The following is a 46,137-nucleotide window of genomic DNA, read 5'->3' as shown; positions in this document are numbered from 1 at the left end:
CGCTGCATGACTGGGCCTTTGACGGCGGAAACATTAGCTGACAAGCCTACCGGTTATTTGTGTCGTTTGCTCGGACCTGATGTAATTTCCCTTTCCAGTGAGCAGGAGGCGATCTACCGCGAGCTGGATCGGCGCGGAACCCAATGCCTTCCGACACAGCGCGTGATTTTGGGATAGGTGGGCTGCTTCCAGGCAGGGAGCTCGGAGATTCGAAGAGCCTCTCACGGCGCGCTCCTAAGGAAGGTGTATGCTTTGACCTTCTTTCCTTGGAATGGCCCGAACGGAAGGACTTCGAAGTTCTAAGCTTGGCATCTGCGGTCCGTGAGGTATTAGATCACTCCTCAGTGCTTCTGAACCAGCGTCCTTCGATCGGATCATCGAATGTTTCTGGGATGCGATCTTTTATGTCCGCGAGGAGGATCTTCATGCTCTTCCAGGCCTCAGTCGCGAGCCTATTCGTCTCATTGATCTCGTCCTTATGTCGATCAGAAATGTTCCATCCATCGAACTGATTGGCTGGAATGATTGACTGCAAATACGATGCACCAAATCGTTCAGGGCTGGAATGCGTGCCTAAGTAATTTGAGAAGGTGTTCAGCTTAATGATGAAATCTGAAAAGTTCTTCTGAACTCGCTTGTCCTGAAAATGAGCAGTTCCCTGATCGAACTCGTAGATCAAAGCATCGGCTTCGCTCAGATAGCGCGGAGGGATTCCGCGTTGATAGTCGTGATCTTTCAATAGCTTTCGAAAAGTTGATGCCCCATAAGCAGTTATCTGAGCACCCAACCGGATGTCGTTGGGTGTCGATGCTCGATAGGTCACTTCCTCACTAAGCTTGAACTCGGTGAATATCCAGAAACCGAAAGCCACCAGAAATGCAGAAAGCGGCTCCGGACTGAACTCCCAAACCTCACCGAATGGCCAAAGAAACCAAGTCAGCGCACTCATAGCTGCCAGCGCTGAACCGATCCGAGAGAGAGTTTGATAGTATCTGTGCAACATTCCGGAGGAATGGCCTCAGTCACTTCTTGCCGTCAAGCATATGCTTCATTTCGGAAGTTACTTCTCCCAGATAGCGCCTGAAATGAAACAGATCCCGTTCATAAATGATGCCTTTCGCAAGCTTCAGGCGCATCGCCGGCGTTTGCGCCTCCTTTCACTTCCCGCGCGGCAGCACGTAGTTGCGGTAAAACCGCAGAATGTTCGCGACCCTTCGCCCTTCTTTCAGCGAAAAAATCTGCGAAACACGATTGCAATGAAACACCATACAGCCACCCCGAATAATGTAGTGGCGGCCAGTTTGTAAAAGGCGCCAGCTTTTTCCGGATTTTGCATAGCCGAGAAAGAGAAAGACAAACGTCATGATCCCAAACAGCCATCCCACTGCGTGCCACCAAGACGGATCATTCTCTTCTCCCTTCCACGACTTAATGAGATCGATCGCAGCCAAGGTTGCGGCCACCACCCCAGCAAGGAAGAAAATACCCATCGAGACCTTCAGGAATACACGTGGGTAAGCGTCAGCCATAGCGCTTGGGACCAGGCAGGCGAAGAGAAAAACGATCGCGATAATCGCTAAGGTGCGTGTGAAATGCCTCTCGAAATGGTCGAAGGTCCGGCCAGCAGAAATCGTAAATCCGATGAAGGCCGCCATGAACCCAAACTGAGATGTGGCGAGGCCGGCCAATGTGTAAAGGTGGTGAAAATTTTCCATTGCACGCCATATATTGGAGCAGGTTTAACAGCCAACTAAGGTAGCCTGCGAAAAATACCCAAGCTTTGGTCGCCTGATCCCAAAGCCTTGGGTAGAAAATGAAACATTGCCGATTGAGCTGTGGTCGGGCTTTATCTGACAGTTTGCGACTGGGAAGAAAAAAACAATACCCAACGAGGTAAGCGCTGAGATCAGAGCCTTAGGATGCGCTGAACCCGGTATTTTCTTAGGGTTTCCACTCACTCACTCACTCACCGGGTAGAAAATTCAGTTAAATAAGATGAAGGCGCTGCATAAATCCATGCGCGGCTCGGACCCGGACGCGGCGCTTTACTGGTTGGGGCGAATGCTGGAGGGCGGCGAAGACCCGCGCTACCTGATGCGGCGGATTACACGCATGGCGGTGGAGGATGTGGGCCTCGCCGATCCGCAGGCACAGGCCTTCTGCCTGCAGGCATGGGAGACTTATGAGCGCCTCGGCAGCCCGGAGGGGGAGTTGGCCATCGCGCAGGCGCTGACCTATATCTGCCTCGCCCCGAAATCCAACGCCGTCTACAAGGCCTACAAGGACGCGCGGCGCTTGGCGCGCAGCACCGGGTCGGAGCCGCCGCCGAAACATATCCTGAACGCGCCGACCAAGCTGATGAAGGAACAGGGCTACGGTTCGGGCTATGCCTATGACCATGACGCCGAGGACGGGTTCTCAGGCCAGAACTACTTTCCCGACGCGATGGCGCGGCCCAGCCTCTACGAGCCGGTCGAGCGCGGTTTCGAGCGGGAGTTGAAAAAGCGGCAGGATTACTTTGCCGGGCTGCGCGCCAAGCGGAAAACTTGACTCCGGGCCGCGCAGGCGCGATGGGGTGTCGATGATGAAAACACTGATCATGGTGGCGCTCGGCGGCGCTCTGGGCGCGTGTCTGCGCTACCTTGTCGGTCTGGCCGTCGGCTTTCCGCTGGGCACGCTCGCGGTCAATGTCGCAGGCTCGCTCGCCATCGGGCTGGTCTGGGTCACGTTCGCCGAAAAGGCGCTGCTGCTGCCCTTCCTGATGACCGGGCTTCTGGGCGGTTTCACGACCTTTTCGGCGTTTTCACTCGATACCCTGCGGTTGCTCGAAGAGGGCCGGTCAGGGATCGCACTTTCATATGTGGGGGCCTCGGTGATCTTGTCACTGGCCGCCTGTTTGCTGGGCCTCTGGTTGGCCCGAGAGGTATTGGCATGAGCCGCGTACAGACAGTGACCGTCGCCGAGGGCGATGGCGACCAGCGGCTCGACCGCTGGTTCAAGCGGATGTTTCCGCAGATCAATCAGGGCCTCATCGAGAAGATGTGCCGCAAGGGCGAAATCCGCGTCGATGGGGGGCGGGTGAAGGCGAACACCCGCCTCGAAGTCGGCCAGCAGGTGCGCGTGCCGCCGCTGCCCGACAGCGCCCCGCCGCCGCCGCCCAAGCGCACCCGCATCACCGAAGCGGATGCCAAGATGATCCGCAACTGCGTGATCTACCGCGACGATCATGTCATTGCGCTCAACAAGCCCGCCGGTCTGGCGGTGCAGGGCGGTTCGGGGCAGGCGGACCGCCATGTCGACGCGTTGTCCGAGGCGCTGACCTTCGACGCCGAGGAAAAGCCGCGCCTCGTGCACCGGCTTGACCGCGACACATCGGGCGTGCTGCTGCTGGCCCGGACCCGCGCGGCGGCCAAGGCGCTGACGGCGGCGATGCGACACCGCGAGACCCGCAAAATCTACTGGGCCATCGTCGCCGGCGTGCCGACGCCCTATCTGGGCGAGATCAAATACGGTCTGGTCAAGGCGGGCGGCCATGGCCGCAAGGGCGAGGGCGAGAAGATGATCGCCGTGCACCCGCGCGACATGGACGACACGCCGGGCGCAAAACGTGCGCATACGCTTTACGCTACGCTGTTCCGCGTCGGCTCACGTGCCTCCTGGGTGGCGATGGAGCCGGTCACCGGCCGCACTCACCAGCTGCGCGCCCATATGGCAGAGATCGGGCATCCTATTGTCGGCGACGGCAAATACGGCGGCTCGGGGCAGGAGAACCTCGGCGACGGCTGGGGCGCGCAACTGGGCGGGATCATCTCGAAGAAGCTCCACCTGCACGCGCGGATGATGCGTTTCGAACATCCGCATACGCGCAAGGTGGTGACGATCACCGCCGAACTGCCCGACCACATGGCCCATAGCTGGGACACCTTCGGCTGGACCGAGGATTTGGCCGACGAAGACCCCTTCGAGTCGCTGCAATGAGCAAACCGCTCCGTTTGGTGATCTTTGACGTCGACGGCACGCTGGTCGACAGCCAAGGCGATATCGTCGCGGCGATGACGGCGGCCTTTGCGGCTGTGGAGGCACCCGCGCCAACGCGGGCCGAGATCCTGTCGATCGTCGGCCTGTCGCTGGACGTGGCGATGACGGTACTGGCCCCCACGCGCCCGGCGGAGGATCACCTTGCGATGGTTGAAGCCTATAAGGCTGCCTATATGACCCTGCGGGCCGAGGCGGGGGTGGCGCAATCCTCGCCGCTTTACCCCGGCGCGTTGGAGACGTTGCGGCGTCTTCACGCAGAGCCGGAGGTGCTGTTGGGCGTCGCCACGGGCAAGTCGAAACGCGGGCTGGACAAGCTGATCGCCGGTCACGGGCTGGAGGGGCTTTTCATCACGCAGCAGGTGGCGGATTTTCATCCCTCCAAGCCGCATCCGTCGATGATCCATCAGGCGATGGCCGATGCCGGGGTGGGGCCTGAGGCGACGGTGATGATCGGCGATACCTCTTTCGACATGGACATGGCCGCCGCTGCCGGGGTGACCGGGATCGGCGTCAAATGGGGCTATCACGGCCCGGACCGGCTGGCTGCCGCCGCGCATCTGGTCGAGGATTTCGCGGCGCTGCCCGCCCTGCTGGAACAAATCTGGAGCATTCCCGCATGAGTGATTGGAAAGCCAAACGCTTTTGGAAAGACGCCGCCGTGGTCGCGGTCGAAGACGGTTTCACCGTCGAATTGGATGGCCGCCGGGTGAAAACCCCGGCCAAGCGCCCGCTGACCCTGCCCACCCGCACCATGGCCGAGGCCGTGGCCGCCGAATGGCAGGCGCAGGAAAAACAGATCGACCCACGCACCATGCCGGTGACCAAGACCGCCAACGCCGCGATCGACAAGGTGGCCGTGCAAAAGGCCGAGGTCGTCGGGATGCTCGCGGCCTATGGCGACAGCGATCTTCTGTGCTACCGCGCCGACAGCCCCGAAGGTTTGGTCGCCCGGCAAGCGGCTGAGTGGGATCCGATGCTGGACTGGGCCGCGCAAATCCTTGGCGCGCGGTTAGAGACGCGGGAGGGCATCATGCACGAGCCGCAAGCGCCCGAAGCCCTGGCCGAGTTGCACCGGCGGACGGCCACGCTGGATGCCTTTGAACTGGCGGCTTTTCATGACCTTGTGAGCCTCACCGGCTCGCTGATCCTTGGCTTTGCCGTGTTGGAACAGGCCTTTGACCCCGAGGAGATTTGGGCCCTGTCGCGGCTGGATGAGACATGGCAGGCCGAGCAATGGGGCCGCGATGACCTGGCCGAGCAAGAGGCCGAAATCAAGCGGCAGGCGTTTTTACATGCATGTGCAATAATTGTGCTTTGCAAAGCTGCTTAACTTGATAAAAGCTTTGCGCCGCGATGTGAAAACCCGCCCTGATTTTGCCCATCGTGCCCTTGACCTTCAAACCTGAATCCGCCCACACTGCTGTTCATTGAGCAGGGGGAACTCTGCACAAGATCGCTTTCGGCGTCATCTGGCGTCGGATTAACCGCCAGTGAACGTGGCGGACTATCAGGAAGAGGTAAAAATGAAAAAAACCGTAATTTTTGGCGCGCTGACCGTTGCTGGCCTTGCGGCCGGTGCTGCTGGTGCCGCCACGCTTGATGACGTCAAGGCGCGCGGCAAGCTGAACTGTGGCGTGACCACCGGCCTTGCTGGCTTTGCCGCGCCGAACGCCAACGGCGAATGGGAAGGTTTCGACGTGGCCGTGTGCCGTGCCGTTGCTGCCGCCGTTCTGGGCGACAAGAACGCCGTGGAATTCGTGCCGACAACCGGCAAGACCCGCTTCACCGCGCTGGCCTCGGGCGAGATCGACTTCCTCGCACGCAACACCACATGGACCTTCAGCCGCGACACCGACCTGAAGTTCGACTTCATCGGCGTGAACTACTACGACGGTCAGGGCTTCATGGTGCCGAAAGCGCTTGGCGTTTCCTCGGCCAAGGATCTGGACGGCGCGACCGTCTGCATCCAGACCGGCACCACGACCGAGCTGAACCTCGCGGACTTCTTCCGCAAGAACAACATCAGCTACGAGCCGGTGCCCGTTGAAACCAACGCCGAAGGCCAGCAGCAGTACCTTGCCGGTGCCTGCGACACCTACACCACCGACGCCTCCGGCCTTGCCGCGACACGCGCGACCTTCGAGAACCCCGATGAGCACGTACTGCTGCCCGAGATCATCTCGAAAGAGCCGCTGGGCCCGCTGGTCCGTCACGGCGACAACGACTGGGGCGACATCACCCGTTGGGTGCTGAACGCGCTGATCGCTGCCGAAGAACTGGGCATCACCTCGGCCAACATCGAAGAGATGACCGGCAACACCAACAACCCCGAAGTCGCCCGCCTCTTGGGCACCGAGGGCACATTGGGTGAGATGATCGGCCTCGACGCCGACTGGGCCAAGCGCGCCATCATGGCCGAAGGCAACTACGGTGAGATCTTTGCCAAGAACATCGGCGAAGAGACCCCGATCGGTCTGGCACGCGGGCTGAACGCCCAGTGGACAGACGGTGGCCTGCTCTACGCACCGCCCTTCCGCTAAATCGCGAAGCGAGGGGCGCGGGAATTCCCGCGCCCCTTGCGCCTCTGGCCGGTGGGGCTGCTTGCCTCTGGCCTACGAAAACTCCCGACTGAAAAGAAGAACGGTCCAAAACGACTGACGAAACCCCAACGAGACAATAAAAACCCACGATCGAGATAAATCGATCTACGACCAAAAATGATTCGGCCAAGGTGCGCCAAATGCACCAGAAAAAAAGAGCCGGAACACAGGGATACATACATGACGACATTCTCCGACCCTCCCAAGGCGTCGTTCCGGCCATCTATGCTGTTGAGCGACACCCGCTATCGGTCGATCACCTTTCAGGTGATTGCGCTGGCGCTGCTGGTCACGGCGATCTGGTATCTGGGATCGAACCTTGCCGCGAACCTGCGCGCTGCCGGGTTGAACATCTCTTTCCAGTTCCTCGGCAATCCGGCGGGCTATGACATCAACCAGACGCTGATCCCCTATACCAGCCGATCGTCGAACCTTCAGGCGGCTTGGGTCGGGATCATCAACACGCTGCTGGTGTCCTTCCTTGCCTGTGTCACCGCGACGATCTTTGGCGTCATCGCCGGGGTGCTGCGCCTGTCGAACAACTGGCTCGTGCGCAAGCTGATGGCGGGCTACGTCGAGATTTTCCGCAACATTCCGGTGCTGATCTGGATCCTGATCATCTACACCATCATGACCGCCGCGATGCCCGCGCCCTCGGCCTTCCGGGGCGATGATCCGGCCTCGACCATGATGCTGGGCTCTTTCGCCTTCACCAACCGGGGCGTCTATATTCCCGGGCCGGTCTGGGGGCCGGGGTCGATGATTGTGGTGGCGACTTTCGTGGCCTCGGTGATCGGCGTTTTCGCCTACCGCCGCTATGCGACGAAACTGCTCTATGACACAGGGCGCCTGCTGCCGATGCTTTGGCCTTCGGTCGCGATCCTTTTGCTGCCGACGATCATCATGTTCTTCATCATGGGCATGCCGATCGGGCTCGACTACCCCGCGCTCAAAGGCTTCAACTTCCGTGGCGGCATCCAAATCGGCGCGCCGCTGATCGCGCTGTGGTTCGCTCTGTCGATCTACACCGGTGCCTTCATCGCCGAGAACGTCCGCGCGGGCATTCAGGCGGTCAGCAAGGGCCAGTCCGAGGCCGCCGCTGCCTTGGGCCTGCGGTCGGGCCGGATCATGAACCTCGTGGTGCTGCCGCAGGCGCTGCGGGTGATCATCCCGCCGCTCATTTCGAACTACCTCAACATCACCAAGAACTCCTCGCTGGCGATCCTTGTGGGCTATGCCGACATCACCGCGACGCTGGGCGGGATCACCCTGAACCAGACCGGACGGGCGATCGAATGCGTCGTTCTTCTGATGCTCTTCTACCTCGTCATCTCGCTGGGCATCTCCATGGTGATGAACGTCTACAACAACGCAACGAAGCTGAAGGAGCGTTAAGCCATGTCAGACACACATGCTGAATCCATCGCTTTCGTGCGTGAAACCTCGCTGCCGCCGGCGGCCCCGCCGGATAAGGTCGGCGGCCCGCTGAAATGGGTGAAGGACAATCTTTTCCCGACATGGGCGAATGCGATCCTGACCATTGTGGCGCTCTATTTCCTCTATCTGCTGCTGTCCGGCTCTCTGCCGTGGCTGTTGAATGGCGTCTGGTCGGCAAGCAGCCTGTCGGAATGTCGCGAGATTTTGGATGGCACGACCGGGGCTTGCTTCTCGGTGCTGAGCGAGCGCTGGCATCAATTGCTCTTTGGCTTCAAATATCCCAGCGACCAATACTGGCGTCCCACCGTCGCGCTGGTGCTGCTGTTCTTGGCCGTCGCACCCGTGCTGTTCATCGACCTGCCGCGCAAGCTGCTGCTGTTCACCGGCGTCTACCCGTTCCTTGCCTTCTGGCTGATCTGGGGCGGGCCGATCTGGGGGCCGATCTTCGCACTTTTGGGCGTCGTGGCGGGCTATGTCGTCTATAGCCGTCTGGTGCAGAAAAGCTTCGCCATGGCGCTGGCCGGCGGCGTCGTCGCGGCGGTGATCGTCTGGTATGTCGGTGGCTTCATTGGGGAGGCGCTGCGCCCCGCATCGCCGCTGCTGCAAGCGATCCCCAGCCGTGACCTTGGTGGCTTCATGCTCAACATGATGCTGGGCATCACCTGCGTGTCGCTGTCGCTGCCCATCGGCATCGCGCTGGCGCTTGGGCGTCAGTCGCATCTGCCGATCGTCAAGGGCATCTGCGTGGTCTTCATCGAATTCGTCCGCGGCGTGCCGCTGATCACGCTGCTCTTCGTGGCGAACGTGATGCTGGCGTATTTCTTCCCGCCGGGTTCGGGCGTTGACCTCTTCATCCGCGTGGTGATCATGATCACCATGTTCTCCTCGGCCTATATCGCAGAGGTGATCCGGGGTGGCCTCGCCGCACTGCCCAAGGGCCAGTACGAGGCTGCAGACAGCCTTGGCCTCGACTATCCGCAGGCGATGCGGCTGATCATCCTGCCACAGGCGTTGAAGATCTCGATCCCGGGCATCGTCAACATCGCGGTGGGCCTGTTCAAGGACACCACGCTGGTCTCGGTGATCTCGCTGTTTGACATCATCGGCATGATCCGCGGCCCGATCCTCGCCTCGACCGACTGGAACGGCGTCTACTGGGAGCTTTTCCTCTTTGCTTCCGTGCTGTTCTTCATCGTCTGCTACGGCATTTCTCAATACTCGCAGTGGCTGGAACGCCGTCTTGCGACTGACCATCGTTAAGGGAGGGTTCTCGCATGGCTGAGACCGCACAAATGAAAGTATCCGACGAAGTCGCGATCCGCATCGAAAACATGAACAAGTGGTACGGGGCCTTCCACGTGCTGCGCGACATCGACCTGACCGTGCACCGGGGCGAGCGGATCGTGATCTGCGGGCCTTCGGGCTCGGGCAAGTCGACGCTGATCCGCTGTATCAACGCGCTCGAAGAGCATCAGAAGGGCACCATCGAGGTCGACGGCACGCTGCTCAGCTCGGACCTCAAGAACATCGACAAGATCCGCTCCGAGGTCGGCATGTGCTTCCAGCACTTCAACCTCTTCCCGCATCTGACGATCCTTGAGAACTGCACGCTGGCGCCGATCTGGGTGCGCAAGACGCCCAAGAAGGAAGCCGAGGAAACGGCGATGCATTTCCTTGAAAAGGTGAAGATCCCCGATCAGGCCAATAAGTATCCCGGCCAGCTTTCAGGCGGTCAGCAGCAGCGTGTGGCGATTGCCCGCTCGCTCTGCATGCGCCCGCGGGTCATGCTCTTCGATGAGCCGACATCGGCCCTCGACCCCGAGATGATCAAGGAGGTGCTCGACACGATGATCGAGCTTGCCGAAGAGGGCATGACCATGCTCTGCGTGACCCACGAGATGGGCTTTGCCCGTCAGGTGGCGAACCGCGTGATCTTCATGGATGAGGGCCAGATCGTCGAGCAGAACGAGCCTGAGGCCTTCTTCAACAACCCGCAAAGCCCGCGCACCCAGTTGTTCCTGAGCCAGATCCTCGGGCACTGAGCCGCGAAAAAACGGATCAAGCTAAAACAGACGCCCCGGCCATTCGGTCGGGGCGTTTGCGTTTCAAACCAGTTGCTTGGGGACGGTGAAGGCGTGCAGCAGGCCGCTGCCGGGGGCCACATCGGCCCAGCTTTCAACCGCGAAATTCATCACCGTCGTCGCGCCCGAAGGGTAGCGGTCAAAGGCTTCCTGTTCGGGTGGGTGCTGCAACAGCCCTGCGGCGGCTGCGGCGATGCCGGGGTTATGTGCCACCAGCAACAGGGTGTCGCCTGTGCCGCGCTGGCGCAGGGTGGTGATGATCTGATCAGGCTCGGCGAGGTAGAGTTCGCGCAGATGCTCAACCCGACAGCCCTCAGGCAGCGCCAAGCGGGCGCAGGTTTCACGGGTACGGGCCGCGGTCGAGCAGAGCGCCGCATCGGGCAGCAACGCCTCTGCGCGCAGCCAATTGCCAAGGGCTTGGGCCGCCCCACGCCCGCGGGCGTTGAGGGGGCGGTCGTGATCGCTGGTCCCATGGGACCAGTCCGATTTCGCGTGTCGCATCAGGATCAGGCGGCGCATGTCACTCCTCTCACGGCTTGGCCCATCATAGGCGCGAAGCAGGGGCAGGGGGCAAGCGCTTTGGACCTAGCCCTTGCGAATGATGCTGCCCGCGCCGTGTTCGGTGAAAAGCTCCAGCAGGCAGGCATTGGGTGCGCGCCCGTCGAGGATGACCGCCGCCCGCACACCGCCTTCGAGCGCATCGAGCGCGGTTTGCACCTTGGGAATCATCCCGCCCGCAATGGTGCCATCGGCGATCATCTCGTTGATCTGGCTCGCGGTCAGGTCGGTCACAACCTCCCCCTTGCCGTCCTTGACGCCCGCCACATCCGTCAGCAGCAGCAGGCGGTCGGCCTTCAGCGCGCCTGCGATGGCGCCAGCGGCGGTGTCGCCGTTGATGTTATAGGTCTCCCCCCCGCGGCCCATGCCGAGCGGCGCGATGACGGGAATGATGCCCTTGTCGGCAAAGTCCCGCAGGATGCGCGGGTTGACCTGTGTCGGGTTGCCCACGAGGCCCAGAACGGGGTCTTCGGGGTCGCAAACGATCAGGCCGCTGTCCTTGCCCGAGACACCGACCGCGCGGCCACCTTGCTCTGAGATGGCCTGCACGATCCGCGCGTTGACGAGACCTGAAAGCACCATCTCGACCACTTCCATGGTCGCGGCATCGGTCACCCGTTTGCCGTTCACGAATTCGGACTTGATGTTCAGCCGCGCCAGCATGTCGTTGATCATCGGCCCGCCGCCATGGACGATCACCGGGTTCACCCCCACCTGCCGCATCAGCGCGACATCGCGGGCGAATTCGTCCATCGCCTCGTCGCTGCCCATCGCATGGCCGCCTAGTTTGATGACCACGGTGGCATCGGCGTAGCGTTGCAAAAAGGGCAGAGCTTGGCTGAGGGTTTGGGCGGTGGCGATCCAGTCGCGGTTCATGTCTTGCGTTCTCATCTGTTGACCCATGGGAAGCCGATAGCGGCAGGAGGTGCTATACCAGCGTGGCGATGATGGCACGCAGAGTGGGGATGCCCCAGCCCTTTTCCGAAGATGTCACGACAATCTCCGGGTAGGCGGCGGGGTGTTTGCTTAGCGCGTCTTTCACCTGCGACAGAATCTTCGCGCGCTCGGCCTCTTTGACCTTATCGGCCTTGGTCAGCACGACCTGAAAGGTGACGGCGGAACTGTCGAGCAGGGACATGATCTCATCATCGACCTTCTTCACCCCATGGCGCGCGTCGATCAGCACGAAGGCGCGGCGCAGGGTCTGGCGGCCCGAAAGGTATTGTTTCAGCAGGCGCTGCCATTTCTCGACCACCGGCAGCGGCGCATTAGCATAGCCATAGCCCGGCAGGTCGACGAGGTAATGCTCTTCCCCGGCGGTGAAAAAGTTGATCTCTTGGGTGCGGCCCGGCGTGTTCGACGCCCGCGCCAGCGCCTTCATCCCGGTCAGCGCGTTGATCAACGTCGATTTGCCGACGTTGGAGCGCCCGGCAAAGCAGACCTCCATCCGGTCGGGGGGCGGCAGCCCATCCATCGCCACCACGCCTTTGACGAATGTCGTCTCACCGGCGAAAAGCATCCGGCCTTTCTCGGCGCTCGGCGCGTCGGGCTCTTCGGCGATGGTGTAGTTCACTTGCATCAGATCAGCTCCAGTTCGTCGCCCACGGCGATTTCTCCGCCGGTGGTGACGGTCAGGGTAACACCGAAATCCCGGTGACCCAATTGGTCGAGCGCGGCAAGCGTGTCGACGTCGCGCGCGCCGGTATCGGTGTTTACGGTGGTGGCCAGGCAACGGGTGATGCGTTTGGACACATGCAGCCGTGCTTGACCAATTTTCAAATCGCCCCCGAGCCAGTCGAACTCGGCCCAAGGGGCGGCGCCGCCAAACCAGATATTGCCGCGCCAGCGGGCGGTTTGCAGCGGCGCAGCTGCCAATTCCTCGACCGCGCGATGGGAGGTGAGGCTGTTGAGCGACAGCGTCGGTTCCGCGCTGTCGGTATAGCCACGGCCATCGAGACGCAGGATATCCACCGGAGCGGCGCGGCCTTCGGTCACGAGCGGGCGCACCCAGTCGAGGAAAGCCGCCTGTTCGCGGTCCGGGTGAAAGGTGATTTCCCCGCGCGTCGGGTGGCGCAGGCTGAGCATCTCGGTCGTCTCATCCAGCTTGGCTGTGATCGCCTGCAACTGCGGCGAAGACGCCCCCCGGGTGAAATTCAGACACCGCGCCCAGTCTCCGGGCGCGGCTTTGGAGGCGTCATGGGCCACGGCCCAGAGCCGGTCATAGGGCATGGATTGCCCGGCGCGCAGGGTCACACGCTCAACCGTCTCGCGGCCATGGGCCTTGAGCGGATGCCGGTTGAGCGCGGTGACCTGCATCACTTTTTCGACTTGCCCGATTTGGGCTTGGCATCCGCATTGGCGGCAGCGCTCTTGGGCGTGCGTTTGAAGCCGCCTTTGATATTGCCCCAAAGGTCAGGTTTGTACCCTTGGCTGCGCATGATCAGATATTGCTGGGTGAAGGTGATCGTGTTGTTGGCGATCCAGTACACCACCAAGCCGCTCGCGAAACCGCCCAGCATGAACATGAAGACCCAAGGCATCCATGCAAAGATCATTTGCTGTGTCGGGTCGGTGGGCGCCGGGTTCAGCTTTTGCTGCAGGAACATGGAGATACCCAAGAGCAGCGGCAGGATGCCGATGAAGATCAGCGCCAGCATCGAACCCGGCTCGGGCGCGGCATAGGGCAAGAGGCCCCAGAGGTTCATGATCGAGGTCGGATCGGGCGCGCTGAGGTCTTGGAACGGGCCAAAGAAGGGCGCGTGGCGCAGCTCGATCGTGACGAAAATCACCTTGTAGAGCGAGAAGAAGATCGGGATTTGCAGCAGGATCGGCAGGCAGCCCGCCGCAGGGTTCACCTTGTTCTTCTTATAGAGCTCCATCATGCCCTGCTGCATCTTCTGCCGGTCGTCGCCCGCTTCTTTCTTCAGCTTTTCCATCTCGGGCTGAAGCTCTTTCATCCGCGCCATGGAGACGTAGGATTTATAGGCCAGCGGGAAGAGGACAGCCTTGATCAGCAGCGTCAGGCCGATGATCGCGATACCCATGTTGCCGATAAGCTTGTTCAGCTCGTGCAGCAGCCAGAAAATCGGTTTGGTCAGGAAGAAGAACCAGCCCCAGTCGATGCTGTCGATGAATTTGGCAACACCGGAGGACTGGTAATCCTGAAGGGTTTCCCATTCCTTTGCCCCGGCGAAAAACTTACTGGAGGTGCTCACGCTTTCGCCTGCCGCGACCGAGCGGGTCGGCTGGCGGGTAAAGGCGCGGTAGGTGTCCGCGCGCGGGTCATAGGTGAGCGCCTGTTCAAAGGTTTCGCCCGCGTCGGGGATCAGCACCGCCTGCCAATAGTGATCGGTAAAGCCGACCCAGCCCTCGGTGACGCCTTCCGTGACCACGGCGGGGCGGCCCCAGGTGCTGTTCACATCGGCTTCGGCGATATCGTCCCAATCGACTTCGGCAAGTTCACCATTGGCCATGGCCACGGCGCCCTCATGCAGGATGAAGAAGCTTTTCAGGTCTTCGGGCAGCCCGTGCTGCGCGATCATGCCGAAGGGGGCCACGTTCACCGCGCCTTCGCCGTTGTTGGTCACGCTCTGGGTGATGTCGAACATATATTGGTCATCGACCGAAATGGTGCGGGTAAAGACCTGCCCGGCGCCATTGTCCCAAGTAAGGGTCACGGGGCTGTCGACGCCCAGTGTTTCGCCCTCGCTCAGGGTCCAAAGCGTATCGACACCCGGCACGGCATCGGGGGCGAGGCCCGAACCTGCGGCCCAACCGTGCAGCGCGTAATAGGCATCGCTCGACCCTTCGGGGGAGAGCAGGGTCACGATTTCGGCATCCGCGTCGAGCGTGGTTTGGTAATCGTTGAGTTTCAGATCGTCGATCCGCCCGCCCATGAGCGAGATGGAGCCGCTGACCTTGTCGGTCGCGATTGCCACGCGGGGCGCTGCCGCCAGCGCCGCGCGGCGGCCTTCGGGGGCGGCGCCTTCGCCCTCTTCCGTGCCGGGGGCGGCAGCGGTATCGGCGGTGGAGGCGGGGACGGAGGTGCCCTCGACGGTTTGGCTTACCTCGCTGCCGGGTTCCAGTGCAGGGTCGGCTTCAGGGGGCGGGAACAGAAGGAACCACACGAGGATGACGGCAAAGCTGAGCGCCGTGGCAAGGATGAGATTCTTGTTCTGTTCGTCCATGGGGACCGCCACCTGATGTCTTTGAATATCACGGGGGTTCAACAGAGTGCGGGGCCAAAGGTCAAGTGGAATCGGGCGAGACCAAGGGGGATGCAGGGTGGTTTTGGTCCATCTGGCATGGGTTTTGCGGAGTTTCGCCGGGGGCGGTTGCGGGGGAGCGGTGGCCCCAGCTTTGAGCGGGGCGGGGGGCCGAGAGTTTTGCGGCGCTTCGCGATGCGGTGTTCTTGTTTGCTCTGGGCGCGACGGGCAGCTGCCACTTCTGCAGCTTACTGCCCCGGCCCGTGCTAAGCGCACGCCGCCTAGGTGGCACGCCCGTTCATGATGCGCGGCACGTCTTGCAGTTTCGCGTTGTGGCGGGCGATCCAATCGAGTGTTTGCTCAAAGGGCATGGGGCGGGCGATGCCGAATCCCTGCACATGGTCACAGCCGAGTTGGGCGAGCAAGACATGCTCCCCCACTGTTTCCACCCCTTCGGCAAGGGTCTCAACGCCCAGTCGCTCGGCCATGGTGAGAATGGCGCTGATCATGCGCTGCTGGTCGGGGTCGCGATCTGCCCTCATGACGAAAGAACGGTCGATCTTGATCCGGTTGACGGAAAAGCGGCGAATGGACGCGATGGAGGCATGGCCTGTGCCGAAATCGTCAAGATCGATACGGCACCCGAGCTTGCGTAGGGCGGTGATATTGCGGGTGATCACATCGCCGGCGGTTGAGGCGACGACGGTTTCCAGCACTTCGATCGCGAGCCGGTCGGGGGACAGGTCGAACCGGTCCAGTTCCCATGTGATTTTGTCGATGAGCCGGGGGTTGGCAAGCTCGCCCCCGGCGAAATTCACCCCGATCTGGGGCACCACAGTGCCGGACCCATCCCAGGCTTTGAGGGCGGCAAAGGCGTGGTACATCATGACTTCGGCCAAACGCTCCAGCAGACCGGCCTCTTCGACGGCGGGCAGGAAATCCGAAGGGGGGATCATGCCCTGTACCGGATGGTTCCAGCGCGCCAAGGCTTCAAAGCCGGTGATCTGGCCCGTGTCGGTTGAGATTTGCGGCTGAAACCAGGGTTGTATTTGGCCGCTGTCCAATGCCTGCGCGACCTCTTCGCGCAGTTCGGCGCGGGTTTCTGTTTCGCGGCGCATCTGGTCGGAAAAGGCGCGAATGGAGGAGGGGCCGCGCCGCTGCGCGCTGCGCAGGGCGGTGGCGGCGGCGGCAAGCCATGCGGCGGCATCCCCCTTTGGGGCGCGGGTATTAAGGCAAAAGCCGACGGAGGCCGAGAGATAGATCGTAACCCCATCCACCGAAAACGGCTCTTCCAAGGCCGCTTGCAAGCGCCCGGCCAGTTGAATGCAAAGCTCAAGATCAAGCTGACGCACCGGGGCCGTGCAGATGGCGAACCGCGCCTCTCCCACCTTGCCGATGAGATCATCATCGCGCAGGGCGCCCTGCAATCGTTCGCCGCTTTGCCTTATGACCCTATCGGCAGCGGTCTGGCCGAGGCGTTCGACGATTTGGTCAAGCCCTTCGAGCGCAATGAAACATGTGGCCGACAAGCGCCCCCGCGATTGGGCGGTTTGAAAAACCTGTTCTGCCAGCTCCTCAAAAGCGCTGCGCTGTAGGATGCCGCCGCGCGCATCTTGGAGGGGCTGAGAATCTCCGCCAAAGCGCTGCCCGGCAAGAAAAAGAAGCGGCAGCGCGGCGGAGGCGGCGATCAGAGCCATTTCGCCGCCGATCCAAAAGGCCAGCAGCATCAGCGCGGGGAGAAAGGCCAAAGCGGCCTGCCCGCTGAGCACCGCGGCGAGTGACTGGCGCAGATGCGTGAGCCCGGAAAGCCGGTGAAATGCCATCGCGATATCCCTTCCCAATGCGCGCAATGCCTGCGCTGACGGGGGAGGGATATCGCCTTTAGGGTGTGCTGTGGGTTAACAGAACCCGCTTTTTTGCGGATTATTATCTAAAATTGTTCTTGCTCTGTACTCTCAACGTTCCGCATGAGCCCGGCGAAATCGAAAAGCTTGGGATCCAGCAGATGCGAGGGGCGGGCGTTCATCAGCGCGCGGAACATGACCTGCCGACGACCGGGGCTGTTGGCCTCCCAACCGTCGAGAATCGCTTTCACTTGCTGGCGTTGAAGCCCGTCCTGCGAGCCGCAAAGGTCGCAGGGAATGATCGGGTAGTTCATGGCTGTGGCAAAACGCTCGCAATCGCTTTCCGCAACATGGGCAAGGGGGCGGTAGACGAAAAGATCCCCCTCTTCGTTAACCAACTTGGGCGGCATGGTCGCCAGTCGTCCGCCGTGAAAAAGGTTCATGAAGAAGGTTTCGAGGATGTCATCCCGGTGATGCCCCAGCACCACGGCAGAGCAGCCTTCCTCCCGCGCGATCCGATAGAGATTGCCCCGGCGCAGGCGGGAGCAAAGCGCGCAGAAGGTGCGCCCGGCGGGGATCTTGTCCATCACGATCGAATAGGTGTCTTGATATTCGATGCGATGCGGCACGCCCATCTTTTCAAGGAATTCCGGCAGCACGGTCGCCGGGAAATTCGGCTGGCCTTGGTCGAGGTTGCAGGCCAAAAGCTTGACCGGCAGCAGGCCGCGCCATTGCAGTTCATGCAGAACCGCCAGCAGGGTATAGCTGTCCTTGCCGCCCGACAGGCAGACCAGCCATTTGGGCTTGGGCGCGTCTTGGGCCGTCGGCTCGACCATGCCGTATTGATCGATCGCCTCGCGGGTCATGCGGACGATGCGTTTGCGCAGTTTCTTGAACTCGGTACTTTGTGGTGCACCGGCAAAGAGGGGGTGAATCTCGTCGGTTTCGTCCAGCATCGTCGGTCTCTCACTATCAGCTTGGCTTCACCTAGGGCATTTTGCCCCTTTGCCGCAAGCGCGGCGCTACTCGGGAACGTTGTCGATCCCGCTTTGCCCCCAAGGGTGGCAGCGCGCGATCCGGCGGGCAGCCAGCCATCCGCCCCGCAGCCCGCCGTGTTTTTGCAAGGCTTCCAGCGCATAGGCGCTGCAGGTGGGCTGATAGCGGCAATTATGCCCGACCCATGGGCTGAAGATCAGCCGGTAGCCGCGCACCGGCAGGGCAAGAAGCGCGGCCAGGGGAGTCATTTTCGCACCCCGTGCAGGATATCCAGCGCGCGGGCCAGATCGACAAGCAATTGGTCGAAGGGCAGGGTGGCTGTCGCCTCGCGCCGTCCGACAAAGACATAGTCCATGCCCGCGCGTCCGGCCTGCGGCAGGGTGAGCCGCGCGATCTCGCGCAGGCGGCGCTTGGCGCGGTTGCGGGCCACGGCATTGCCGACCTTCTTGGAGCAGGTGAACCCCACGCGAATGGGCGCCGCGCTGGGCTCATCCTTCCGGCGGGGGCGCATTTGCAGGATGAAGCCGGGGGTGGCCACGCGTTTGGCGCGGCTGGCGCGTTGGAAGTCCGCCCGTTTGGTCAGGGTCTCCAGACGCAGAGAAACCGCCGGGGCAGGGTTCCCCTTCGTGGCGCAAATGCCATTCAAGGGTGCCTCCGGCGGTGTCATATTCTGGTTCCGAAGATCGAGGGCGCTTATGCGCTCAGCGATTTCCGGCCCTGTGCGCGGCGTGCGTTGATGATCTTACGGCCGGCTTTGGTGGCCATGCGCGCGCGGAAACCATGGCGCCGCTTGCGCACGAGGTTCGAGGGTTGAAAGGTGCGTTTCATCGCTCCGTCTCCATCTAAAGCTGGCTGGGCACGGAATCACTTGAAGGTTCCACCGCGGCCAGCGTCAATTCAAGCCCGTCCTCTAATGCGGCGGGACGCGCAAGTCAAACCCTCTGACAGGGAAAAACCGCGCTTTGCAACAAAATGCCGGTTGGCGGGGGCGGAATTGTTTCAGTTCACCCCTTAACTTTGCAAAATTACCCTTTCCCGCACAAGTCCCATCAAGCGCGCGTGAGGAGCCTGTTCCCGCACCCCGCTTCACGCCATCATTGAGGAAAGCGAAATTGGTCTGATGTAGGCCCAAGGAAGTGTGATGATGAGCCGCAACGACCAAAGCAAACCCGCGCTGATGCGCTATCTGCCCCTTGCGGTGATCGCCGTTATCGCGGTCATCGGGGCTTTTACCCTGCGCGATTACCTGAGCTTCGACGCGCTGCGCGACAACCGCGAGGCGCTGATCGCCTTTCGCGATAGCAATTACCTGCTGACTGCGCTGGTCTTTGTCGCCGCCTACGTGGTGATTGTGGCCTTTTCCCTGCCGGGGGCCACGGTGGCCACTTTGACGGGCGGTTTCCTTTTTGGGCTGTTTCCGGGCGCGCTTTATAACGTCAGTGCTGCGACCTTGGGCGCGGTGGTGATCTTTTTGGCCGCGCAATGGGGCCTTGGTGCCCGGTTGAAAGAGCGGATGGATGCCTCCGAAGGGATGGTGCGCAAGATCAAGGCGGGGATCGACGACAACCAGTGGTCGATGCTCTTTTTTATCCGGCTGGTGCCGGTGGTGCCGTTCTTTGTCGCAAATCTGCTGCCTGCCTTTCTCGGCGTGCCGCTGTTTCGCTTCGTGATCTCGACGTTTTTCGGAATCATGCCGGGGGCGTTGGTCTTTACCTCTGTGGGCGCGGGGCTAGGTGCGGTTTTCGCCCGGGGTGAGACGCCCGACCTTGGGATTATTTTCGCGCCGCATATTCTGTTGCCCATTCTGGGCCTCTGCGTGCTGTCGCTGCTGCCCATGGCGATCAAGACATTTACCGGCAAGAAGGATTTGCTGAAATGACCGACCGTATCAAGACCGACGTTCTGATTATCGGCGCAGGCTCTGGCGGGTTGTCGGTGGCGGCGGGGGCCGTGCAGATGGGCGCGGATGTGACCCTGCTCGAAGGGCATAAGATGGGCGGCGATTGTCTGAACTATGGCTGCGTGCCCTCTAAGGCGCTGATCAAGACCGGCAAGACCGCCTATGCCCAGCAACACAGCGCGCAATATGGGGTCGCGAATGCCGCCGGTGTGGTGGATTACGCCGCCGCCAAGGATCACGTGGCCGATGTCATCTCGCAAATCGCGCCGGTCGATTCGGTTGAGCGGTTCGAGGGCTTGGGCGTACGGGTGATCCGCGAATACGGGCGATTCATTTCCGATAAAGAGGTGCAGGCGGGCGATACCATCATCACCGCGCGGCGCATCGTCGTCGCCACCGGCTCCTCTCCTCTGGTGCCGCCCATTCCGGGGCTGGAGGATGTCCCCTATGAGACGAATGAGACCCTGTTCGACCTGCGCGAAAAGCCCGAGCATCTGATCATCATCGGGGGCGGCCCCATCGGCATCGAGATGGCGCAGGCCCATGTGCGGATGGGCTGCAAGGTGACCGTGATCGAAGGCAGCCGCGCGCTTGGCAAGGATGACCCCGAGCTGTCCGAGGTGGTGTTGCAGACCATGCGGGACGAGGGGGTGGTTTTCGAGGAAGGCAGTGATGCGGCCAAGGTCAGCGGTACTGCTGGGGCGATCACGGTCGAGACCAAGGATGGCCGCGTGATCAAGGGCTCGCATCTGCTGATGGCCGTGGGGCGCAAGAGCAACATCGACCGGCTTGATCTGGATAAGGCCGGGGTGGAGACCACCAAGGCAGGCATCAAGGTCGACGATAGCCTGCGCAGCAGCAACCGGCGGGTCTATGCCATTGGCGATGTGGCGGGCGGGCTGCAATTTACCCATGTGGCGGGCTATCACGCCGGGGTGGTGATCCGCTCGATCCTTTTTGGCCTGCCGAGCAAGACGAAACTGCACCATATTCCATGGGTCACCTATGCCGCGCCGGAACTGGCGCAGGTGGGGCTGACCGAAGCGCAGGCGCGCGAAGAGCATGGCGGCAAGCTGGAGGTTGTGCGGTTCCACTACACCCATAACGACCGCGCGATTGCCGAGCGTCAGACCAAAGGGTTCATCAAAGTCATGGTGGTCAAGGGCCGCCCGGTGGGGGCCAGCATCGTCGGCCATCAGGCGGGCGAATTGATCACCCTGTGGTCGCTTGCGCTGGTCAATAAGATGAAGATGAGCCAGATTGCCGCCATGGTTGCCCCTTACCCCACAATCTCGGAAATTAACAAACGCGCGGCAGGAGCCTATTTCAGCCCGCGCCTGTTCGACAGCGCTCTGGTCAAAACGGTGGTGCGCGCCGTGCAGCGCCTCTTGCCCTGAGATCGCCCATGATCCACTCGCTTTCTGGCCGCCTGCTGATCCTCACCACCATCTTTGTGATGCTGGCCGAAGTGCTGATCTTTGTCCCCTCCATCGCGCGGTTCCGCGAGGAATATATGCTGACGCGGCTGGAGCGGGCGCAAATTGCCTCGCTGGCGCTTTTGGCCGACGACATGCTTGACCCGGAGTTGGAAGAGGAGTTGCTGCGCAACGCCGAGGTCTTCAACGTGGTGCTGCGGCGGGATGAGGCGCGGCAACTGGTGCTGGCCTCTCCCATGCCGCGCATGGTGTCGCAGACCTATGATCTGCGCAATGCCTCGGCGACGGTCTTGATCCGCGATGCGATGCTGCGGCTGTTCCGCCCGGGGAACGAGGTGGTCCGCGTGATCGGCGCGCCGGTGCGCGAAGCGGGGCTGTTGATCGAGGTCACGATGGAGACAGCGCCCATGCGTGTCGCCATGATCGACTATGGAATTCGGATCCTTATCCTCTCGGCGGTGATCTCGGTCATCACGGCGGTGCTTTTGTTCTTTGCCATGCGGGCCTTGCTGCTGAAACCGATCAAACGGGTGGCGGGACATATGCAGCGCTATGCCGCGGCGCCCGAAGATGCGCGGCGGATCATCGAGCCTTCCGCTAGCGTGACCGAATTGCGCGAGGCCGAAGAGGCGCTTCAGAAGCTGCAAACCGACCTCACGCAGGCGCTTAAACAGAAAGAGCGTTTGGCCCAATTGGGCAGCGCCGTTAGCAAGATCAGCCATGATCTGCGCAACATCCTCGCCTCTGCGCAGCTGTTTACCGACCGGATCGAAATGTCAGAAGACCCGACCGTGAAACGCATGGCCCCCAAACTCGTAGGCTCGATCACCCGGGCGGTGCACCTATGCGAATCGACGCTGGCTTTCGGCAAGGCCGAAGAGCCGGGGCCGACGCTGACGCTCATGCCGCTCGAAGAACTGGTGGAAGAGGTGATAGAGGGCGAGCGCCTTGCCGATCCCGAAAGCATCGTGCGCTTTGCCGCTGATATTCCGGCGAATCTCACCGTGCGTGCGGATCCTGAACAAATGTACCGCGTGCTGGCCAATCTCATGCGCAACGCCCGGCAGGCGATCACCGCCACCGGCAAGCCGGGCGAAGTCTATCTGCGGGCCGAGGATATGGGCGAGGCGTGGTGCATCACCGTCAGCGATACCGGCCCCGGCTTGCCGCCCAAGGCGCGGGAGCATCTCTTCACCGCCTTTCAGGGCGGGGCGCGCAAGGGCGGGTCTGGCTTGGGGTTGGTGATCGCTTCCGAACTGGTGCGCGGCCACGGCGGCAGCCTCGCGCTGCGCAACAGCGGGCCGGAAGGCACGGTTTTCGACATAACACTGCCCAAGGGGGACGGCGCCCTGTAGGTTTTTTGAAGAAAATTGCATTTCCTCGAAACGAGGGCTTGCAACTCCCCGGGGCTAAGACTAAACCCCCGCTCAGTGGACCGATAGCTCAGCTGGATAGAGTACCTGACTACGAATCAGGGGGTCGGGGGTTCGAATCCTCCTCGGTCCGCCACTTCACAAAATTGAAAGCACGGCGCTTTTAGAGCGTCTCACCCGTCTCGCGGCGGGTTGTAAAAACCCCTCTCGCGGTAGGGCTGGTCAAAGGCGTGGTCCATCAGCTCCAGATGATCTTGGCCGTAATACATGTCGCCATTCAGAAAATAGCTGGGTGAACCAAAGATGCCGCGGGCGATTGCCTCTTCCGTGTTCTGGGTGTGGATCGCTTGGACATCCTCCTCCATCGCCTGTGCGATCAACCTGTCACAGCCGGGATCGATTCCCGCACACGCGCGGCGCAGATGCTCGGGATTCGCGAGATCGATATCATCGCGCCAATGGGCCTGAAGAACCGCAAAGGAAAGCGCGTCGACATCCCGCCCGGCCTGAACGGCGGCGATCAGAAAGCCGTTTGCAAGGTTAAGCGGGCTGTCGTGGTGGGTCGGGCGGTGATTGAGAATTTCCAGCCCGCGATACTGCGCCCAACGCTCGATCTCTCGGCCAAAGAAATAGTCGATGTAGTGCGGCGTGAAACCGCGAAAGTGGCTCACACGGCCTGAGGCGATCACGGGGGTCAGGTCAAACGGGCGATGCACCAGCCGTGCGCCGCGGGTCGCGCAGATTTCCAAGAGTTTGCGATGCCCCAGATAGGCATAGGCAGAATGGGCGGAATAGAAATATTCAATGGTGTCCAAGGTCGGCTCCCTCCGGTTGCGCCAGCATCATGGCGGAAACCGGGGGTTAGACAAGGACGGGGGCGAAAGCCGAGGGTGGGATCGCGGGTGTGGTCGCAACAGGATGCTTCTAGCCGCGATGACGCCTCAATACCGGCGGTTATGCAATCTGTTCGCCCGGGGCCGGGGCGCGATTGCGCGGACCTTCCGAGGCTGGGGGCGCTGCTTGGCCATGAATGCCACTGCCGCCGCCGCGGCCATGATCAGGATCAAGAGTTGGTAAGTCCACATGAGCCATTCCTCCTAGGGCATGTTCATAAGGTTAACCTTATCTCTGCCCGATGGGTTCCGTCTTGGCGGGGATGGTGGCGGCCTTTGGCCGGGGCCGCAAGTCAAAAAGGCCGCCGCATTTCTGCGACCGCCTTCTTTCGCACGGCGGTTCCGGGCGTCAGCCCATTTGCCGCACCACGGCCATGGTGGCGATGGCGGGCAGGGTCAGCAGCGCTTTGGCCTGTTCCACCCGGGCGGGGGTGTAGTAGCCCTCCTCGTGCAGAATGTTGACCGTGGCGACCATCTTGCCGCCGATGATGATCGGCAGGTTCACGACCGAGGCGCAGCCCAAACGTCCAATCAGTTCGGCATCGGGAAAGACCGCGTCGATATCGGCCAAGGTGTTGGCGACAAAGCACTCCTGCCGCCCGTGGACCTGCTCGAACCAGGTGTCGATGGTGATCTCTTTGGTGCCGGAGGTTGGGTAATTCTCGGCGTCGTCGGTATAGACCCGCCGCGCCAGCATCGCATCCATATCCGCTGTCATCACGGTAAAGAGTTTGGCCCCCACGGTGGCCTTGGTCAGCGCGCAGAGCGCGTCGAAGGCCTGTGTTTCGGTGGTCGCCTGCTCAAGCGCTGTCTGAAAGCGTTGCATTGCGTCGGTGGTATCGGTCATGGGGCTTCCTTGCGGTCTGGATTGCCGCCCGAGGCGGCGTAGAGGGCTTGGGTATAGGGATCGGTAAAGCTGCCGTCATGCAGCGCGCTGGCCGGGGCGATCTCAACCACCCGGCCTTTGTTCATCACCGCCATCCGGTCGCACATGAAGCTGACCACCGGCAGGTTGTGGGTGACCATCAGATAGGTCAGCCCCTGTTCGCGGCGCAGCCGTTTCAACAGATTGAGGATTTCCGCCTGAACCGAGACATCCAGCGCCGAGGTCGGCTCATCCAGCAACATTACCTTGGGTTCCAGCATCAGCGCGCGGGCGATGGCGACACGTTGCCGCTGGCCGCCGGAGAGCTGATGCGGAAAGCGGAAGCGGAAACGTTTATCGAGGCCGACGGCCTGCAACATCTCCACCACGCGGGCGCTGCGGTTGCCGAGCCCGTGGATCATCAGCGGCTCGGAGAGCACGCCGTCCACCGTCTTGCGCGGATGGAGAGAGGCATAGGGGTCTTGAAACACCATCTGGCACTGGCCGGCAAAGGCGCGGTCGACCCTGTGGCCGCGCGGCTGGCCGAGCACGGAAATCTCGCCGGTCCAATCGGGGGCCAACCCCGCGATGGCCTTGAGCACCGTAGACTTGCCCGAGCCGCTTTCGCCCACCAGCGCAAAGCTCTCGCCTTCGGCCACGTCAATGTTCACCCCGCTGACCACCTTGGTTTGCCCATAAGAGATGTCGAGGTTCTTGAGTGTAATCGCGCTCATGTGCCGCTCCATGCGCTGCGGTCGAGGACGGGCAGTTCATCGCGCGTCTCTTCCATTTTCGGAACCGAGGCCAAAAGGCCCTTGGTATAGGGATGGCTGGCTTTGTGCAGATCGGCGGCGGCGCAGCTTTCCACCACCTGACCAGCGTGCATCACGAGGATCCGGTCGCAATAGCGCGCAACGAGGTTGAGGTCATGGGAGATCAGGATCAGCCCCATGCCGTGGTCGCGCACCAACTCGTCGATGAGGTCGAGCACTTGAGCCTGCACGCTGACATCCAGCGCCGAGGTCGGCTCATCCGCGATCAGCAGATCGGGGCGGGGGATCAGCATCATGGCGATCATGATCCGCTGGCCCATGCCGCCCGATACCTCATGTGGGTAGAGGTCGACCACCCGCTCGGGCGCGTTGATCCGCACCGATTCCAACATCTCGATCACCCGCGTCTTTACATCGCGCCGGGCAAGGCGTTCGTGGGTCAGCAGCGCCTCGGCGATCTGTGCGCCGACGGTCATCACCGGGTTCAGCGAGAATTTCGGATCCTGCATGATCATCGAGATCCGCGCCCCGCGCAGCTGGCGCATCTGCCGTTCCGACTGGCTTTGCAGATCGATCCCGTCGAAGCGCATCACATCGGCCTGCTGCCGCCCCGGATGGCGGACGAGCCGCAGGACGGCGCGCCCGGTCATGGATTTGCCCGAGCCGCTTTCGCCGACGATGCCGAGCCGTTCGCGACCGAGGGTGAAGGACAGGCCCTTGACCACCTCGACCCGGCCCTTGGGGGTGGGGAAGCTGACGGAGAGGTTTTTAAGTTCCAGCAGGGGCGCGGTCATGACTTCCCTCCTTGTTTGGGGTCGAGCACGTCGCGCAGCCCGTCGCCCAGAAAGCAAAAGCCGAGCGAGACGAGGATGATCGCAAAACCGGGCATCGTCGCGACCCACCATTGATCCAAGATAAAGGCCCGCCCGCGCGAGATCATCGCGCCCCATTCTGGCAGCGGCGGCTGCGCGCCGAGGCCCAGAAAGCCAAGGCCCGCGGCGGTCAGGATGATCCCCGCCATATCGAGCGTCACGCGGACGATCATCGACGAGGTGCACAGCGGCAGCACGTGCCGCGTGATGATCCGCCCGTGCGACGCGCCGAGCAGGCGCATGGCCGAGATGAACTCGGAATTGCGGAAGGTCAGCGTCTCGGCCCGGGCGATCCGCGCATAGGCGGGCCAAGAGGTGATGGCGATGGCGATGATGGCATTCTCAATCCCCGGGCCGAGGGCTGCGACGAAGGCCAGTGCGAGGATCAGCTTGGGCATCGACAGGAAGACATCCGTCACCCCCATCAGGATTTTGTCGGTCCAGCCGCCGAAATAACCCGAGATCGCGCCGATCAGCAGCCCCAGAGGGGCGGCAATCACGGCGACCAAGGCAACGATCATCAGGGTGATCCGCGCGCCATAGATCACGCGGCTGAAGATGTCGCGCCCCAGTTCATCCGTGCCCATCCAATGCGCCGCCGAAGGTGGCAGCAGCCGAGCGTCGAGGTTCTGCCCCAGCGGGTTCTGCGGCGCGATCCAAGGCGCAAACAGCGCGGCCAGTATCAGCATCAACAGGATCAGCGCCCCCACCACCGCCAGCGGATTGCGCAGCAATTGCAGCATCATGCGATAGGCGTTGCCCATGTTCGCCTGCAGTTTCGAGGCGGGGGAGTCGTCCAAAAGCCAGTTTCTTGCAGTGGTCATGACGGCCTCCTAGCGGCTGCGCGGGTCAAGGATGCGGTAGAGCACATCCGAGAGCTTGTTGATCAGGATGAAGACCGCGCCGATCACCAGCGTCGCCCCCAGAACGGCATTCATATCGGCGTTGAGCAGCGCCACGGTCAGGTAATTGCCGATGCCCGGCCAACCAAAGACCGTCTCGATCATCACCGACCCTTCGAGGAGGGCGGCATAGGACAGGCCGATCACGGTAATCAGCGGCACCCGGATCGGGCGGAACCCATGCACCCAAAGCACCCGCCACTCCGCCACGCCCTTGACGCGGGCGGTCGTGATGAACTCTTGGCCCAGTTGGTCCAACATGAAGCTGCGTGTCATCCGTGCGATATAGGCGAGGGAAAAGAAACCGAGGATCGCGGCAGGCAGGATCAGGTGATCCAGCGCATTCCAAAAGATGTCCCACTCACCCGCAAGGGCCGAATCCACCAGCATCAGCCCACTGCGCGGCTCGACCATGCCTTCGTAAAAGATATCGACACGGCCCGGCCCCGCGACCCAACCCAGATTGGCGTAGAAGATGACAAGTCCGACAAGCCCCAGCCAAAAGGCGGGCACCGAGTAGCCCAGCAGCGCGAAGACGCGGATGATCTGATCCACCCAAGTGCCCTGTCGCGCGGCGGCCCAGACACCGCAGGGCACGCCAAGGCCGATGCCAATCAGAATGCCCAGCGTTGCCATCTCCAACGTGGCGGGAAAGACCTGGGCGAGGTCCTGCGCCACGGGCCGGTTGGTCGAGACGGAATGCCCAAGATCGCCCTGGAACACATCGCTGACATAGGAGAAGAATTGCATGATCAGGGGCCGGTCCAGCCCCATCGCCACCCGAGCGGCGTCATATTGTTCTTGGGTCGCGCGGTCGCCGACAACGGCCAGCACCGGATCAATCGGAATGACCCGGCCGATGAAAAATGTGATCGCCATCAGCCCGATGAAGGTGAGCAGGGTCACTACCGCAAAGCCGCCGAGAGAGGAAACCCCCTGCGCCAGCTTGCGGGCTGTTGTCATATTCGTATTCACGGGCCACGCCCTCCCTTCCTTCGCCGATGCCCTTGATAAGCAAGCCATTTCCTGCGCCGACATGCGGCCTAAGAGTGCGGTGGCACCGTTCGGATGCTTTGTGCATAAAACAAATTTCGCCATTTGCAAAAATTTTTTTGCCAGACAAAATAATTTTTTGTAACGTCGGCTCAGAATAGGGGAGACGACCAAGATGCCGCGCGACAAAGCCAAGCCGGAGCCGAACCTCGGTGCCGCGATCCGCAAAAGGCGCAAGCAGATGCAGATGACGCTGCAAATGCTCTGCGACAAATCGGGCGTATCGATGGGTTACCTCAGTCAGGTGGAGCGGGGCAATGCCACGCCGTCCCTCGGCACGCTGGCGCAGATCGCCGATGGGCTGGGAGTGGCTTTGGAATATTTCATCGCCGCGCCCAAACCCTCGGACGGACTGACCCGTGGCAATGAGCGCACGCAATTCGCGCTGGCCAATTCATCACTGACCTATGAAAGCCTTGCCGCCACTTTCCCGGGTGCAGAACTGTCGAGCTATCTGCTTCACGTCCCGCCCGGCTACGAATCCGAGACGGTGAGCCATGAGGGCGAGGAGATGGTCTTTGTCCTTGAGGGAGAGATCGAGCAGACCCTCGACGGGCAGAAATTCCGCATGAGCGCGGGCGACTGTCTGCATTACAGCGGCCAGCTTCCCCATGCTTGGGCAAACCGAACCGACACGACTGCGCGCATTCTCTGGACCGGCACCTTGGCCGTGCTGAACCGGGCAGGGGCCATCGAGCTGCCTGAACTGATCAAGAAAGCCTAGGCGCGCTGGGCAGATGACATTCCAACTTCAACGATCCAACAAGGAGACAACCATGAGAACACTTAGATCAACCCTATTGGCAAGCGCGCTGGCGCTGCCCTTGGCCGCGCCGCTGGCCATGGCCGACACGCCCGAAGGCGTGCTGGTGGTGGCGCAGAACATCGACGACATCGTGGCGCTCGACCCTGCGCAGGCCTATGAGTTCACCTCCGGCGAGCTGGTCACCAACCTCTACGACCGTCTGGTGCAATATGACGCCGAAGACACCACGGTGCTGGCAGCAGGGCTGGCCTCTGACTGGGAAGCCGATGCAGAGGCCAAGACGATCACCTTCACCCTGCGCGACGGCGCGACATTCGCCTCCGGCAACCCGGTGACTGTGGATGACGTGCTGTTCTCTTTCGCACGCGTCATCAAGCTGAACCTCACCCCGGCCTTCATCCTGACCCAATTGGGCTGGACGGCTGAAAACATCGACCAGATGGTCACTGGCGAGGGCAACACCGTCACCGTCAAATACGACGGCGATTTCTCCCCGGCCTTTGTGCTGAACGTACTTGCCGCGCGTCCCGCTTCCATCGTCGATAGCGTGCTGGTGAAGGAGCATGAAGTCGATGGCGACATGGGCAACGCCTGGCTGAACAAAAACTCCGCCGGCTCCGGCCCCTTCAAGCTCGACCGCTATGCGCCGGCGCAGATGGTTCGGATGAGCGCGAATGAGGGCTACTTCAACGGCGCGCCCGAGATCGACAGCGTGATCATCCGCCATGTGGCCGAATCCGCCACCCAGCAGTTGCTGCTTGAGAAGGGGGACATCGACCTTGCGCGCAACCTGACGCCGGACCAGATCGCCTCGATCGACAATGCGGAAATCAAGGTCGAAACCTACCCGCAGGCGGCGGTGCATTTCCTGTCGTTCAACCAAAAGACCGAGAGCCTGACCCCGCCCGCCGTCTGGGAAGCCGCCCGCTATCTGGTGGATTACGAAGGCATGACCAATTCGATCATCAAGGGTCAAATGGACGTGCATCAGGCCTTCTGGCCGAAAGGTTTCCCCGGCTCTTTTGACGAGACGCCATTCACCTACGACCCTGAAACGGCCGAGCAAATCCTCGTCGATGCCGGGATTGAGACGCCAATCACCGTCTCGCTCGACGTGATCAACGCGGCGCCCTTCACCGACATGGCCCAATCGCTTCAGGCCAGCTTTGCCGATGCAGGGATCAACTTCGAGATCCTGCCCGGCACCGGCAGTCAGGTCATCACCAAGTACCGTGAGCGCAGCCACGAGGCGATGCTGCTGTACTGGGGTCCCGACTTCATGGACCCGCATTCCAACGCCAAGGCCTTTGCCTATAACTCGGACAACTCCGACGACTCCTATGCCGCGACCACCACATGGCGCAACGCATGGGCCGTGCCGAAGGAGCTGAACAAGCAGACCATGGCGGCGCTGTCAGAGGCCGACCCGGAAAAGCGGCTCGAAATGTACCGCGACCTTCAGCAAAAGGTGCAAAAGGACTCGCCCATCGTGATCATGTTCCAAGCGGCCTATCAGGTGGCGATGGACGATGATGTGACCGGCTATGTGAACGGCGCGACATCGGATTTCGTCTTCTACCGGTTGGTGGAAAAGGGCTGATCCAGCCTAACCCGATCCCTGCGCGGGCCGAGGGCTCCCCTCGGCCCGCGCATCCCAATACCCCTTTTGAATACCAAGGTCTTTGCCCATGTCCGCTTCCTCCCCCTTCGACACCCGCCTTGCCAACCTGCGTGCGCGCATGGCCGAGACGGGCACCGATCTTGTCGCCCTTGGCCCGTCGAGCCATATGGCGTGGCTGTCAGGCGTGCATCCGCATGGCGACGAACGCCCTGTTATGCTGCTGGTCAGTGCCGATTACGCGGGGTTTCTGATGCCCGCCCTGAACGCCGCCGCCGCGCGCAAGGACACCGATCTGCCGTTTCACGCATGGAGCGACGATCAGGGGCCAGCCGCGGCCCTCACCGAACTGCTCGACGCCTGCGGGGCTACGGCCCCCGGCCTGTCGGTGGTGCTGGATGAGACCATGCGCACCGATTTCACCCTGCGGCTTTTGGATGCGCTCGATCACCCGCGCCGCCGTTTTACCGATGACACCGTCGGTCTGCTGCGCGCCAGCAAGGACGGCGAAGAATATGCCGCGATCAAGGCCGCGCATCTGCTGAACGACAGTGCCGTTCAGGCTGCTTTTGCCGCGTTGAAAGAAGGCATCACCGAGCGTGAGATCGTGGCGCTGATTCAGGACCACTACAAAGCCAACGGCGCGGGCCTTGAATTCTGCTCGGTCTGTTTCGGCGAATCCGGCGCTTTCCCGCATCACTACCCAGGCGATACGGCATTGGCGCAGGGCATGGCCGTGCTGATCGACACCGGCTGCCGGTTGAACGGATATCCCTCCGACATGACCCGCAGCGGCTTTTTCGGCACGCCCGATGCGGAGTACGAAGCGGTTTTCGCCACGGTCGAGCGGGCGGTACAGGCCGCTCTTGATGCCGCCCGCCCCGGCGTCGCGGCACGCGAGATTGACCGCGCGGCGCGCGATGTGATCACGCAGGCAGGCTATGGTGCAAACTTCCTGCACCGCACCGGCCATGGCCTTGGCATAGACATCCACGAGCCGCCCTATATCGCCGCGAATTCCGATGCGGTTCTGGCCGAAGGCAATGTCTTTTCAATTGAGCCGGGCATTTATCTTGAAGGCAAGTTCGGCGTGCGCCTTGAAGAGATCGTGATCCTACGCGCCGATGGGCCGAAAATCTTCTCGGAATTGCCGCGCGAGATGCAGCGCTGCGGTTAAAAAGGTGGCCAAAGCGGCGAAAATGCGCGCGCTTTGGCCTGGAGGGAGACGGAGAGAGAGAGGAGTGGGGCGCGCGGTCAGGAGGTGCCGCGTGCCGTGTTTTCAAAGATGCTTTTCATATGGCTGTCGAACTCGTTCCAGGTGATGACAGCCCGGTTGCCCGCGTGGCCGTGATAATAGGACCGGCCCGTCGAAGTGGGCAGCCCGGCCCAGATGCGGGCGAGGTTTTCCATGAAACGATGGCGGCTGATCTTGCCCTTCATGAAGGGAGTAAATCCTGCGTCTTCGAGCAATAGATCCGCCAACAGGTCTTGGACCTGCGGGGTGAACCGATCGCTCTTGCTTAGCCCCGCTTCGGCGACGAGCGTTTTCAAAGTGTTGGGGATGAACTGATAGCGCCCGATGGCATGGGGCTGGCCGGGGGTTGCCTTGATCCAGCGATAAATTTCGCCGATGGTCATGCTTGTGGGGCGCTTGGGCGGCTTGATCCGGGCCCCATGTTGCACCGCATCATAGCCTTTCGCGCCGGCCTCGGCGGAGGCGATGACATGTCGCACCGCCGCCGATGGGCCGCCGCGCGTGGGCAGGGTCAGTTTGCGGGGGGCCTGTGCATGTTTGGCAGGGGTCTTGATCATGCCCCGGTTGAGGTGGATCCGCGCATCCGAGGCAGAGGGCGACAGGGCGAAGTTCAGGCCGGTAACGGCGATCTTGCGGCTGTCGAAACGGGCGAAATCATTTGCATTTGCCGCGCCGGAGAGGGTGGCGGCGATCAGGCAAAAGGCAGTGCTGGCAGCGAGCTTTTTCATCGGAGTTTCCCATCGGGCTGGAGGTTTGCATTGTCCCTGATCATGCGCCTCTAAAATCGATATTTCATTAATGCGGACAGCTAGTTAGCGTCTCGAAAGGATAGTCGGCCCGGCGCTTGGAATAGGCCGGGTCGACTTTGGAACGACGCCGCGCGCCGAAAGAGAAATGAGCCACGTTCCAGATGCGCGTGGAACGTGGCTCTCCCTCGGGGCTGAGTCTCCCGGTCAGCTTCCGAGGAACTGGTCGAACTGGGTCCAGAGTGAGTTGTCCAACAGCAGGTTGAACCGGAAATAGAACCCTTCGTCATAGAGGCTGCTTTGCCCTGCGACCCGGCCGCGGGCCTTGTTGTAGCCGAGCGCCAGCAGGACACCTTCGCGCGGGGTGAAGCCAAACTCGGCGCCGATCCCGTTGGAAGAATTGCCCTCGCTGTCCCACAGATGCGTGGCGTTGAGGCCGAGTTGGAACCGGTCGTCGCCGAATTCGTAGTTCAGACCGCCTTGGATCAACTGCGTCGTGGTACTGGCCCGCGCGCCGGCAGTGGTGCCGATCTTCTGATGCTGGCCCGCATATTTGCCGTTGATCCGCAGGTCGGCGTCGATCTCGTAATTCGCGTCGATCGACCACAGATGCGTTTCCGTTCTGGCGTGTTTCTCTTCCAGACGGTGCTCGTACCACGCCAGCACATCCAAGCGGGCGTTGTCCTTTGGGCGATAAGCGGCGCCGATGCGGGTGCGCATGCGGCGGGAGTTTTCGCCCGCGCGGCGGTCGAGCGCGGCACGGCTGCGGGCCAGAACGGTCAGCTCAGGGGTGACATTGCCGGCGATGCCGAAGCTGGCGTAATGGGTCTTGCCGCTCTCCTCCCAAGTGGTTTCCAGCTCGGCATCGCCGACCCAGTCACCATCCGCCGATTCCCAGCTTGTGCCGATGGCGAAGGAGGTGAGCTCTCCGTCATTGGTCTCAAGGTTGCGCGAATGCTCAAGATCGGCGCGCAGATTGGTGCTTTCGTTGATGTCCCAATCGACGGACAGGCCCTGCACCATGGTGGTGTCGCTGGTGCCGCTGGCCTTGGTCATTTCGGTCCGGCCAGTGACCCATTCGTTCATCGTATAGGTGAAGCCATAGGCCGCGCGGGTGACGAGAGTGTCGCTGCCGAATTGAAGCTCGATCTCGTTATAGACGCGCCAGCCGTTCTTGGGCTCGTCATAAAGGCCGAGGGTCAGTTCGGTGGGGGCGTCCCCGCTGAGCGGGGCGCGCAGCTTGGCCTCGATCACGGTGCCGGGGCGGGCTGCCGGGGTCCAATGCGCGCCGAGGATCAGGGCGGTGTCGGTCTCGCTGCCGCTGGCGGTGCGGTCACGGCTGTACTCAAGGCCGATCTCGCCGCGCAGGGTCTTGCTCAGATGCCGGGAATAGATCGCATCCACGGTCAGCCGCGTGCTGTCGTTGATCCGGTCGCGGGTGTATTCCGCGCCGAAGGCGATGTCGCTGCGCCGGTCGATTTCCTCGCCATAGCTTAGACGGACCTGGGTGGTGCCAGGCCGGGCCACCCCACCTTGCGCGTAGAAGTCGCGGCCGGTGTGGATCGCCTCGAAAGCGAAGTGACGGGTTTCGGTCTTTAGTTCATAGGACAGGCGCGCGGCGCTGTCCTTGTCGCCCATGGCGTTCTCCGACCGGGCCACCTCGGCTTCCCACAGTCCGCCTTGGCGGTCTTCGTGCTGCAGATAGGCCGAATGCATCCGCTGGCGGGCCGTGTTGCCCAGGGGGGCATCGGCATGGACCGCGCGGGCGCCGACGGAGGTCCGCTCGGACAGGGCATAGTTCACCTCACCGCCATAGAGCCAATAGGCTTCGGCGCCCTCGGCTTCGACCTCATAGGTCACGCGGATCGACACGGGGTTGCCGTCAAGGTCGAACTGGCGCACCGGGCTGTCGAAAGTGATGGTGTTGCGGAAGAAGTCGAGTAGATAGTCGGTGCCGCGCAGCAGGGGCGTGGCCGACAGGATATCGCCGCCGTCTTCGTCCCGCACGAGGATCTCCACCCGCTCGGACCCCTGCACATAGCCGCTCAGGTCAAGGTCATAGGGGCCAGAGACACCGCGCCCGCGGATTTCCTGAATCTGCTGCTCTTGCGCTGTCCGGGCGGCGAAGACGGTGACCGAGACGCGGTCGTTCTCCCAATGGCCTTTGGCGCCGGTGGCGACACGTTGCAGGCCACCGAGTTTCAGCGCGCTGGCCTCGGGCGCGATGGCGATATCGCCGTAGAGCACGTAGGAGCGGCCTTTCTCGACCTTCACGAAGAGGTTGGACGAAGATTGCGCATCGGCACCGCGTTCGGAATTGTCGCCGTAGACGGGGTAGTATTCCTCACCCCGGATGTCGCGGAACAGGCTGTCTTCGGTGTCCCGGTCCGAGCTGTAGCGCAGGGTCAACAGGGCATCGCCACGGATCACCCCTTTGAGGTAGAGCTCACCCCGGATCCCGGTTGTGGTGTCTTCGAAGGCGCTGATGCGATCCTCTTCGATGACATTGCCCGCATCTCCGCTCAGCGAAACCGCGCCTTCGATCACACCGATCAGCACACGTTCGTTCAGGTCGGGAGTGAAGGTCACCCGCGCCTCGGCTTCGCCAAAGGAGGAGCGCACGGTGATCAGATCGGGGCCGGAAGCCTGCGGCGGGATCAGGTTGAAGGTCGCCTCGCCATTGTCGAGATAGGCTTGCACACCGGGCGCGCTGCTGCGGATGTCGGTCACGTCCCAAAGCGATCGGCGGGCGGCGAGGGTCACAGTGCCCGAGGCGGGCACCGGGCGGCCCCCGGCGTCAAGCACGCGGACCACGACCGGCACCATCGAGGCGGGATTGGCCGACGCGGTTTCCGGCATCAGGATCTCGATCCGGGCGGGTTTGCCGGGGGCGGTCAGGCGCAGCTCTTTGCGGACGCGTTCGATGCCGAAACCGTCACGACCCACCAGCGTCAGCACATTCTCGCCCGAGGCCAGTTTCACCGCCACATATTCCAGCGCCTGCACATTGTTCTTTTCCAGACTGGTGCGTTCGCCCACCCGGTCGCCGCCCAGCTCGCGCCCGTTCACCAAAAGCGACAGCGTGAGATCGGCCTTGCCCTTGATCCGGATGTTCTGCGTGGCGCGGGTGACGGACGTGTCTTCGGCAAAGTCGACAAAGCCCGGCGCGCTATCGAGGTTCTGGATCATGCTGTCGAGCGATTGACGCTGGGCCGAGGCACGGGCCGCTTGCGCGATCGAGGAGGGCGCGCGCCCGGCTTCCTCGCTTTGCGCCGCGATCATGCCGGGGGTCAGCTGAGTGGTGGTGGCGATGCCAGCCTCACTGCGCACCGAACGGGTGCTGCTGCGCTGACCATCGATCGGCAGATCGGCTGCATTCATGCCGGGGGTCTGGCGTTTCCCGGCGAAATGGTCGCGGCGTTTGCCGACTTCCTCAAGCGCTTCGGGGGTGCATTGGGCCACAGCAAAGTTCTCGGTCCGCAACTCGCCCTTCTTCAGCGGCACGATGCGCGAGCCACCCCGGCGCAGATCGTTGGTGCGGGTCACCTGCACCGCGGTTCCGGCAGGCAGGGTTTCGGGCTGCACGAGGAAGGCATGGGTCACGGGGCGCATCCCGTTGAGCGAATAGGCGCCATTGATATCGGTCACCACAAAGAGCCCTTCTTGGGTCACGATGCGAACGCCGGGAATGCCCGGCTCATCCTCGACGCGGTCGCGCAGACCGTTGCCGTTGCAATCCATAAAGACGGCGCCCAGCACGGTGCCTTGGCGCGCAAAGACACCGCCCGAATTGTCGAGCCGAACCATGGCGCGCGCGGTTTGCGATTGTTGCAACGCCCCGGTGCCCGCTTGGCGGCCCGACAGGATGGCGGTGTTCTCGTTGCGGCCTTCGCGGGCGGCGGCAGAGAATTGCATCACATAGGACAGCTCATGGCTCGACAGCGGTTCAAGCATGCCCACGTCAAAGCGCAGATCGCCATTGCCGATCTCTTGCGGATCGTCCAGCGGCTCTCCGTTGAGGGTGACCGTGCCGGGCACGAAGTTCACCCCATAGGCAGGCCGGTCGAGGATTTCGCCGCCGATCAGCGCCTGGTGCATGTTGTTGGTGAAGCTCAGCGTATAGGTGACGAATTCACCGTGACCCGCGCGGTCGAGGTCGGCGGCTTTGTCCAGCGCCAGCGGCGTGCCGTAATGCGGGTCCACCGGGATATCGGAGACGAACAATGCGCCGCCCGCGTGTTTGAACGCGCGGCCCCAACCGGCATCCATCACCCTGCGGCCCATGCCGGCATAATCCAGACGTGCGGAGGGGAAGATCCATGCGGGCGCATCCATCACCTGATAGCGGTAGTCGCCTGCGGGCATTTCGGAGAAGGTGAAAAAGCCGCGCTGGTCGGTCTGGGTGCGGGCCATTTCGTTGCCCGAACGGGCGTCGACAAGCGCCACGGCCACGCCGTCGATCGGGGCGTTGGTGACGGAGTTGAACAGGAAGTTGCCGGGGTTGATCATCAGATCGTCCTCAAGCACCACGCTGTCGCAAGTCGCTGTCGCGATGAAGCTATTGCCAAAGTCCGTGGCCATGACCTGATCCCCGGCAACGGCGGGCGACATCTGCGCCAAGGGCAGGGCGGGGGTGAGGAAGACACCGGTGTTGGCCCCGGTCTCGGTCGCGATGAGGGTTTCCACATCGCCGGTCAGCATGCTGCGGATGGTCACCGTCGTGCTGTCGACTTCGGTGCTGATGTTGCAGGCGCCCGAGGTGAGACGCAGGCGGGTGTCGCTGCCCGGCGTGCCATAGGGCTGGTCCGCGCCGGTCTCGGGGTGTTCGAAGATCAAGCTGCCCGCTGTCTCATCGTCGCGGTCATAGACCACGGTGTTGGAGGCCAAGAGCAGGGTGCTTTCCTGGTTGTTGTAGAAGGCCGAGGCGGTGTTTTGCACCTCTACCTTGCCCAAGTCGGCAGGCACGCGCACCGAAAAGCTGGGATCGGTCGCATGGCCAATGGCGTAGTCGCCCTCGTGAAAGAAGGCCACCGCGTCCACGTCATGGGAAAGCCCGGCGGGGGCGACGCTGACGTAGTGGTGGTCAGGCGCGCCGCGCATGTGAACCAGTGCGGTCATGGTGCCCGAATCCTGCACCGCGTGGAACACGGTGTTCAGCGGGATCGCATCGCGCAGCAAGACGCCGGTCCGGGGCGTACCGTCGATCACGATCGGCTGGCCCTCAATCTCAGGGTAGCCAAAGGCGTCCCGCTCGGAGTCGTTCCGCAGCCGCAGGGTGTAGGTGATGAGCGCGCCCGCGTCACTCTCTGCGACGACCTGCTCTTTCGAGACTTCGAGCCCGCCTTCCTCAACCCGCGAGACGCCCATGGCGTCGTCGGTCAGGCTTTGGCCATCCTCGGTCACGGCCGATGCGATCAACATGCTGGCGAATTGGGTGCTGACGGGGGTCTCGGCGGAGATGCGGAATTCATAGATCAGCTGCAACCGCTCGCCCACGGCAAGCATGAAGGGCGCGGACATATCGAAGGCGCGGTCTTCGGTGTCGATCAGGCCGTTGCCGTTCAGGTCAGGGAAAAGCGATTGGCGCGACATCATTCTGGCGCTGCCTTGCTCGCCGATGCTGACCGATGTGGAAAGCGGCACGTTGCCGCTGTTGATTACGTCGAAATGATAGCGGCCAAAGGCACCGCGGGTCAGCAGAAGGTCGGAGTAGCCGGTCACTTCCAGCCCGGGAACCGCGGCGACTTCGGCCCGCACGGGGTTCGAGAAGACGCGTTCCATGATGCCAAGGGAGGTGTTGAAATAGCTGACTTCTGCCACGTTGCGGATGAAAGACCCACCGGGGGCCGGGGCGGCGGCGGCGGTCTGGGGCAGAAGGCTCAGGCCCAGTGCGGAGGCGCTGATCAGGGCCAGAGCCGGGCGGGCTTTAGACATAAGGAAACTGCGCATCAGCTTGCTCCTGTTGCGATCCCTGGGAAGGGCGTGAAAATCGGGGAGACGGAAACGGGGAGAGGAGGGGGCGCCCCCGGGGAGAGCATCGCTCAGCCCGGGGGCGCCCGAGAGGTCGCTTAGTCGTCGACCCGCACGGTGAACTCTACCCGGGCAAAGCCGCCGGGAAGGATCGTGCCATGCGTGCTCGATACGTTGGTCGAGGTGACGGTGGCCGTGCTGGTGCCCGGGAACAGGCTTTCAGGGCAGGCGCCGCCACAGTTCGTGATCGCGGTATAGGCCGGGGCCGCATCCGTGATGATCACGTTGTCCGCCGCAGAGGCACCTGTGTTCTCGGCTTCGACCATGTAGCGGATGCACTGGCCCGGCTCGACATCAAGGCGCGTCTTGGTGAAGGTGCCCACGGTGCCATCGCAGCCTGCGTCGATGTACTGATACTTGCTCAGTGTGACATCGCCCGAGATGATGACCACGCGGTCTTCGACGGCGTTGTTCGTCTGGTCGATATCGGTCCCGACACCGTTCAACGTGTTGTTGATGGTGATGGTGCCGACTTCGGACACACCTTGGGTAGCTGTCGATGGCGTCTGCACACGGTAGATCAGCGAGATGCTGTCGCCCGGGGCAAGGCCGTTGACACCCGGCGAGACACCGTCGGTCAGGTCATCGAAGTTGTCGATCACCGGTTCGGACGGATCAATCACGCCGTTGCCGTTCTGATCCCAGAAGATCGCACCGGAGAAGTTGGTCAGACCCGATTGCGTGATCGACGCCTCGGTGATGGCCACGTTCCCTTCGTTCGAGATAGTGTGGAGGATGTCCACGATACCACCCGGCGAAGCCTGCGCGCTTTGGTTCTCGATGATCTTCACGTCGTAGATTTCGTTGACCGTAACTTGGTTGACGATCCGGTCCCCTTGACCCGAGACGGAAGAGACGACCGCGATGTCGACCAGCGTATCACCGGGCAGGGCGCCATCGGCTGGCGTGATCACGGCACGGATTGCCTGCGATGCGCCTGCGGGGATGGTGCCGGTGTTCGACACGATCGAGCCGTCGGGCAGTTGGAACTCAACCGTCCAGCCTGCGGGCAGGGCTTGATCCAGCGACAGGTTGAAGCTGTCCGAGGTGGGGCCGTTGTTTTCGACCAGCATGTCGAAGACAACCGGCGCGCCCGGGTCTGTCGACTGGGTGACCCATGGGTTGCCACCGTTCGTGGGTGCCGCGCCATCGCCTTCGGAACCGGCCACGGCGTTTTCAAGATCGACCGAAGCCGCAAGCACCGCACCAGAGAATTCGGCGGTCGACACGTCGCTGACGCCCGAGTTGTCCGAGGTCGTGGTGATGATCGCGGTGTAATTGGTGGTCGCGGTCGGTGCGACATCGGTCGGCAGTGTCGCGATCAAGGTCACCTTCGCACTGTCACCGATCCCCAAGGGACCGACAGAGCCGACCACCGGCGTGACACCATCGGCGCCGACAAAGCGGAAGGTGGTGCCGGCGGGGAAGTCGTCATTGGCGACATCAACGGTCAGGCTGTCCGGGCTGTTGGAGAGGTTGGTCAGCACGAATTCCTGACGGATCGTGCCGCCCTGGTAGACATCGCCGGTTTCGGTGACGACATCGTTGTTGGCCGCGTCATCGTCGGTGGCCGAGGCGATGGCCGGGTTGGCGGTGCCGTTGGAGTTGATTGCCGTATCGGCAACCGCCACCGCATATTGGTTGTCTAAGGTGACAGAGGCGGTGTTCGATGGCGGGAAGGCCACGCCGTCAACGTCCTGGGTCGCCACGTTGGTAATGATGCCCGCATTGGCGGTATCCGCGATCACGGCACGGAAGGTCACCTCACCCGAACGGCCGGAACCGACAGAGGAGATCAGGAAGTTGACGTTCTGCGCGTCGTCATAGTCCCAAGCGATGGTCTCGCCAGAGCCGTTTGTCGCGTCGACGACGGTGGAGCCGTTGTCATCGTCCAGCGGTGTGGCAGAGTCAGACCAGCGGGCCGAGCCGGGCACATAGGTCAGGCGGCCATCGAGCACGTCCTGCACAGAGTAGCTGTTGGCCGCGGCCAGACCGGTGCTGGAGTAGGTCAGCGTGATCGTTACCGTATCGCCTGCGTCGATGATATTGGGGTTACCGCCCGAAGCCGGGTCCGCCGTCATCGATTTGACCAACTCGACAATCGCGTCGTTGGAGATTGTCAGCGTGTCCGTATTGGTGCTCAGCACGGTGCCGTCGAGGGTCGAGGCCGCCGTGACGGTGATCGTGTCGGAACCGGTTGCCGTGGAGGCGACGGAGGCTTCGATCACGATGCCGAACTGCTCACCGGGGGCGAGGGTCGGAGTCTCGGTCAGCGGGGTGGCGCTATCGGCCACGCCGTCCATGTTGGCGTCGGGGTAGAAGACCAGCTGCGAGGTGTCGAGCGTGCCGGTGTCGGTTTCCACTGCCGTCAGCGCAAAGGCATCCGGGCCGTTACCATCGTTGGTGATGATGTGCGGCAGGAACGCCTTACCGCCGGGGGCGATGGTTTCGGTGTTGTCGGAGGTCAGGGTGACGCCGGCAACTTGCTGAACGACTGTCTCAACGGTGTTGGAGGTTACCGTGATCGTGTCGCCCGCAGCATTGGTATAGGTCGCCACGGCTTGGTTGCCGATGACAGAGCCCGCTTCGGGCGCCGCGAAAGCGACAGTGCCGATCACGGCGGTCAGAGCAACGGCGCTGACAGAGCGCAGGAAGGTTGTTTGATGTTTCACGTTAATATTCGCTAGTTCTATAGTAGTTGGAGAGAGAGTGGAGAGAGAGGCGCCGGGATTAGTTCAGGCGCACGCGGTAGCTGTTGAAGGCGGAATCGCCTGCTTCGAGCGGTTCGGAAAAGGTCCAGCGCACGGCGGCGACGGCCTCTTCAGGGAGCGGCTCTTCGGTCATGTTGCCATCGGCATCGACGACCTTGCGGATGGCGGGAACGGTGGACCATTCCAGCCCTTCCTGTTCGGGGTCCATCTCGGCCTGAACCTCGAATACCGCGGCGACAGAGGTCACTTCGGCGCCCAATGTGATAGAGACGCCCTCGGGGACCGGCGCGGCAATGACGAGCCCTTCCATGGCGCTGTCGGTCATGTTCTGGTGACGCAGCTCATAAGAGATGACCTCGCCCGGGCGGACCGTCTTACGCTCGACGAGCACTTCTTCGCCCTCGGCGTTGGTTTCCACCACGCGGAAGGAGAATTCGCTTGTGAGCGCATCAGCCGCAGCCGCGAAACCCGCAAGCGACAAGGCCGTGCTTGCAATGAGGGTCTTGGACAATTGGGAGATATGTTTACGCATCTAGTAGTTCCCTTGTTGGCCGGTGAAGAGCCGGCGATTGCAATGAACGGACACGCCCATTGCGCTGTCCTGTTCTCATCTTCGGGGAACCGGATACCGATATCATCTGAGCGAACGGTTAACTCGCTGAGCCTGTGGTCAGGCGCTTAGCCGAAAGGATAGGAGGCCCTATCGGGTCGCGCCGCGGCCTATCATTTGGCGCGGAAACGGCGCTGGGCGCGGGTCGCGCATATGGTTAATTTTGCTGGGAAAATTGCGGTTTCCGAATCTTTGATTCGACGCGGGTCACCATAGCCAGAACGCAAAAAAGCCCGCACGGGGCGGGCGATTATGGTTTACACTCGGAGGGGAAATTGGCGGCGCTCCAGGGCGCGCGCTGGGCCGATGCCGGGGGGTGGTTCAGGGGCGGAAAACGGGCCTCAAACGAAGCCCGCGTCGCGCGCGATGATCGCCGCATCGGTACGATTCTTTGCGTCGAGTTTTCGGCAAAGTGTTTTGACGTGCAGTTTGATCGTCACTTCCTGCAGATCGAGATCGCGGGCGATCTCTTTGTTAGACTGCGCATTCATCAATCCGCGCAGCACCTGGCGCTCTCGCTCGGACAGGGATTTTTCGAAATCGGTCTCTTCGGGATTGTCCTTGCCCGACATGAAGGTGACCGGGGCATAGGTCTCTCCCGCTGCCATGAAACGCACCGCGTTGACCAGTGACTTGGCGGGCAGCGTCTTGGGCAGAAAGCCGATCGCCCCCATTTCGAGCGCCTGTTCGGCAATCAGCCGGGTGGCGGTGCCGGAGATCAGCCCGACCGGGCGACCCTCATTGATATCGAGGACGGTTTGCAGACCCTGCAAGCCTTTCATGCCGGGCATCGTATAATCCAGCAGCACCAGATCATAGGGCGGCTCTGATTTGATCTTGTCCAGCGCGCCGGCCAGATCGCTCGCCGCTTCGGTGACGGTGGCCCCATCCGCATCAAGAAACATGGCAATGGTCTCTCGGACCATGTCGTGATCATCGGCAATTAAAATACGCAAAGACATAATTGATCTCCTGAAGCCAAAATGGCCGGCGTTCTTTAATTGGTAGAGTGTGCCCGTTTCAAAAGAAAGATGAAAGCCCAAGGGGGAAGGGGGGCAAAGGCATGCGTCGCTATCCTTTGGGATGGCAAGGCGGGGCGCGCCGGGTCAGGGGCACCTATCCTTTGGTATAGAGAGGATGCGCTTCTGCACCTTCGCGCCTTCCCTTCGGGCAGGGTATGGTCAGGTTACCACGCCAGATAAGGAAATTTGACATGACCTTTCAGTACCTCAGCAAGACCATCACCGCGGCCGCCCTCTCTTTGGGCCTTGCGTCGGCGGTTGCCGCCCAAGACGAAGAGGCCGTGCTTAAAGTAACGCTGGCCGATGAAACCCATAGCTTCACCCTTGCGGACCTCAAATCCATGCCGGTCTCAAGCTTTGAGACGGCGACGATCTGGACCGATGGCACGCAGGAGTTCGAAGGCGTATCGTTGAAAGACCTCTTCGAGACGCTGAACGTCGAAGAGGGCACGATCACCGCGACGGCGATCAATGATTATGCGGTGGAAATCCCCATGTCCGACGCGGTCGAAGACGGGCCGATCATCGCCTACCATACCAATGGCGAGGAGATGTCGCGCCGGGACAAGGGGCCGCTTTGGGTGGTCTACCCCTATGACAGCGACATCTCCTATCAGACGGAACTGGTCTACAGCCGGTCGATCTGGCAGCTTGACCGAATTCGTGTCGAGTAACTTACAATGGCGCAGAGGGCTTGGATGAACGACGCAGGAGAATTCGGGCCCGCGCGCGCAAGAAGCCGACAGGTCTTGATGCTGATCCTCGTGCTGGGGATGAGCATCGCCGCCTATCTGGCCTATAACGTCTGGGACCGGATTCAAGCGCTCGACAGTGCGCAGCAAGACCATGCCGAATGGGTCTTTACGCAGATCGAGATCGAATTCCTCAAGACCGACCGCGCCTTGGCGCAGGCGAAATCCGCCACACCCGAGGCGCTTGACGAGTTCCGCAAGCGGTTCGACATCTTCTATAGCCGTGTCCTGCTGGCCGAACGGGTGCGCAACAACGCAAAGGCCAAGCCGAAAATCCGCGAGTTGCGGGCTCTGCTGGATGGGTTCCTGCCCGCAATCGACGGGTCTGATGCCGACCTGATCGCGGCATTGGACGATATCGACGCCATGTTGCGCAGCATCGAAGACGTGCCCCGCGAGATTGCCCTCGCCTCCATCGCCATTGCCAGCGAGATGTCCCAGAACGAACGCCATGAGATCGTTCGGCTGATCGAGGTGATGGCGGCGATTGTCTTGATCGTCACCCTTGCCTTGGTCGGGGCGGTCTACCGCTTGTCGCGGCAGGCCAGCCGATTGAACCGCACTTCGCAACTGGTCGAGGAAAATCACCTGCGCCTTGCGACCACCCTTCAGGCATCGCTCGATGCCATCGTCGTCATCAACGAACAGGGGGAGATCGAAGATTTCAACGGCTCCGCCGAAGAGATCTTCGGCATCACCCATGAGGCGGCGGTGGGCAGGGACTATATCAGCCTGTTGATCCCCCCGGCCGACCGCATGGTGCACCGCGAAAGGCTTGAAAGGTTCCGTCGCACCGGCGAGACCGAGGTCGCCGACAAGGGCCGCCGTGAGTTTGAGATGATCGACCATGCCGGGCGCGTTTTCCCGGTCGAAATGTCCGTGTCCCAATCGCCCATGGGGCAGGGGTCGCTCTTCATCGCCTATATTCGGGACATCACCGAAAAGCGCCTTCGCGAGGCCGAGATCATCGCCGCGCGGGACGAAGCGCTTGATGCCTATCAGGAAAAATCCCGCTTTTTCGCCATGATGAGCCACGAGATGCGCACGCCGCTCAACGGTGTGATCTCGGCCCTGCAACTGCTGCAAGATGACCGTCTCGACGACGAGCAAAAGCGCTATCTCGATGCGGCGATGACCTCGGGCGAGATTTTGTTGGGCCATATCAATGACGTGCTCGCCATTGAGCGCAGCGAGGCGGGAACCTATGAACAGGTGCGTCAGACCTGTGACATGACCGTGTTGATGGCGGGAATCATCAACACGATGGACCCTCTGGCCGAGGCCGGTGGCACCCGGCTGCATCTTGATCTGACCCAGTTGGATGACAAGGCCATCGTGACGGACCCGCGGGCGATCCAGCAGATTTTGGTCAACCTGCTGAGCAACGCGATCAAGTTCAGCCCCGGCGGCGATGTGACCCTGCGCGGCTGGTTCGCCAAATCGGCGGGCGAGGGGGAAGTCTTTCACTTGCAGGTCGAGGATGACGGCCCCGGAATTCCGGCGGGGGATATCGACCGTATCTTCGAAGATTTCGTCTCGCTCGACAGCCGCTATGAACGCCGCACCGGGGGCACCGGTCTGGGGCTTGGGATCGTGCGCCGTCTGGTCAAGCGGCTGGGGGGCGAGATCACCTGCGAATCGACCGTGGGCGAGGGGACATGTTTCACCCTGCGCCTGCCGGTAGAGCTTGCCGATCTGGCCGAGATCGACTGCGACGCGGCCCCCGACCCGCAAAAGCGCGCCGAACCCACCGCGGCCAAGCGGCTCAACCTTCTGCTGGTGGACGACAATGAGATCAACCGCGAGCTGATCAAGGCAATGCTTGAGAAGATCGGCCATGATGTCACCCTCGCCACCGGCGGGCGCGAGGCGATTGACCTGGCCGAAGACGCGCCCTTCGATGCGATCCTCATGGATATCTCCATGCCCGAGGTGAACGGCATTCAGGCGACCAAGGCGATCCTCTCCGGCGACGGCCCCAACCGCGACACGCCGATCATCGCCGTGACCGCCCATGCCATGCCGAAAGAACGGGCGGAGTTCAGCGCGGTCGGAATGTCGGGGTTCTTGCAAAAGCCGCTGGATATGAAGGTGCTGCGCGCCAAGCTGCGCGAGCTTTCGGGGCGCGCAGTGATGCCGGAACAGGCTCTGCCCGAACGTTTGGCCAGCGCCCCGACATCGGTGCAGGCGAAATCCGCGAAACGGCCCCTCTTGAACGAACAACAAATCGCAGACCTGCTTGACCTGCTGGGGGCGGAGAAACTGCGCGAGCGGGTGGAAAAGCTCGATCAACAGGTCGCGACCGATCTGCCCGACTTGATGGCCGCTAATGCGCTGCCTGACCTACAGGCACGCGCCCATGCCATGGCCGGGATGTGCGGTATGCTGGGTGCCGACCGGCTGCACGGCCTACTCAAAGAGATCGAGACCGCCTGCAAGACCGGCAAGGACGAAGAGGCGCGCGCACTGGCCGAGGCTCTGCCCGCCACCTGCAACGCGACGCTGGCGGCGATGAAGGCGCAGCTCGATCTCTGACAAGCCTGCTTGCGCAGGGCGGCGGAAACCTATCCTTAAGTCTAGCGCGTTTATACCCCCGCTCAGATGCAACACGACAAAACGCGATCTATATTTAAGTATGCCCGCCGAAAGACGGGTCTGCACGAAGGCGTCATTGACCAGAACAATGACCGCGTCCCAAGCTGGCAACCGGTTCATTTCGACCGCTTCGCCTGAAAATATGCTTCACGACGCGGGCCTTCTCGGGAGCTGCTGCCCGTTCCCCTACCCCAGGGAGCGGCTCC

At 62.0% G+C, this 46,137-nt stretch carries 39 protein-coding genes, 1 tRNA gene and 1 pseudogene; 18 read left to right on the top strand and 23 right to left on the bottom strand.

What is annotated here, in order from left to right; all coding sequences use genetic code 11:
* Positions 1-334: 334 nt before the first annotated feature.
* Both ACGYK7_RS14650 and ACGYK7_RS14645 read right to left on the bottom strand, forming a co-directional pair.
* On the bottom strand, positions 335-1,003 hold the full coding sequence (locus ACGYK7_RS14650; RefSeq protein WP_394403235.1) for a hypothetical protein: 669 nt from the start codon (positions 1,001-1,003) through the stop codon (positions 335-337).
* A gap of 154 nt (positions 1,004-1,157) precedes the next feature.
* Complete coding sequence (locus ACGYK7_RS14645) at positions 1,158-1,655, bottom strand: hypothetical protein (RefSeq protein WP_394403234.1); 498 nt, start codon at positions 1,653-1,655, stop codon at positions 1,158-1,160.
* A gap of 334 nt (positions 1,656-1,989) precedes the next feature.
* Between ACGYK7_RS14645 and ACGYK7_RS14640 the strand changes: the two are divergent.
* From ACGYK7_RS14640 to ACGYK7_RS14600, 9 genes and pseudogenes are all read left to right on the top strand, one after another.
* Positions 1,990-2,550: pseudogene (locus ACGYK7_RS14640) on the top strand (replication-associated recombination protein A); the annotation flags it as partial.
* A 31-nt stretch (positions 2,551-2,581) separates the two neighbouring features.
* A complete protein-coding gene (gene crcB, locus ACGYK7_RS14635; RefSeq protein ID WP_394403233.1) occupies positions 2,582-2,935 on the top strand; it encodes a fluoride efflux transporter CrcB in 354 nt (117 codons plus the stop codon).
* Positions 2,932-3,978 carry an RluA family pseudouridine synthase gene (locus ACGYK7_RS14630; protein ID WP_394403232.1) on the top strand — a complete coding sequence of 349 codons (1,047 nt, stop codon included), beginning with the start codon at positions 2,932-2,934 and terminating at the stop codon, positions 3,976-3,978. Before crcB ends, ACGYK7_RS14630 begins: the two co-directional genes overlap by 4 nt.
* A complete protein-coding gene (locus tag ACGYK7_RS14625; protein ID WP_394403231.1) occupies positions 3,975-4,658 on the top strand; it encodes an HAD-IA family hydrolase in 684 nt (227 codons plus the stop codon). The genes ACGYK7_RS14630 and ACGYK7_RS14625 overlap by 4 nt, the downstream gene beginning before the upstream one ends.
* A complete protein-coding gene (locus ACGYK7_RS14620) occupies positions 4,655-5,368 on the top strand; it encodes an ATP12 family chaperone protein (RefSeq protein ID WP_394403229.1) in 714 nt (237 codons plus the stop codon). The genes ACGYK7_RS14625 and ACGYK7_RS14620 overlap by 4 nt, the downstream gene beginning before the upstream one ends.
* Positions 5,369-5,561: 193 nt before the next feature.
* Positions 5,562-6,578, top strand: a complete 1,017-nt coding sequence (locus tag ACGYK7_RS14615; protein ID WP_209218372.1) for an amino acid ABC transporter substrate-binding protein — start codon at positions 5,562-5,564, stop codon at positions 6,576-6,578.
* A 240-nt stretch (positions 6,579-6,818) separates the two neighbouring features.
* The gene (locus ACGYK7_RS14610) at positions 6,819-8,033 is read left to right on the top strand and encodes an amino acid ABC transporter permease (protein WP_394403227.1); all 1,215 of its coding nucleotides are present in this window, start codon (positions 6,819-6,821) and stop codon (positions 8,031-8,033) included.
* A 3-nt stretch (positions 8,034-8,036) separates the two neighbouring features.
* Positions 8,037-9,335 carry an amino acid ABC transporter permease gene (locus ACGYK7_RS14605; RefSeq protein ID WP_394403226.1) on the top strand — a complete coding sequence of 433 codons (1,299 nt, stop codon included), beginning with the start codon at positions 8,037-8,039 and terminating at the stop codon, positions 9,333-9,335.
* A 14-nt stretch (positions 9,336-9,349) separates the two neighbouring features.
* Positions 9,350-10,117, top strand: coding sequence for an amino acid ABC transporter ATP-binding protein (locus tag ACGYK7_RS14600; protein WP_394403224.1), 768 nt, complete (start codon positions 9,350-9,352; stop codon positions 10,115-10,117).
* Between the two features lie 63 nt (positions 10,118-10,180).
* Here the strand turns inward: ACGYK7_RS14600 and ACGYK7_RS14595 are convergent, their stop codons facing one another.
* The 10 genes from ACGYK7_RS14595 to rpmH all read right to left on the bottom strand — a co-directional run bounded on the left by ACGYK7_RS14595 (position 10,181) and on the right by rpmH (position 18,587).
* Entirely contained in the window at positions 10,181-10,675 is a 495-nt protein-coding gene (locus ACGYK7_RS14595; RefSeq protein WP_394403222.1) for a SixA phosphatase family protein, read from the bottom strand.
* Between the two features lie 66 nt (positions 10,676-10,741).
* Positions 10,742-11,605, bottom strand: coding sequence for an acetylglutamate kinase (argB, locus tag ACGYK7_RS14590; protein WP_394403220.1), 864 nt, complete (start codon positions 11,603-11,605; stop codon positions 10,742-10,744).
* Positions 11,606-11,642: 37 nt separating this feature from the next.
* A complete protein-coding gene (gene yihA / locus ACGYK7_RS14585; protein ID WP_067263087.1) occupies positions 11,643-12,293 on the bottom strand; it encodes a ribosome biogenesis GTP-binding protein YihA/YsxC in 651 nt (216 codons plus the stop codon).
* A complete protein-coding gene (locus ACGYK7_RS14580; protein ID WP_394403218.1) occupies positions 12,293-13,030 on the bottom strand; it encodes an MOSC domain-containing protein in 738 nt (245 codons plus the stop codon). The genes yihA and ACGYK7_RS14580 overlap by 1 nt, the downstream gene beginning before the upstream one ends.
* A complete protein-coding gene (yidC, locus tag ACGYK7_RS14575) occupies positions 13,030-14,901 on the bottom strand; it encodes a membrane protein insertase YidC (protein WP_394403217.1) in 1,872 nt (623 codons plus the stop codon). The genes ACGYK7_RS14580 and yidC overlap by 1 nt, the downstream gene beginning before the upstream one ends.
* A 299-nt stretch (positions 14,902-15,200) precedes the next feature.
* Positions 15,201-16,742, bottom strand: a complete 1,542-nt coding sequence (locus tag ACGYK7_RS14570) for a putative bifunctional diguanylate cyclase/phosphodiesterase (protein WP_394403215.1) — start codon at positions 16,740-16,742, stop codon at positions 15,201-15,203.
* Between the two features lie 107 nt (positions 16,743-16,849).
* Positions 16,850-17,719, bottom strand: coding sequence for a tRNA 2-thiocytidine(32) synthetase TtcA (gene ttcA / locus ACGYK7_RS14565; protein WP_394403214.1), 870 nt, complete (start codon positions 17,717-17,719; stop codon positions 16,850-16,852).
* A 66-nt stretch (positions 17,720-17,785) separates the two neighbouring features.
* Positions 17,786-18,007 (bottom strand): membrane protein insertion efficiency factor YidD, encoded by a 222-nt coding sequence (gene yidD / locus ACGYK7_RS14560; RefSeq protein WP_394403212.1) that lies wholly within the window; start codon positions 18,005-18,007, stop codon positions 17,786-17,788.
* A complete protein-coding gene (gene rnpA / locus ACGYK7_RS14555; protein ID WP_394403210.1) occupies positions 18,004-18,426 on the bottom strand; it encodes a ribonuclease P protein component in 423 nt (140 codons plus the stop codon). Before rnpA ends, yidD begins: the two co-directional genes overlap by 4 nt.
* 26 nt (positions 18,427-18,452) lie before the next feature.
* Entirely contained in the window at positions 18,453-18,587 is a 135-nt protein-coding gene (gene rpmH / locus ACGYK7_RS14550; RefSeq protein ID WP_007118882.1) for a 50S ribosomal protein L34, read from the bottom strand.
* A 316-nt stretch (positions 18,588-18,903) separates the two neighbouring features.
* Here rpmH and ACGYK7_RS14545 point away from each other — a divergent pair, with 316 nt between their 5' ends.
* The 4 genes from ACGYK7_RS14545 (at position 18,904) to ACGYK7_RS14530 (ending at position 22,604) form a co-directional block, all read left to right on the top strand.
* Positions 18,904-19,638, top strand: a complete 735-nt coding sequence (locus ACGYK7_RS14545; protein WP_394403208.1) for a TVP38/TMEM64 family protein — start codon at positions 18,904-18,906, stop codon at positions 19,636-19,638.
* Positions 19,635-21,056 carry a dihydrolipoyl dehydrogenase family protein gene (locus ACGYK7_RS14540; RefSeq protein WP_394403206.1) on the top strand — a complete coding sequence of 474 codons (1,422 nt, stop codon included), beginning with the start codon at positions 19,635-19,637 and terminating at the stop codon, positions 21,054-21,056. The genes ACGYK7_RS14545 and ACGYK7_RS14540 overlap by 4 nt, the downstream gene beginning before the upstream one ends.
* An 8-nt stretch (positions 21,057-21,064) precedes the next feature.
* Positions 21,065-22,450 carry a sensor histidine kinase gene (locus tag ACGYK7_RS14535; protein WP_394403205.1) on the top strand — a complete coding sequence of 462 codons (1,386 nt, stop codon included), beginning with the start codon at positions 21,065-21,067 and terminating at the stop codon, positions 22,448-22,450.
* A gap of 77 nt (positions 22,451-22,527) precedes the next feature.
* A tRNA-Arg gene (locus ACGYK7_RS14530) sits at positions 22,528-22,604 on the top strand.
* 37 nt (positions 22,605-22,641) lie between these two features.
* Here ACGYK7_RS14530 and ACGYK7_RS14525 read toward each other — a convergent pair.
* From ACGYK7_RS14525 to ACGYK7_RS14500, 6 genes are all read right to left on the bottom strand, one after another.
* Positions 22,642-23,283 (bottom strand): 2-hydroxychromene-2-carboxylate isomerase, encoded by a 642-nt coding sequence (locus ACGYK7_RS14525; RefSeq protein ID WP_394403204.1) that lies wholly within the window; start codon positions 23,281-23,283, stop codon positions 22,642-22,644.
* A gap of 427 nt (positions 23,284-23,710) precedes the next feature.
* Positions 23,711-24,208, bottom strand: a complete 498-nt coding sequence (locus tag ACGYK7_RS14520) for a GAF domain-containing protein (protein WP_394403203.1) — start codon at positions 24,206-24,208, stop codon at positions 23,711-23,713.
* Complete coding sequence (locus ACGYK7_RS14515) at positions 24,205-24,960, bottom strand: ABC transporter ATP-binding protein (protein WP_394403201.1); 756 nt, start codon at positions 24,958-24,960, stop codon at positions 24,205-24,207. Before ACGYK7_RS14515 ends, ACGYK7_RS14520 begins: the two co-directional genes overlap by 4 nt.
* A complete protein-coding gene (locus ACGYK7_RS14510) occupies positions 24,957-25,793 on the bottom strand; it encodes an ABC transporter ATP-binding protein (RefSeq protein ID WP_394403200.1) in 837 nt (278 codons plus the stop codon). Before ACGYK7_RS14510 ends, ACGYK7_RS14515 begins: the two co-directional genes overlap by 4 nt.
* A complete protein-coding gene (locus tag ACGYK7_RS14505; protein WP_394403198.1) occupies positions 25,790-26,695 on the bottom strand; it encodes an ABC transporter permease in 906 nt (301 codons plus the stop codon). The genes ACGYK7_RS14510 and ACGYK7_RS14505 overlap by 4 nt, the downstream gene beginning before the upstream one ends.
* A 9-nt stretch (positions 26,696-26,704) precedes the next feature.
* Positions 26,705-27,736: an ABC transporter permease gene (locus tag ACGYK7_RS14500; protein ID WP_394403196.1), complete on the bottom strand. Its 1,032-nt coding sequence runs from the start codon at positions 27,734-27,736 to the stop codon at positions 26,705-26,707.
* Positions 27,737-27,941: 205 nt separating this feature from the next.
* Between ACGYK7_RS14500 and ACGYK7_RS14495 the strand changes: the two genes are divergently transcribed.
* The 3 genes from ACGYK7_RS14495 (at position 27,942) to ACGYK7_RS14485 (ending at position 31,387) form a co-directional block, all read left to right on the top strand.
* The gene (locus tag ACGYK7_RS14495; protein ID WP_394403194.1) at positions 27,942-28,550 is read left to right on the top strand and encodes a helix-turn-helix domain-containing protein; all 609 of its coding nucleotides are present in this window, start codon (positions 27,942-27,944) and stop codon (positions 28,548-28,550) included.
* Between the two features lie 52 nt (positions 28,551-28,602).
* The gene (locus ACGYK7_RS14490; protein ID WP_394403192.1) at positions 28,603-30,192 is read left to right on the top strand and encodes an ABC transporter substrate-binding protein; all 1,590 of its coding nucleotides are present in this window, start codon (positions 28,603-28,605) and stop codon (positions 30,190-30,192) included.
* Between the two features lie 88 nt (positions 30,193-30,280).
* Positions 30,281-31,387 (top strand): M24 family metallopeptidase, encoded by a 1,107-nt coding sequence (locus ACGYK7_RS14485; RefSeq protein WP_394403190.1) that lies wholly within the window; start codon positions 30,281-30,283, stop codon positions 31,385-31,387.
* Positions 31,388-31,464: 77 nt separating this feature from the next.
* Here the strand turns inward: ACGYK7_RS14485 and ACGYK7_RS14480 are convergent, their stop codons facing one another.
* From ACGYK7_RS14480 to ACGYK7_RS14460, 5 genes are all read right to left on the bottom strand, one after another.
* Positions 31,465-32,193, bottom strand: coding sequence for a hypothetical protein (locus ACGYK7_RS14480; protein ID WP_394403189.1), 729 nt, complete (start codon positions 32,191-32,193; stop codon positions 31,465-31,467).
* A 225-nt stretch (positions 32,194-32,418) separates the two neighbouring features.
* Positions 32,419-38,160, bottom strand: coding sequence for a hypothetical protein (locus tag ACGYK7_RS14475; RefSeq protein ID WP_394403187.1), 5,742 nt, complete (start codon positions 38,158-38,160; stop codon positions 32,419-32,421).
* Positions 38,161-38,279: 119 nt separating this feature from the next.
* A complete protein-coding gene (locus tag ACGYK7_RS14470; protein ID WP_394403185.1) occupies positions 38,280-40,913 on the bottom strand; it encodes a beta strand repeat-containing protein in 2,634 nt (877 codons plus the stop codon).
* Between the two features lie 58 nt (positions 40,914-40,971).
* The gene (locus ACGYK7_RS14465) at positions 40,972-41,484 is read right to left on the bottom strand and encodes a hypothetical protein (protein WP_394403183.1); all 513 of its coding nucleotides are present in this window, start codon (positions 41,482-41,484) and stop codon (positions 40,972-40,974) included.
* A 419-nt stretch (positions 41,485-41,903) separates the two neighbouring features.
* Positions 41,904-42,524: a response regulator transcription factor gene (locus ACGYK7_RS14460; RefSeq protein WP_067267389.1), complete on the bottom strand. Its 621-nt coding sequence runs from the start codon at positions 42,522-42,524 to the stop codon at positions 41,904-41,906.
* Between the two features lie 251 nt (positions 42,525-42,775).
* Here ACGYK7_RS14460 and ACGYK7_RS14455 point away from each other — a divergent pair, with 251 nt between their 5' ends.
* Together ACGYK7_RS14455 and ACGYK7_RS14450 are read left to right on the top strand one after the other, a co-directional pair.
* Positions 42,776-43,258, top strand: a complete 483-nt coding sequence (locus tag ACGYK7_RS14455; RefSeq protein ID WP_394403182.1) for a molybdopterin-dependent oxidoreductase — start codon at positions 42,776-42,778, stop codon at positions 43,256-43,258.
* Between the two features lie 24 nt (positions 43,259-43,282).
* On the top strand, positions 43,283-45,871 hold the full coding sequence (locus ACGYK7_RS14450) for an ATP-binding protein (RefSeq protein ID WP_394403181.1): 2,589 nt from the start codon (positions 43,283-43,285) through the stop codon (positions 45,869-45,871).
* Positions 45,872-46,137: the final 266 nt, after the last annotated feature.

The organism is Sulfitobacter sp. 1A15299 (genome assembly GCF_043556915.1).
Taxonomy (GTDB): Bacteria; Pseudomonadota; Alphaproteobacteria; order Rhodobacterales; family Rhodobacteraceae; genus Sulfitobacter.
The sequence above is the reverse complement of the archived record's forward strand: the minus strand, read 5'-3'. Positions and strand labels throughout refer to the sequence as shown.

Coding starts and splice junctions, on each gene's coding strand:
- ACGYK7_RS14500 (WP_394403196.1), bottom strand. CDS start 27,736: ATGACAACAGCCCGCAAGCTGGCGCAGGGGGTTTCCTCTCTCGGCGGC.
- ACGYK7_RS14515 (WP_394403201.1), bottom strand. CDS start 24,960: ATGAGCGCGATTACACTCAAGAACCTCGACATCTCTTATGGGCAAACC.
- ACGYK7_RS14630 (WP_394403232.1), top strand. CDS start 2,932: ATGAGCCGCGTACAGACAGTGACCGTCGCCGAGGGCGATGGCGACCAG.
- ACGYK7_RS14610 (WP_394403227.1), top strand. CDS start 6,819: ATGACGACATTCTCCGACCCTCCCAAGGCGTCGTTCCGGCCATCTATG.
- ACGYK7_RS14645 (WP_394403234.1), bottom strand. CDS start 1,655: ATGGCGGCCTTCATCGGATTTACGATTTCTGCTGGCCGGACCTTCGAC.
- yidD (WP_394403212.1), bottom strand. CDS start 18,007: ATGACTCCCCTGGCCGCGCTTCTTGCCCTGCCGGTGCGCGGCTACCGG.
- yidC (WP_394403217.1), bottom strand. CDS start 14,901: ATGGACGAACAGAACAAGAATCTCATCCTTGCCACGGCGCTCAGCTTT.
- ACGYK7_RS14480 (WP_394403189.1), bottom strand. CDS start 32,193: ATGAAAAAGCTCGCTGCCAGCACTGCCTTTTGCCTGATCGCCGCCACC.
- ACGYK7_RS14460 (WP_067267389.1), bottom strand. CDS start 42,524: ATGTCTTTGCGTATTTTAATTGCCGATGATCACGACATGGTCCGAGAG.
- ACGYK7_RS14520 (WP_394403203.1), bottom strand. CDS start 24,208: ATGACCGATACCACCGACGCAATGCAACGCTTTCAGACAGCGCTTGAG.
- ACGYK7_RS14540 (WP_394403206.1), top strand. CDS start 19,635: ATGACCGACCGTATCAAGACCGACGTTCTGATTATCGGCGCAGGCTCT.
- ACGYK7_RS14485 (WP_394403190.1), top strand. CDS start 30,281: ATGTCCGCTTCCTCCCCCTTCGACACCCGCCTTGCCAACCTGCGTGCG.
- ACGYK7_RS14475 (WP_394403187.1), bottom strand. CDS start 38,160: ATGCGCAGTTTCCTTATGTCTAAAGCCCGCCCGGCTCTGGCCCTGATC.
- ACGYK7_RS14615 (WP_209218372.1), top strand. CDS start 5,562: ATGAAAAAAACCGTAATTTTTGGCGCGCTGACCGTTGCTGGCCTTGCG.
- ACGYK7_RS14605 (WP_394403226.1), top strand. CDS start 8,037: ATGTCAGACACACATGCTGAATCCATCGCTTTCGTGCGTGAAACCTCG.
- ACGYK7_RS14625 (WP_394403231.1), top strand. CDS start 3,975: ATGAGCAAACCGCTCCGTTTGGTGATCTTTGACGTCGACGGCACGCTG.
- ACGYK7_RS14490 (WP_394403192.1), top strand. CDS start 28,603: ATGAGAACACTTAGATCAACCCTATTGGCAAGCGCGCTGGCGCTGCCC.
- crcB (WP_394403233.1), top strand. CDS start 2,582: ATGATGAAAACACTGATCATGGTGGCGCTCGGCGGCGCTCTGGGCGCG.
- ACGYK7_RS14495 (WP_394403194.1), top strand. CDS start 27,942: ATGCCGCGCGACAAAGCCAAGCCGGAGCCGAACCTCGGTGCCGCGATC.
- ACGYK7_RS14600 (WP_394403224.1), top strand. CDS start 9,350: ATGGCTGAGACCGCACAAATGAAAGTATCCGACGAAGTCGCGATCCGC.
- yihA (WP_067263087.1), bottom strand. CDS start 12,293: ATGCAAGTGAACTACACCATCGCCGAAGAGCCCGACGCGCCGAGCGCC.
- ACGYK7_RS14505 (WP_394403198.1), bottom strand. CDS start 26,695: ATGACCACTGCAAGAAACTGGCTTTTGGACGACTCCCCCGCCTCGAAA.
- ACGYK7_RS14465 (WP_394403183.1), bottom strand. CDS start 41,484: ATGCGTAAACATATCTCCCAATTGTCCAAGACCCTCATTGCAAGCACG.
- argB (WP_394403220.1), bottom strand. CDS start 11,605: ATGAGAACGCAAGACATGAACCGCGACTGGATCGCCACCGCCCAAACC.
- ttcA (WP_394403214.1), bottom strand. CDS start 17,719: ATGCTGGACGAAACCGACGAGATTCACCCCCTCTTTGCCGGTGCACCA.
- ACGYK7_RS14570 (WP_394403215.1), bottom strand. CDS start 16,742: ATGGCATTTCACCGGCTTTCCGGGCTCACGCATCTGCGCCAGTCACTC.
- ACGYK7_RS14580 (WP_394403218.1), bottom strand. CDS start 13,030: ATGCAGGTCACCGCGCTCAACCGGCATCCGCTCAAGGCCCATGGCCGC.
- ACGYK7_RS14620 (WP_394403229.1), top strand. CDS start 4,655: ATGAGTGATTGGAAAGCCAAACGCTTTTGGAAAGACGCCGCCGTGGTC.
- ACGYK7_RS14545 (WP_394403208.1), top strand. CDS start 18,904: ATGAGCCGCAACGACCAAAGCAAACCCGCGCTGATGCGCTATCTGCCC.
- rnpA (WP_394403210.1), bottom strand. CDS start 18,426: ATGACACCGCCGGAGGCACCCTTGAATGGCATTTGCGCCACGAAGGGG.
- ACGYK7_RS14510 (WP_394403200.1), bottom strand. CDS start 25,793: ATGACCGCGCCCCTGCTGGAACTTAAAAACCTCTCCGTCAGCTTCCCC.
- ACGYK7_RS14535 (WP_394403205.1), top strand. CDS start 21,065: ATGATCCACTCGCTTTCTGGCCGCCTGCTGATCCTCACCACCATCTTT.
- ACGYK7_RS14595 (WP_394403222.1), bottom strand. CDS start 10,675: ATGCGCCGCCTGATCCTGATGCGACACGCGAAATCGGACTGGTCCCAT.
- ACGYK7_RS14650 (WP_394403235.1), bottom strand. CDS start 1,003: ATGTTGCACAGATACTATCAAACTCTCTCTCGGATCGGTTCAGCGCTG.
- rpmH (WP_007118882.1), bottom strand. CDS start 18,587: ATGAAACGCACCTTTCAACCCTCGAACCTCGTGCGCAAGCGGCGCCAT.
- ACGYK7_RS14450 (WP_394403181.1), top strand. CDS start 43,283: ATGAACGACGCAGGAGAATTCGGGCCCGCGCGCGCAAGAAGCCGACAG.
- ACGYK7_RS14455 (WP_394403182.1), top strand. CDS start 42,776: ATGACCTTTCAGTACCTCAGCAAGACCATCACCGCGGCCGCCCTCTCT.